The organism is Caballeronia sp. 11_S32 (genome assembly GCF_056930355.1).
The window spans coordinates 514272-571942 of the sequence record NZ_JBXOWH010000005.1 but is presented as its reverse complement, the minus strand read 5'-3'; the positions used below and the strand labels follow the sequence as shown (position 1 = coordinate 571942).

The following is a 57671-nucleotide window of genomic DNA, read 5'->3' as shown; positions in this document are numbered from 1 at the left end:
TCGCGACCCTGGCGACTTCATCGAACCACTGCGCGTAAGTGAGCGCGATATCGCCATCGACGAGCGCGAGCGCGTGCGGGCTGCGCTCCACCGTTTGCATGAACGTGCGGCCGAGATCAAACATGGCTCGCCTCCTGCTCGCGCGATTGCGCCTGCCGAAGCTTCGCCACTTCGAGCACCGCCGCGACGATCGGCGTATACCCCGTACAGCGGCACAAGTGCCCGGAGAGCATCTCGCGCACCGCGTCTTCATCGGGATCCGGTACGCGCTGCAGAAAGTCCGTGCACGACATGAGGATGCCCGCCGTGCAAAAGCCGCACTGCAAGGCATGATGACGCGCGAACGCTTCCTGAAGATCGCCGAGCGTCTGCGCGGATGACGACAGCCCTTCAACCGTATCGATGCGCCGTCCATCCGCCTGCACCGCGAGCATCAGGCACGAACGCGCGGCCACGCCATCGACGAGCACGGTACACGCTCCGCATACGCCATGCTCGCAGCCGACATGCGTACCGGTCGCGCCGAGCTCATGACGCAGAAAATCGGAGAGCAGCTCGCGCGTTTCGCATGCGCCGCCACGCGTGACGCCGTTGAGCTCCAGCGTCACGCTGCATGACGCGTCTTCTGCAAGCGCGACGCTGAATGCATCGCCGGAACTTGTGTATCTGGTCGTTCTCACTTCGCCTCCTTTATGACTCGCCACCCGAGCTCACGCACGAGATGCCGTCGATATGCCGCGCTGACATTCGCGTCGTCGCGCGCGCCAAGCTTCCAACTCAAATCGTTCAATGCACCACGCAGTTCGTCGCCTTCGAGTCGCGGCAGGCATTCGAGCATGGGCCTGTCGGCAACGCCGCCCACGCCGATGCGAATCGCCTCGTCTGTCACGACCGCCGCGCACGAGACGAGCGCGAAATCGCCATGACGCGCCGAGAATTCAGTGAAGGCAAAGCGCTGTCCTGGCCTCTTCAGCGGAAAGCGCACCGACTCGACGAGTTCATCCGGCTCGCGGGCGGTCATCAACATGCCCTGAAAGAAATCGGCTGCGCTCAGCGTGCGCCTGCGCTTCGCGGAGCGCAGCGTGACATCGCCGCCTAACGTAAGCAGCGCGAGCGGCAGCTCCGCGCTCGGGTCCGCATGCGCGATGGAACCGCACACCGTGCCGCGGTTCCTGATCTGAAAATGCGAAATATGAGGGAACGTCATGCGCAGAAGCGGTACTTCGTCGTGAAGCGTCTTGCGCCATTCGACGCTGCCCTGCGTCGCAGCCGCGCCAACGACGAGATGTCCCGATTCCACGCGCACTGTATTCAACTCCGCCGTGCGCGAGATATCGATGAGCCAGCGCGGCTGCGCGAGCCGCATGTTGAGCACGGCCATGAGCGACTGGCCGCCCGCGAGCACGCGCGCATCGGCGCCGGCCTGCGCGAGCGCATCGAGCGCGTGGCGAGTGTCTTGCGCGCGCAGATACGCAAACGGCGCGGGCTTCATGACGACCTCCGCAACTTTGCGAGCAGGCGTTCGAGCCACGACGAATTCGTGCGTACGGTCTTGCCGGATGCCTGTCTTCCAAGCGATTCGAAGAGCTGCCGCAATACCACCTGCGCCGCGCCCTCGAGCATGCGCGCGCCGACTGCCGCGACCTTGCCCGACACTTGCGCTTCATAGTCGTACGCGAGCAAGGTGCCCTTCGCGGTCGGCTCCAGTTCGACGATTCCTTCGCCTTCCGCGCTGCCGAGCGGCGAAATGCCCGCGCCCGCGAGACGCAGGCGGCGCGGCGCATCGATGTCGGAGAGACCGATCTTCGCTTCGAAGCGCGCCTTGATCATGCCCACGCCAACGGTCACATCGGCGCGATATTGATTCGGCCCAATGGTCTCCAGCGCATGACAGCCCGGCACGACCTTGGCGAGGGCATCGGGGTTCATCAACACCGCGAAGATGGCTTCGGGCGTCGCTTCGAGCTCGACCTTGCCTTGCGCGGTGAGCGCCTTGCCACCGCCTGCGGGCTTCTTCGCGGGCGCTGCTTCGCGATACTCGGGCCGGGACGGCGGCGGATCGTTTATGCCGATCATCGCCATCACTTTCGCCGGCGTGAGCGGCAGACGAATGTCCGTCACACCGATCGCGTCGGCCACTGCATTGGCGATGCAAGGCGGCGTGCTCATGTTGTTTCCTTCGCCGAGTCCCTTCGCGCCGAGCGGCGTGAAAGGCGAAGGTGTTTCCAGATGCACGATGATTGGATCGGGCACTTCGCAGGTCGTCGGCATCAGATAGTCCGCGAGCGTGCCCGACTGAAAGCTGCCGTCCGCGCCATAGCGAAACTCTTCCATCAGTGCCGCACCCAGCCCTTGCGCGAACGCGCCGCGAATCTGACCGTCCGCGAGCGCGGGATTGAGCAACGTGCCCGCATCGTGCGCGGTCACATAGCGGTCGATGTGCACGCGCCCCGTCGCGCGATCGATCTCGACGCCGCACATGTCGAACGCGAAGCCATAGCAAGCCGACGTATTGATGCGATCCTCGTCGTCGGGCGCGGTCATGTTCGGCGGATTCCAGAACACGGTTTCGCGCAGCCCCGGCTCCTCCCCTTCGGGCAAGAGCGCGGGCGCCCAGTGCGGCGCGTTGCTCGCGGCGCGCGCGAACGGCAATGCTTTATCGGGCGCTTGCCGCATGAACACGCGTCCGCCTTCGAAGCACACGTCCTGCTCCGTGCAAGCGAACTGCTTCGCAAGAATGCGCGCAAGCTTGTCTTTTACGCGCGTCGCGGCGAGATGCACCGTGCCCGCAACCGCCCCCGCGAAGCGGCTCGAATAGTTGCCGGCGGCGACGGACCACGCATCCTTATGCGTATCGAACTCGACATTCACGACGATATCCGCGGGATCGAGGCCGAGCACATCCGCGACCACCTGCGCGCACACGGTCATGTGACCTTGTCCCGCCGGTGTCGAAGCAATGGTGACGATCACGCCGCCCATCAGATCGACACTCACGGTCGCGCTCGCGATCGCACCGCTCTTCGGCCCCGCCTTGCGACGCGCTTCGGCGGGCATCGCGGTCGTGATGTAACCCATGTTCGACACGGACGGCTCGACGATCGCCGCGAAGCCGATGCCATAGAGACGCCCTTCCTTGCGCGCGGTGTCGCGGCGCTTCTTCAGCTCCTCGTATCCACCTTGCGACAACGCGCGCGCCAACGCTTCCTGATAGTTGCCCGAATCGAGCAATGCGCCCGCCGCCGCGCGATACGGAAACGCATCGGCCCTGACGAAGTTGCGGCGATAGACATCGAGCACATCGAGCTTCAATTCTTCCGCGATGCGCTGAATCAAACGCTCCAGCGAGAAATAGACTTGCGGTCCGCCGAAGCCGCGCACGAGCCCGGTCGGGGTCTTCGTCGTCAACGCGACGCGATTGCGCACGAGCAGATTCGGAATGTCGTACGCGCCCGTCAGACACCCATGCATGCGATAAAACGTGGCGGGCTCCGGCGCGCGCAGATAACCGCCGCAATCCTCGATCTGATCGTAAGACAGCGCGATGATGCGTCCATCGCGTTCGACGGCGGCTTCGAGCGTCGCGAGGCGCGCGGTCGCCGAGGTCGCCGCGCTCAGATGCTCCAGCCGGTCCTCGACCCACTTCACGGGCGCGCCGCATTTTCTCGATGCGAGGCACATCAGCACCACATACGGAAACACCGCCTGCTTCACGCCGAAGCTGCCGCCCGAATCGCGCGGCGCCTTATGACGCAGACGATTGGCGGGCACTTTCAGCGCCATCGACATGACCGCGTGCAGCGAGAACGGGCCCATGAAGTTCGAGGTCACGTCATAGCCTTCGTTGCCCGGCAGGCACTCGGCGATCACGACGCCGCATTCGATCGGCGCACACGTGTTGCGCGGATAGTGCGTGGTGATCGACACGCGATGCGGCGCGCTGTCGAACGCCGCTTCGGGATCGCCATAGCGAAAGCGGCGGTCGCTCACCACATTGCTGCCGATCTTCTCGTGAAGCACCGGCGCGCCGTCGGCGATGGCCGCCTCGATCGATACGACCGGCTGCAGCGGCGCATAGTCCACCTTGACGAGATCGAGCCCGTCTTCGGCAATGGCGCGCGACTCGGCGATCACCACCGCAACCGGCTCGCCGCTATAGCGCACGCGATCCATCGCGAGCGCCCAGTGCTCCATGGGCGACTTCACACCGACGACGAACGGTTGTGACCACGCGCGCACCTCGTCGCGTGTGAGCACCGCGCGAACGCCCTTGTGCGCAAGCGCCGCGCTTGCGTCGATGCTCCGGATCTCCGCATGCGCGTAAGGCGAGCGCAGCACGGCGGCATGCAGCGTGCCTGTCTTGACGGCGATATCGTCGCCGTAGCGGCCGCGGCCCGTCAGAATCGCGGGGTCTTCGAGACGTTGCATCGGGCGGCCCACATGCCGGCGATGCGTCACTTGTGTATCGTTGCGATCGGAAGCGATCGGTGGCGCCTGACGTTCCTTCAGCGCGGTATCGGTATCGGTGTCGCTCACGCGTGTCTCCTGCCTGTGCTGTGTGCGATGTTCAAAAACAGCGTGCCTCGCATGCAAGGCGAGACACATCGCAGTGTCGATTCAATGTACTGCCGGAGCGCGCCAACTCGCTTACCAAGCGGTCGGGCGAATTACCTTGCAGTCTGATGCTTTTCGCGAGGCAAGCCTTTGTGACAGACGTGACGATCCAACGCACGCGGGACACCGCGTGCGCACTCACATGCCGCACTCAGATCTGCACTTGTTTGGAATCGGCTTCGTACAACTGCACCACACGGCGATACTCGCTTGGCGTGATGCCCAGGTTCTGCCTGAAGAAGCGCGAGAAATGCGCGGGTGCCGAAAATCCGAGACTGTATGAAATGTCCGTCAGCGAATGCGCGCTCGCGGATAAATCGTTGATTGCCGTTTCCATGCGCAGCACGTTCAGATACACATTGGGCGTCACGCCCGTGCAGCGATGAAAGAGCGCGAAGAAATGTGCGCGCGACAGCCCGCAATGCTCCGCGAGACGGTTCATGTCCGGCTCGGCGCCCGTGTTCTCGCGCAGATACGCAATGGCCTTGCGAATGCGCGGATCGCTCGGACGCCGGCCCGACAACTCCATTTGCCGCGAGAGCTCGTGCCAGCTTCGGCTCGGATCGATCACCGAAAGCATCAGCTCGAAGAGCAGCCCTTCGAGACGCTCGGCGGCAACGCTATCGGCCCACCACATTTCCATTGCGAGTTCTTCGGCCCGCTTCTTCGCGTGGCTCGACATGCGCACGCACGACTGCGGAAAGAAACGAGGATGACCGCCGCTCACGAGCGGATGCTGAATGGTGGTCAACCAGTCCGGCTCGATATACATCGCGAGAATGACCGTACGCTGCTCGACGTGTTCAATATGACGATACGCGTGCGGTTCCCATGGATTGATCAGCACCGCGGTGTCGTCGGTCAGCGGCTGGAGCTCATCGTGAACGGAAAAGAACGTGTCCGGCCCTGCCGCCTTGATCAGAAGGTGGCAATGATGATGCGCGTGCTGAACGAGCGGCGCATCCATGTCGAGCAGCGCCACTCGCCCAAAACGTCCCTGATAGATTTTGATCGCACTAGACACTCGTTCCGCCTCACTCCATGCTGCTGCCGCTTTCCGCGGCTTATTCTGAAGAAAGTTTAGACTCCCTCTTGCTCAAGAGCCCTTGAACGCGGCCTTGCGCTTTTGATGAAACGCTTCCACGCCCTCGCGGAAATCGTCAGAGCTGCGCAGGCGGCTGTAATTGAGCCCTTCCAGTTCGATAGCGACGGAAAGTGGCGCATCCTCCGTATCGTTCAGGAGTTTCTTCGCGGTGCGCTGCGCGAGCGGCGAGAACGCGAGCAACTCGCGGGCGAGTGAATCCGTTGCGCTTTCCAGCTCGGCATCCGCAACGAACTCCGTTGCGATGCCCCACTCGTAAGCCTGCGATCCGGTGATCCGGCGCGAGCGCATCACGATGTCCTTCGTGCGCCCGATGCCTACCATCTTTTGCAGACGCGCGGAGCCGCCCGAACCGGGAATCTGTCCGAGCTTTTGCTCGGGCAATGCGTACAGCGTGGTTTCCGTTGCGATGCGGAAATCGCATGCAAGCGACAACTCGAAGCCGACGCCGAAGCAATAGCCGCGATTCGCCGCGATGACCGGCTTGCTGCAACGCGCGGGCGACGCGACATTCCACGCGAGCTTCGCCACATGTTCCGGCGATGCTTCGATAAAACCCTTGATATCGCCGCCGCTTGAAAAGTGCTCGCCTTTCGCGCGCACGACGATCACGCGCACATCATCGTTGGCGTCGAGCGATTCGAACGTCAGGCGCAGTTGCTCCCGCTGATGCATCGACACGATATTGAACGGCGGTCTATCCAGCACGATGTCGGCGCGCGAATCCACGAGATTGAATTCGACGTGAAAGCCGTCGAGTTCGGCGAGCAGCGAATGAGCTGGGTGAGCGAGCTGAGTCATGAACATATCCTTCGATGATCGAATTCCTGAACTGGGTTGGTTGAACCACGGCTCAAGTATCGACGCCTTCATGACATCCTGCTTACCCGGAATTCCGGCGAGTTACCCGTGAGTCTGATTTTGCGCCTCGGGGAAAATACCCATCTCGCTATGGCGCTATATCTGCACGGTCAAATCGATTGTCTGCGCTGGGCGCAGGCCGACTGCAGTCCTGAACACTGGAATGGCTTCATAAAACTCACGGTGCGTCGTTGGAATGCAGCAACGTCGTACGGAAATGTTCCACGAGCGGCCGCAGGTTGACCTTGTGCCATGCCGCCCACAGCGCGGTGCGATAGCTGAACCACGAAAGCTCGCGGAGCACGACACCGGCCGGTGCCTGATGACGCAGGCTCTGCTGGATCATGGTGAGCCCGAGGCCGGCCGCAACGAGTCCGAGCGCGGCCAGCGGCTCTGTCGCCTCCAGCGCGATATCGGGTGTGAAGCCCGCCTTCGCGCACGCGGCAACGAAGTTGTCGTGCCGCAAGACACCTTCCGTGTGCGTCACGCCAATCCACTTCTGCGCCGCAAGGTCATCGGGCGTGATGCGCTCTGCGTTCGCGAGCGGATGCCCCTCGGGAATCGCAAGCAGCATGGGATCGTCGAGCACCTGCGCGGCTTCGAGATCGGAGTCGTCGGACGCCGGGGGGTCGCAGACGAGCGCGATGTCGAGGCTGCGCTGACGCAGACCTGTGAGCTGCTCGCCCGAGTGATGGTTGTAGAGCGCGATGTGCACGTCCGGCCTGGCAGTGCGCAACTGCCGCAGTGCGTCAGGCAGGACGCCCGAGTGCATCGCGTTTTCGATGTACCCGATGCACAGGCCGCCTTCGTCGCCGCGCCCAAGCCGCCGCGCGAGCGATTCGAGGCGCTTCGCATGGGTGAGAAACGCCTGAGTTTCGGCAAGAAAGGTGCGCCCGTCCGTCGTCAGACGAATGCGCTGCTGCGAGCGCTCGAACAGCGTCAAACCCAGGTTTTCTTCGAGCTGAGCGATCTGCCGGCTGAGCGGCGACTGCGAAATATGCAGCCGTTCGGCCGCCCGGCCGACATGCTCTTCTTCCGCGACCGCCACGAAATAGTGCAACTGTCGAATGTCTAGCATGTAAGACCTTTTGGGACTCAAGTTTGTCAAATTTTATCTTAGACAGACTTAACTCGTCATCCTAGACTTGCGCTACCGACTCAACACAAGGAGCAAGTCGATGAGTATCAAGGATAAATTGCCTGCTGGCACCCTTCTTGGCTTCGGCACGGCGCCCTTAGGGAACATGTTCCGCAACATCCCGGAAGAGGAAGCGCTCGCGACTGTCGAGGCTGCATGGAACCAGGGCGTGCGTTATTTCGATACGGCCCCCCTGTATGGGGCCGGCCTGTCCGAAATCCGTCTCGGCGCAGCACTCGCGGGCCACAAGCGCGACGAATACGTCCTGAGCACGAAAGTGGGCCGTGTGATTCTCGACGAAATCGAGGACGCCGAAGCGCGCGATCTGGGCGAGAAAGGAGGCGTGTTCGCGTTTGGCCGTCCGAACAAGATCGTCAACGACTATTCGGCCGACGCGACGCTACGCTCCATCGAAGACAGTCTTCAGAGACTGAAGACCGACCGTCTGGATATCGTCTGGGTCCACGACGTTGCGCAGGACTTTTACGGCGACGAATGGCTCTCCGTGTTCGAATCGGCCCGCAAGGGCGCCTTTCGTGCACTGACCCGTCTGCGCGAAGAAGGCGTCATCAAGGCCTGGGGACTCGGCGTGAACCGTGTCGAGCCATGCGAACTGCTGCTCGATCTCTCCGAAACGAAACCGGACGGCTTCCTCCTCGCAGGCCGTTATTCGCTGCTCGATCACGACCGGGCATTGCAGCGCCTGATGCCGGCCGCTGCCGCGCAAAACGTCGAGATCGTCGCCGGCGGTCCCTACAGTTCGGGCGTGCTGGCGGGAGGTGCGAACTTCGAATACCAGAAGGCATCGCCCGAGATCCTCGAGAAGGTCGCGCGTATCAGGGCAATCGCGGATCGCCACAACGTGAGCGTCAAGGCCGCAGCGCTGCAATTCGTGCTCGCCAATCCGGTCGTCGCCGCGGTGATTCCGGGCGCGAGCAAGCCGGGACGCATCGCGGAAGACCACGCTGCGGTCAAGGAAGTGATTCCGGCGGACTTCTGGCGCGAGTTGCGCGAGCAACATCTCGTTGCCGCGAGTGCACCACTGCCCGCCAACGCATAAGGAGATCGACATGGCACAAGCCAGTTCATCCATCCGGATTCCCGTTTCGCCCGACGTGGTATGGCAACTGATCGGCGGATTCAACTCTCTGCCAGACTGGTTGCCCTACATTCCGTCCAGCGAATTGAGCGAAGGCGGCCGCGTGCGGCATCTCGCCAATCCAGGCGGCGAAGTGATCGTCGAACGTCTGGAAGCGTTCGATAATCGCGCGCGCAGCTACACCTATTCGATCCTGGAAGCGCCGTTTCCGGTCACGGGCTACCGCTCGACGTTGCATGTGCGGGAAATCGAGGCGGGCGGTGCATCGCAAGTCGACTGGTCCGGCGAGTTCACTCCCAATGGCGTAAGCGACGAAGAAGCATCGAGACTCTTCGAAGGCATCTACCGGGACGGTCTGCAGGCACTTGCGGCGGCGCTCGCCAAGAAGGCCCTCAGCTGAATTCCGCGCACTCAAGTCCGGCCGGCCTCTGTTCGAGGCCGGCCGCTTGCGCGGTGATCTGATCCACATCTGTCTTCGCGTCTGGGAAGCATCGAATAGATCGTTGTTCGACAGGACAACCTCGCCGCCCGCGCAGCATGCGCTCACCGATGCGCCCTCTCCCTCCTTCCTCGCACCGACGGCTAGCCCGGCCTCACGCGCTGCGGCGCTTCCTCCCGTTCCGGCATTGATAACGTTTGAACATCAATGCTTCTAAAAATTGCACTTCTCGTTCTGGGCGTCTTGAGCAAATATCGATGCTCAAGACGTTCATAAACGCATCGACAGAGAACGCATCGGAGACAGGCGCAACGCGCACAACAGCGTTTCGCCGCATCGCAGTGCAAGCCCATCACGGCTGCCGCTTACGTCGCCGACGCGCATCTCGCCTGACCCACCTCGCTACGTGAATCCTGCCGCCGCTTTCGAGCGTGACACGGCAGCGGTGCATCTCGCGCCTGCCAAAGCGAGCTGAATGAATACCCCAGTACCCGCTTCATTCGTCATTGCCTTGAAATTCAGGAGACACTCAGATGCAGATCACCGGAATGTTGCACGGCGCGCGCCTGTTGCAATTCGTCGGCTTTCCTTCCAGCGAAGTGCTGGGCCCCGGCGCGAGCGAAGAAGAGATCAAGTCGCTCATCGACCGACATGGGCAGATATTCATCAAGCCTGTATTCAAGGGCGGCGTGGGCAAGAAAGGCAAGGCCGGTCTTCTCGGCCGCGCGGCCGATCTCAAGACGGCGCTATCGGAGAAGGAGCGGCTGTATTTCGCCGAGCACGCAGTGGGACACGTCAAGGCGAAAGCAAACGGCGTGACATTCGAGGCCGGCGTACCGGCCACGCACGAAGTCTATTTTTCGATCACCGATTCAACGCGTTTTCGCGCACCGACGATGACGCTCTCACACATGGGCGGCATGGATATCGAGGAAGTCGATCCGAAGCACGTCGCGATGGTGCCGTTCGATGCGCTGACCGGACTGAAGGCCTTCGTCGTCGCGAATGCGCTGAGTGAAATCGGCGCGCCGCGTGAAATCATCTCGCCGCTCGTGCAGCAGTTGCCGAAGCTCTGGGAGCTCTTCCACGACTTCGGCATGACGACGCTCGAACTCAATCCGATCCGCATGCGCGAGGACAAGAAGGGACGCCTCACGCCCGTGGCCTGCGACTTCAAGTGCGGGTTCGATCGTGACGATCCGCGCTTCTCGCGCCTCGGTTTGCCTGCGCATCTGTTCGCCGCCGATTACTCGGATTTCGAGCAGGAGATCAATCAGCTTCGCACGCACCAGGGGCAAAGCGATGTGTACGTGATCAACGAGCGCGGCACCATACTCGCGCCCACGTTCGGCGGCGGCGCGAACTCGCTCGTCACGGAAATGCTGGGCGACGCGGCCATCATTTCGTCGGACTTCGGCGGCAATCCTCCGTATGAAAAGATGAAGGAAGTGGCGCGCATCTGCTTCAGACACTGGCTGAAGCAGTCCAACGTGCTGTTCATCATCGGCGGCAAGTCGAACAACACCGACATCTACGAAACGCTGCGCGCAATGGCCGATGCGCTGCGCGAGCACTTCAGCGAGCACGGTCCGACGCCGCTCTATGTCGTGCTCGGACGCGGCGGCCCGAACCTCGTGCGCGGCATGTCCGCACTGCGCGACACCTGCGATTCGCTCGGCCTGCCTTATCGCCTCTTCGGTTTCGACTCCGATATCAGCGAGGTGATCCAGTACGCGCGCCGTGCCGACTTGTGGATGCAATCGGGCGGGCGAGCGCAGGTCGCGGCGCGGATCGGCGCGCGCGACGCTCAATCGCACACTGCATCGGCCTGAGGAGATCGAACATGCACAAGCAAGGCAATAGTCACTTCAAATACTTCGTCGGAATCCAGTCGCTGGCGCACATCGCCACGCGCGAAGATCGCGTCTGCGTGCTCAATATCCTCGGGGGCGAGTCGTCGGACGTGACGCCGGTGAGTCACGCGTTTTCGGGCGCGAATGTCGTGTTCGGCACCGCGCCCGGCAAAGGCGGACAGGTGCTCGCGACGCCCGCGGGCGACATTCCCGTCTTCAACAACGTGCGAGAGGGTCTGGAAGCCGGCCATCGATTCAACTGCGGCGTCGTCTACCTGCCGCCTTCGGCCGCGCGCGACGGCGTGGCCGAACTGATCCGCGTGAATCCGGATCTGCGCAAGATCTTCATCATCACGGAGAAGATCGCCGTGCACGACGCGCGTGAGATCCGCGCGATGGGACAGCAGGCGGGCATCGACATTTTCGGCGCAAACGGGCTGGGCGTGGCGGACTCGTGGCAGCGCGTGCGAATCGGCGGCGCGCTCGGCGGTGACGATCCGGGCGCGACCTTGCGCCAGGGGTCGATCGCAATCTTCTCGAACTCGGGCGGCTTCAGCACCACGATCGCGCAGTACTTGAGAATGAGCGGCTGGGGCACATCGACGGTCATTTCCAGCGGCAAGGATGTCTACATTCACTATGCCGCGCCGGAATTCGCCTTCGCGCTCGCCAACGACGCGCGCAGCAAGGCCGCCGTGCTGTACTGCGAGCCCGGCGGATACTACGAGGCCGACGCGCACTTCACCAAGCCCGTGGTCGCATGCGTGGTGGGCCGCTGGAAGAGCCGTCTCACGCGCGCAGTGGGACATGCGGGCGCGATGGCAGGCGGCGCCGACGACGCGCTCGCGAAGGAACGCTGGTTCATGGAGAAATTCGGCGTCGAACGGCTCTTCACGCCCGGCGATCCGTGCTGCTCGGCGAAGGGCGCGGTGGTGACGAACATCGCCCATATTCCCGCCGCGCTTACGGCGGTGATGCGCGCAAACGCGACGATGCCCGACTTCGAGCCCGAAGGCAGTCTCGCGCTCAAGCCGTGGTTCGGCTCGAATCAGGGGCTCGAGTTGCCCGACGAGCTCGCGCTTGCAGTCGTGAAAGCAGTAGCACCGTATGACGAGCAAGTGGCGCGGGTCAATGACCAGATCGGCGCAATCCCGCCGCGTCAGCCGTTGAAAGACGCCTCGGGCGCCTCGCTGATGGACGCAAAAACGCAGGTCAGCAGCCTGCACGGCGTATCGATGCTCGAAGCGGCGACGCATTCCTTCGAAGCGAACGTGTGCCTCGCGTTGTTGCGCGAGTCCGGCGGCGCGAACGACGAGAAACTGATCGACGTCGCGGTCGGTGCGGCGGTGAACCTGTACGGCACGCCTGAACTGGCGGCGGCGCAAGCGGCGCGCGAGGCGGGCAATGCGCCCAATGCGGTGCTCGCCGCCGCCGCTGCGATCGTCGGGCCGAATCGCCAGCGCGCGGCGCGCGAGGCGGCCAGGCTGATGATCGACCGCTTCGCGGCAGCAAAACTCGTTGACGCGTTCGATCGCGATTTCGACATCGACACGATCGACACCGAAGGCAGCGCGGCACTCTTCTCCGACGAACCCGACCCGAAAGCCGAAGCCATGCTCGCCGGGCTGGCCGCACGCGGCGTGAGTTCGGCATTCGTGCGATGGCTTGCCAACGGCCCGGGCCATCCACGCGCGGACGCCGTGCTCGCGGCGATCACGACGACACTCGCCTGGGGCCCGCTCATGCGAAAGCGCGTGTCGCGTCTGACGGCGGAGAGCCTGCCATGGTGGACGAAGCTCTTCGGCACGCTGATCGGTGCCTCGGCGGATGCGTCGCGCCACCACCCGGACAGCTTCTGCGACTTTTCCACCGAGGCATTGCTCGGCGAACGCTCATTGACGGAAATCGCGTTCGCGGCGTTGCTCGGCCTGAAGCCGTCCGCCGACGACCTGTTCGCATTCAGGACACTGACCGGATTGCTGCTCACGAACGGACCGGGAGCGATTTCGGCACAGGGCGCGAAGGGCGCGGTGTCGGCGGACGGGCCCGAATCTCCCGAACGCGTGCAACTGAACAAGGCGCTAACGGGTTTTCTCACGCACACCGGCTATACGCACGGCGGCAACGGCTACGAAGGTATCGCGTTTCTCAACGAGGCGTTTCGCGACAGCGGCCTCGACGATCCCGCCGACGCGCATCACGGCGTCGACCTCGAAGCGCTCGCGCAGCGTTCCGTCGAGCACTACGCGCAGTACAAGGCTCGCCAGAAACATGCAGGCAGCCTCGACATCGCCAAGCTGCCTGGCGTGAATCACCCGGTCTTCAAGGACAAGCCGGTGAATCACGATCCGCGCGAGGTGTTCATCGCCGGGATTTATGAGGCGCGAGGCGAGTACAACGCGTTCCATGCGTACTACCGCGCGCTGGTGCAGGCATTGTTCGACGCGGGCGTGTCGCGCAACGTCTACTGCGTCAATGTCGATGCCGTGATCGCCGCGCTGCTGCTGAAAATGCTGTGGCAGCCGCTCAAACGCGGGGCATTCAGCGAGGCGGATCTCGAGACCGCGGCGTTCACGATCTTTCTGTATCCGCGCATGCTCGGCTGCGCCGCGGAAATCGACGATCACCTCAACCGGGGCCGCAACATGGACACGCGCACAGCCGCTTCGCAGTGCCGCTTCGTGGCCTGACATCCGGCTCCGGCGGCGCTGCTCGCGGGCACGCCGCCGGCGCGAACGATTGATAACCATGGAACATCAATCGTTCGAAATTTTGCACTTATCGTTTCGGCCGGTTAGGGCCACTATTCGCGAAACCACAAATCCGCGGGCCCACCGCGCATTTCAAGGATTCAGGAGACACTTCGATGCACGCGTCATCTCATACTCAATCGCCAGGACAGTCGAAGGCCGCAGCCGTATTTCGCGTGACGGCCGGCAATTTCCTGGAGCAGTTCGACTTCTTCCTGTTCGGCTTCTACGCCACGCAGATTGCCAACGTGTTTTTTCCGGCAGCGAGTGAATTCGCCTCTCTGATGATGACCTTCGCGGTTTTCGGCGCGGGCTTTCTGATGCGGCCTCTGGGCGCGGTCATTCTCGGCGCGTATATCGACGATGTGGGCCGCCGCAAGGGGCTCATCGTCACGCTCTCCATCATGGCGAGCGGCACGATCCTGATCGCGTTCGTGCCGGGCTACGCCACCATCGGTCTTCTCGCGCCTGCGCTCGTTCTGCTCGGACGCCTGCTGCAAGGTTTCTCGGCGGGTGCGGAGCTCGGTGGCGTCTCGGTGTATCTCGCCGAAATGGCCACGCCCGGCCGCAAGGGTTTCTTCACGAGCTGGCAATCCGCGAGCCAGCAAGTCGCAATCGTCGTGGCCGCGGCCCTGGGCTTCGTGCTCAATCAAACGCTGGACACGACGGCCATCGCCTCGTGGGGATGGCGCGTGCCGTTCTTCGTCGGCTGCATGATCGTGCCGTTCATCTTCATGCTGCGCCGCAATCTCGAGGAAACGCAGGAATTCAAGGCACGCCAGCATCGCCCGACGATGAACGAAGTTTTCCGCACGCTCGCGCGCAACTGGGCCGTCGTCGTGGCAGGCGTGATGCTGGTGGCGATGACCACCACGAGCTTCTACCTCATCACGGTCTACGCGCCGACCTTCGGAAAGACGGTCCTGCATCTGAGCACCGCGGACAGCTTGCTCGTGACCTTGTGCGTCGGTGTGTCGAACTTCATCTGGCTGCCGATCGGCGGCGCGCTCTCCGACAGGATCGGCCGTCGTCCGCTGCTGCTCGGCATGACCACGCTCGCCATCGCGACCGCGTACCCGGCGCTGTCGTTTCTTGCTCACGCGCCGAGCTTCGTCAACATGCTGCTCGTGCTGCTGTGGCTCTCGTTCATGTACGGCCTCTACAACGGTGCAATGGTCGTCGCACTGACCGAGGTGATGCCGGTCGAAGTGCGCGTCGCGGGCTTCTCGCTCGCCTATAGTCTCGCGACGGCGGTGTTCGGCGGCTTCACGCCCGCCATCTCCACGGCGCTCATTCACTTCACCGGCGACAAGGCCGCACCGGGCATCTGGATGAGCTTCGCCGCCGTGTGCGCGCTGTGCGCCACGTTCGCGCTGTACCGTCGTCGCGCGGTGACGCTGACGCCGGCTCACTGACCACGCAACAGGACATGACTTCATCCATGAAAAACCTGCTTCTGAAAATCTTTGGCGTGGCGCTCGTCGCGGCTTCGGTCGCGTCGGCGAACGTGCAGGCTGCCGAACTGCATGTCATGAGCTCGGGCGGCTTCACCGCCGCGTACAAGCTGCTTGGACCGAGGTTCACGTCCGCGACGGGCAACACGCTCGATACCGCGCTCGGACCTTCGATGGGCAAATCGCCCGAAGCCATTCCCAACCGGCTGGAACGGGGCGAGCCCGCCGACGCCGTCATCATGGTCGGCTATGCGCTCGACGAGCTGATCAAGCAGGGCAAGGTCGTGCCCGGATCGCGGGTGGAGCTGGCGGACTCGCGTATCGGCGTGGTCGTGCGCGACGGCGCGTCGAAGCCCGACATAGGCTCGGTCGAAGCGCTCAGGCAGACCCTGCTGCACGCGAAATCGATCGCCTACTCGGACAGCGCGAGCGGCGTGTATATCGAGCGGGAACTGTTCAAGAAGCTCGGTATCGCGGAGCAGGTGATGCCGAAGGCGAAGATGATTCCGCGGATTCCCGTCGCTTCGGTTGTCGCGAACGGCGATTATGAAATTGGCTTTCAGCAGGTGAGCGAGCTATTGCCGGTCAAGGGCGCGACTTTCGTCGGGAAAATCCCGGAATCCCTGCAATCGGTCACCCGTTTTGCCGCAGGCATCCCGGTCGGTGCGCAGCATCCAAAGGAAGCGAAAGCCCTGCTCGACTATCTCGCGTCGCCCGACGTGCAACCCGAGGTGAAAGCGACCGGCCTCGATTCCGTCACGGCGCATTGACCCGTGTGACCGGGTCCTCGGCTTCGCGGGCCGGAGCGGCGCGCAAGACCTGCGCCAGACGCACGCGGTCGCACGCGCCCTCCCACATCGAGACGAAGATCACCGCGCACGCATTGCTGACCACGCTCGTGAGCGCGCGTGCCTCGGACATGAACCGGTCGATGCCGACCAGCAGCGCCACGCCGGCGACCGGCAGATCGGGAATGACGGTCAGCGTCGCGACGAGCGCCACGAGCCCGCTTCCGGAGACGCCGGCCGCCCCCTTCGACGTGAGCAGCATGACTGCGAGCATCGTCGCGATTTGCGGACCGGAAAGCGGCACATCGCATGCCTGGGCGATGAATATCGAGGCGAGCGTCAGATAGATCGCCGTGCCGTCGAGATTGAACGAATAGCCCGCGGGTAACACGAGGCCGACGATTCCCCTGTCGCAGCCGAGTGCCTCGAGCTTTCCTATCAGACGTGGCAGGACCGGCTCCGTCGACGATGTCGCGAGGACGATCAGCAACTCCTCGCGCAGATAGCGCAGCAGTCGCCAGAGCGCAAAGCCATGCAGTCGCGCGAGCGGTGCGAGCAGCAGCGCGACGAAAAGCACACACGCCACATAGAACGACACCATCAGCATGCCGAGCGAGCCGACCGAGCGGATGCCGAAGCGCCCCACGGTGAACGCCATCGCGCCGAATGCGCCGATGGGAGCCAGCCTCATGATCATCGCGAGGATGCGAAAGAGCGTTTGCGCGATGCCGTCGATGAAGTCGAGCACCGGTCTCCCCGCCCGTGGATTTGCGTTCAGCGCGAAGCCGAACAGCAGCGAAAGCAGGAGTACCGGCAGCACCTCGCCCTTCTCGAAGGCCCCGAGCATCGTCTCCGGGATCACGCCGAGCGCGAATTCCACGAGCCCATGCGGCTGCGAATGCTTCACATATTGCGAGATGATGCTGGTATCCAGACGATGCACGTCGATATGCATGCCTGCGCCGGGACGCAGCACATAGGCGGTCACCAGTCCAAGCACGAGCGCCGCGGCCGTCAGACAATAGAAGAGCGCCAGTGCCTTCAGAATCGTGCGCCCGATGGTCGTGCCGCTCGCGAGTGACGTGATGCCCGAGACGATCGTGCAGAAGACGATCGGCGCAATCATCATTCGCACGAGGCCCACGAATGCGTCGCTCACCGGCTTGAGCATGGCGCCCGCCTGCGGCCAGAAATGACCGATCGCCACGCCGAGCGCCATGCCAAGCAAGACCTGCACATACAGCAGCCGAAGCGGCCTGGCCAAAGTCACGGAGTTCTCCTCTTGCTCCTTGTTGGCGTGTCGGAATCGTCGCTACTCGCGCCGCCGCCTCGTCTCATTTCGATGATGGCGCGGTAGAACTGTTCCGCCGCCGGCGTGAGGGGCCTGCCGCGCCGTCTTACGATGCCGACGCGCCGCTTCACGACCGGATCGACCAGCGGCACGCTCGTGAGGACAGGATGATCGCGCACGGGCATGGCCATCGAAGGGACTGCCGCGACACCGAGACCCGCTTCGATCAGACCGAGCATGGTCGTGACGTGACGCGTCTCGCATACGCTCGGCGTGCGCGGCGCGACAGCGGAAAGCGCCTGATCGAGCAGAAGGCGATTACCCGACGTTTTATCGACGGACACGTATTCGTGCTCGTAGAGTTCGTTCCAGGTGACCCGCTTTTTTCGGGCGAGCGGGTGATCGCGGCGGCACGCGGCGACGAAGCGCTCCTGCAACAGCACCTTGAACTCGACCTCGGACTCCTGGCTGCCGAGGAAGCTCACGCCGAAATCCGCTTCACCGCTGATGACGGAACTGAGCACTTCGTTGGCACTGGAGTCCAGCAGCTTGACCCTGATGCGCGGAAAGCGGCGATGATAGCTCGCGACCACGTTCGGCAGAAAGTAGTAAGCGACCGAGGGCACGCAGGCGATGGTCACGTGGCCCAGCCGGCTCGACGACACATCGCGGATACCGAGCAGGGCAACATCGAGATCGTCGAGGAGCTGCTCCGCGCTCGGAGCGAACACGCGGCCAACGGTGGTAAGCGTGACACTGCGCGTCGTGCGCTCGAAGAGGCGTACACCGAGCGCGGCCTCGAGCTTGTCGATGCGGCGGCTCAACGCCGGCTGCGAGATATTCACTGCCTCGGCTGCCTTACGAAAGCTGCCCAGCTCCACGACGGCTCGAAACGCCTGCAAGTCATTCAAGTCGAAGTTGACGGCCACTCCCCGCCTCCGCATCTGAAATGCGAGTATTTTGCATGATGCGGGCGGACGTATCCAGGTAAAGGACCGGGCGCAAATGTTCTTCGCGCGCGTCTCGAACACGACGAGGTTCGTCGGAGGCTGTCAGGTGGAAACGGGTGCGAGCGCCAAGGTTTGGATGCGGCACGCTATCCGGCGGTACGCGCCCTTACGATTGAAGAAACAACGGCAGGTCTACGAGCGGGAACGGCCGCGCCGGTAGCAACGCCACGTTTCAGCCTGGCGGCAGTCGTTTGCCGGACCCGGCCGAGGAAGTCCTAAAGGTGCGACGTGTGCGGCAACAGCAAGAACCGCTCAACTGTCTTTTCACTCACCCATGGCGCTGACTCGCGATCGAAGCCGAGAAAATGAGGCGAGGCGAGATGCAGTTTGAACGCGTCTTCATCGATGTATTTCTCATAGAGGAAGAACACCGGACGGTCGTGCGACTCGCATACGTCGAACACGATGCAGCCGTCCTCTTCCTTCAGCGATGTCGCGGCATTCGCGAGAATCGCACGGCGAAATTCGTCCCGATGTCTCTCGTGGACCGTGAACGTCACAGCAATGATGAACATGTCGAAAGTGGATTGAAATGTGCGAATGCTGCCGTTTGCGTGCCGGTCGCAATCGCGGCCCGGCTTGCGGTGGATTATTTGCCGGCGTAAGGCAGCGCTGCGATGACGGCTTCGGTCATCGCTCGCGTACCGGCGGAGCCGCCGTATTCCATCGGGCGCGCTTCGCCCTTCGCCAGCACCATCTGCAACGCGTTCTCGATGTTGCGCGCGCGTCGCGCCAGCATGGGCTGATCGAAACGATCGGCGAGCCAGTCGAGCATCATCGCACCGGACAGGAACATCGCGCCGGGATTGGCCTTGTCCTGTCCCGCGATGTCAGGCGCCGTACCGTGCGCAGGCTGAAACAGCGCGTGGTCATCGCCGATATCCGCCGACGGCGCCATGCCCATTCCGCCAATGAGCCCCGCCGCGAGATCGGACAGGATGTCGCCGAACATGTTTTCGGTGACGAGCACATCGAGCGTCCACGGCTTCGCGACCATTGTCAGCGCCATCGCATCCACATAAGCGTGGCCGGCCGAAACGTTCTCGTACTTGCGCGCGACGTCATTGAACACATTGCGGAAGAAGGCCATCGACGTGAACACGTTCGCCTTATCGACACACGTCACGCGCGCCTTGCCGCGACGCGCCTTTCTCCGCTCGGCCAGTTCGAAGGCAAAGCGGCTGATCCGCCCGGTGCCGCGTCGCGTGATCTGCATCGTGTCGTACGCTTCGCCCGCTTCGTTGTCGACCGTCCCGCGCCCGCGCGCATAGAAAAGGCCTTCAGTCTGCTCGCGCACGAGCACGAAGTCGATCTCGGTCGCGCGTTCGTTCGCGAGCACCTTCGGCAAGCCCGGAAACCAGCGAATCGGCCGCACGCCCGCGTAAAGGTCCAGCGCCATGCGCAGATCGAGTTGCGGAATCGGCTCGGTGCCGTCGGGATAGCGCACGTCCGGCCAGCCCATCGCGCCGAACAGAACCGCATGCGCGTTGCGCGCGGCATCGAGCGTGCGTTCGGGCAGCGCGCAACCCGCACGCGCATAGTGCTGCGCGCCCGCTTCGTACGAAGTCATCTGGAGTGTCGGGCCTTTGTCGTGCTTCTGCGCGGCATCGAGCAGCGCGATGCACGCGTTCATGACTTCTACGCCGATACCGTCTCCGGGCAATACCGCAATTTTGAGTTCCGATGGGCTGACTTGTGACATGGACCTGACCTCTGTGAGTGTTTCGTGATGCCTCGAACGCCTTTTAGAGCGCACTGAGTCCCAAGCGGGTGAGCAAGCCGAGCAACTCTTCGCCCGCGCGCTCGCGATGCGCGCGCTGCACGGCGCCCGCCTTCGCGACATCGCCCTTGCGAATCGCCGATACCAGCGCGCTGTGTTCCTTCGTCGAATTGACCGGCTTCGGCCGGATGCGCAACGTGACCATCCTCGCTCGATGCGCGCGGTCCCAGAAATTCAGCACGACGCTGCGCAGCATCTCGTTGCCGCATAGATCGAGCAGATGTGTGTGGAACTGCTCGTCGGCTCGCGCCCACGCGTCGAGATCGTCGGCGGCGAGCGCTTCGTCCATCGCTTCGCTCGCGCGTTTGAGCGGCTTCAGTTCCTCCGTGCTCAGGCCGCGCGCCGCGACGAGTTCCGCCGCCGTCGATTCCAGCGACGTGAGGATCTGGTAAATCTGCTTCATGTCGTCTGGCGAGACCGGCAGCACGCGCATGCCGTGACGCGGCGTCACCTTGATCAGCCCTTCCTGCTGAAGACGCATCAACGCCTCGCGCACGGGCGTGCGGCTCATGCCGAGCATTTCCGAGATCTCGATCTCGGTCGCCTGGAAACCCACCGTCCAGACGTTATCCAGAATGTTTCTTCGCATCGCGACATAAGCTGTCGCGCTCATCTTGCCCGCCGCGTTCTCTTTCTCCGATACCCGCGACGACGCCGTATCCGTGGCCATGAATCACCTCCCGCATGCTCGTATAAGTTCTTAGTCGATAAGTTATCACATTCATCAATGTATACGTTAAGATATTTTCACGGTTTTTCATCGACATGCAGGAGCCGGTCCAACCGGCATACAACAGGAGACGCAGCCGCATGGAAACAACCCAGATCGGTCCCGCCACGTTGCGGCGGGTGACCACTATCCTCGTGCCCTTTCTGATGTTTTGCTATCTCGTGTCGTTCATCGATCGGGTCAACGTCGGCTTTGCGGCATTTCAGATGAACCGCGATATCGGCATCAGTCCGTCGGTGTTCGGGCTCGGCGGCGGTCTGTTCTTTCTCAGCTATTTCCTCTTCGAGGTGCCGAGCAATCTCGCGATGAAGCGCTTCGGCGCGCGCAAGTGGATCGCACGCATCATGCTCAGTTGGGGCGTGATCTCGGGCCTCACCGCGTTCGTCAGCGGCCCGAACTCGTTCTATGCAATCCGCTTTCTGCTCGGCGCAGCCGAAGCGGGCTTCTTTCCGGGCGTTATCCTGTATCTGACGCAGTGGTTTCCAGCGGCGCATCGCGGACGCATCGTGAGCTTCTTCTATGTCGCGGTGCCGCTCTCGAGCTTCGTCGGCTCGCCGATCTCGGCTGCGTTGCTCAACATGCAGGGAATCGGCGGATTGCACGGCTGGCAGTGGCTTTTCATCATCGAAGCGATTCCGGCGATGTTGCTCGCGATCGTCACGTATATCTGGCTGCCGGACCAGCCGAACGACGCGCGCTGGCTCGACGCGGATCAGAAGCGCTGGCTGAACAGCACGCTCGCCGCCGAGCGCGCGCAACGCGAACTCGATGCGCCCGTTCACGATGAACGCACGTGGCGCATCATGTTCCATCCGCAAGTGCTGTTGTTGTCGCTCGTGTATGCGGGAACGTCGGCGGCGAGCAACGGCTTGTCCTTGTGGCAGCCGCAGATCATCAAGAGCTATGGGCTGTCGAACATTCAGGCGGGCTGGCTGAACGCGCTTCCGTTCGCCGTCGCTTCAGTCGCGATGATCTGGTGGGGCGTGCGCTCCGACAAAAAGCGCGAACGCGTCTGGAGCACCGCCCTGCCGCTCACGCTGTCGGCCATCGCGCTCGGCGCCTGCACGATGACGACACAGCTTGCGCCCGCCGTGCTCTGTCTCATCCTCACGCTCGTTGGCACATACGCATTCAAGGGCCCTTTCTGGGCGCTGTCGAGCGAGCGCCTGGGACCGCGGGCCGCCGCGGCCGGACTCGCGCAGATCAACGCGGTCGGCAATCTCGCCGGTTTCGCCGGCACGTATCTGATCGGCGTGATCCGCGAGCAGACGGGCAGCTTCGCCGTCGCGCTGACGCCGGTGATGGCGCTGCAGATCGTCGGCATCCTGTTGCTGCTCGTGTCGAGCCGGCGTTCAGTGGCGGCACGGCACGCGTGAGCGCGTTTCCGTTACAGTGGCGGCACGGCACGATTCACGTGAAGCCATATCATGACGAGCTACTTTCATTACGACCTGCATTCGCTGCGGCTTTTCATCGTCGTCGCGGAAACCGGCAGTCTGACACGCGCCGCCGATCGTACGAGCATGACGCTGTCGGCGGTGAGCAAGCGCATCGCCGACCTCGAGCGCAGCACCGGCTGCACGTTGCTGCTGCGCCAGCCGCGCGGCGTCGAATTGACCGCCGCCGGCAAGGGCCTTCTCGCGCATGCGCGTCAGGTGGTCGAACGCGTGAACCGCATGGCCAACGAGATGAGCGACTATGCCGTCGGCGTGCGCGGTCATGTGCGCATGTGGGCGAACACGTCGGCGATCGTGCAGTTCCTTCCGCGTGATGTGCGCATCTTTCTCGCCGATAACCCGAGCGTCAAGATATCGCTGGAAGAGCGCCTGAGCGGCGATATCGTCGCGGCCGTCACGACCGGCGACGCGGATATCGGCATCTTCGCGGACAATGTGCCCGCGCCGAATATCGACAAAGCGGTGTATCGGCAAGACCGGCTCGTGTTGCTCGCGCCGAACGATCATCCGCTCGCATCGCGCGAACAGGTTGCCTTCGTCGATACGCTCGATTACGAGTATGTCGGTCTCAACGAAGGCAGCTCGCTCCTTGCGCGACTGCTGGACGCCGCGTTCAGCGCCGAACGCACGCTCAAGGTTCGAATTCAGGTCAGCAGTTTCGACGGTATCTGCAGAATGATCGAGCAAGGACTCGGCATCGGCGTATTGCCGGAAGCGGCGGTGCGCACCGAGATTCTCGCAGCAGGCCTTCGTCCCGTTCGCCTCCTCGACGACTGGGCGGACCGCACGCTCTGGATCGGCACCCGCTCGCGTGATGCACTTTCGCCGGAAGCCACCCGTCTGTTCGATTTCATGTCCGCGCAAACACAAGCCTGACAAGGCTCCCGGCGCCTTTCCAAAACGGAAAGGGTCGTTGAAAATTCATTGATTTTCAGTGTGGCCGGTTTGTTTCACAGTGAAGCATCGCATCCATATGACGACGCTTCACAGGAGACAACCGTGACGAAGCCGCTCGCAGGCATACGCGTGCTCGAAATGGGACAGCTCATCGCCGGTCCCTTCGCTGGAAAGATGCTCGCCGAATTCGGCGCGCAGGTCATCAAGATCGAACCGCCCGGCACGGGCGATCCGCTGCGCAAATGGCGCCTGCTTCACGAAGGCACCTCGGTGTGGTGGGCGGCGCAGTCGCGCAACAAGGAATCGTTGACGCTCGATCTTCGCTCGCCCGAAGGGCAGGACATTGCGCGAAAGCTCATCGCACAGAGCGACGTGCTGATCGAAAACTTCCGCCCCGGCACGCTCGAAGCGTGGGGCCTCGGCTGGGATGAACTGCACACGCTCAATCCCGGTCTCGTCATGTTGCGCGTCTCGGGCTACGGCCAGACGGGACCGTATCGCGACCGGCCCGGCTTCGGTGTCGTCGCCGAAGCCATGGGCGGCTTGCGGCATTTGAGCGGCGAGCCCGGCCGCACGCCGGTGCGCGTGGGCGTGTCCATCGGCGATTCGCTTTCCGCGCTGCATGGTGTCATCGGCATTCTGCTCGCGCTGCGTCATCGCGATCAGAACGGCGGCGAAGGACAGATGATCGATGTCGCGCTGTACGAATCGGTCTTCAACATGATGGAAAGCCTGTTGCCCGAGTTCTCCGCGTTCGGCGCGGTGCGTCAGCCGGCGGGCAGCAGCCTGCCGGGCATCGCGCCGTCGAACGCGTATCGCTGCGCGGACGGCAAATATGCACTGATCGCGGGCAACGGCGACAGCATCTTCCGCCGCCTGATGGATCTGATCGGCCGCCGCGATCTCGCCGATGATCCCGCTCTCGCACAGAACGACGGTCGCGTGAAGCACGTCGAGCGTGTCGACGCCGCCATCGCCGAATGGGCGAATCGCCAGCCGCTCGACGACGTGCTCGCCGCGCTCAACGAAGCGCGCATTCCCGCCGGCAAGATCTATGACGTCGCCGATATCGCGAGCGACCCGCACTATCGCGCGCGCGACATGATCCTCGATGCGCACCTGCACGACGGCACACCGGTGCAAGTGCCCGGCATCGTCCCGAAGCTGAGCGCGACGCCCGGCACGATAGGGAGCCAGGCGCCGACGCTCGGCCAGCACACCGATGCGGTACTCGAACGTATCGGCATCGATTCCGAGACCCGCGACGCATGGCGTGCGCGCGGCATCATCTGAGAGGAGCGCGCCATGTCCGGCAAACGTGTTTATATCCAGGAAGTCGCGACTCGCGACGGCTTCCAGAACGAAGCGCAATTCGTCGATACCGACGCGAAGATCGCGCTCATCGACGACTTGAGCGCGTGCGGCTACGCGAAGATCGAAGTGACCTCGTTCACCTCGCCGAAAGCGATTCCCGCGCTGCGCGATGCCGAAGCGGTGATGCACGGCATCGCGCGGCGCGAAGGCATTGTCTATACGGTGCTCGTGCCCAATGTTCGCGGCGCGGAACGCGCGCTGTCGTGCGGCGTCGATGAAGTCAATCTCGTGATGTCGGTAAGCGAAAGCCACAATCGCACGAACCTGCGCATGAGCCGCGAGCAGTCGTTCGCGCAATTGCGCGATGTGATCGGCGTCGTGAAGCAGACGAAGGTGGCGATCAACGTGTCGCTCTCGACCGCGATGGGCTGCCCGATGGAAGGCGACATCGCACAGGAAGACGTGCTCGCCTGGATGCAGCGATTCGCCGATCTCGGCGTGCATGGCGTCACGCTCTGCGATACGACCGGCATGGCGTTTCCGTCTCAGACCGGCGCGTTGTGCGCGGCGGCGCGCGAGCGGTTCCCCGCGCTCGAACTCACGCTGCACTTTCACAACACGCGCGGCATGGCGCTCGCCAACACGCTGGCCGCGCTCGATGCGGGCATCGACCGGTTCGATGCATCGCTCGGCGGACTCGGCGGCTGTCCGTATGCGCCCGGCGCGACGGGCAATGTCTGCACGGAAGAGCTCGTTCACATGCTTCAGCTCGACGGCTATGACACGGGCGTCGATCTCGCCGCGCTGTTGTCCGCTTCAGCGCTTCTGCCAGGCTTGATCGGCCACGACGTGCCGAGCCAGTTGCTCAAGGCGGGTCGCCGTCTCGATCTGCACGCGATGCCCTGCGCCGCCAGCGACGGGCGACCGGAACAACGCGCCTTCGCGCAACCGAACTGAAGGATCGACGGCATGCAAAGCTACCCTCTTTCCCGCGATTTCCATGTGTCATTCAGCGATCTGAAGATCGTCGCGCGCGGCCTCGTGCGGCCCGAATGCGTGCTCGCGCTCGATGACGGCACGTTGATCGCCGCGCACGGCGAAGGCGGCTATTCGGTCGTCGCGTCCGATGGCGCGCTCACGCATCGGCTGATCGAGCCGCGCGATTCGAAGCGCGCTTATGTGCCGAACGGCATCGCGCTTTCTCCGGATGGACGCGTGATGTTCGCCGATCTCGGCAAAGCATACGGCGGCCTCTTCTCCATCGACAGGCAAGGCACGCTCGAAACCATGCTCGATGAAGTAGACGGGGTCGCGCTTGCGCCCAGCAACTTCCTTTTCGTCGATGAGCACGGCGTGCTGTGGTTCACCGTCAGCACGCGCAGGATTCCGCGCAGCGAGGCGTGGAACCACTCGGTGACGGACGGTTTCATCGGTGTAGTCGATGAAAAAGGCGCGCGCATTCTCGCCGACGGGCTCGGCTACACCAACGAGGTCGCCATCTCGCCCGACCGCCGCTGGCTATATGTGAACGAAACCTATGCGCAGCGCGTGAGCCGCTTCCCACTGCTCGGCAAGCCGGAAGCGCCCGTGCTCGGTCCGCGCGAAACCGTCGCGCAGCTCGATGGCGCCGATCTTCCGGATGGCCTTGCCTTCGACGCGCACGGCGGGCTGTGGCTGACATGCATCGCGAGCAACCGCGTACTGCTCGTGCGCCCCGATGGCGATGTGCAGGTCATCCTCGCCGATACCGACGCCGAACACGCCGAACGTATCGCGCGCGGCGTGCGCACGGGCACGCTGCAACACGCCGACATGCAGACGCCGGGACGCTCGCGCCTCGGCAATGTGTCGAGCATCGCGTTCGGCGGGCACGACATGCGCACCGCGTATCTCGGCTGCCTGCTCGACGACTGCATCCGTTCGTTCGAAAGCCCGATCGCCGGGTTGGCGTTGCCGCACCGCAGCCGCCGTATCGGCTGATCGGATGAGGCCGCAGAGCCAGACCGATCCCATCATCGACACATGCAGGAGACGAGCATGAACGACATCGAATCGCGAACGATGCGCAAGATACTGCGCCGCTTCGCGCCCCTTCTGACCATCTGCTTCGTGGTGGCTTTTCTGGATCGCGTGAACGTCGGTTTCGCCGCGCTCACGATGAACCGCGATCTCGGCCTTTCCGCATCGGCTTTCGGGCTTGCCGCGGGACTCTTCTTCGTCAGCTATTTCGTCTTCGAAGTGCCGTCGAACATTCTGCTGGAGCGCGTGGGCGCGCGGCGCTGGATCGCGCGCATCATGCTGACGTGGGGACTCTGCTCAGCGGCGACCGCATTCGTGCAGGGCGAGTGGTCGTTCTATGTCGTGCGCGTGCTGCTCGGCGCGGCGGAAGCCGGGTTCTTTCCGGGCGTCGTGTTCTTCCTGACGCTGTGGGTGCCTGCGGCGTACCGCGCGCGCGTGATCGGTGGCTTCATGGCCGCGATGCCGCTCGCCAGCGTCATCGGCTCGCCGCTATCCGGCTATCTGATGAGCCTGCACGGATGGCTCGGCCTCGCGGGCTGGCAGAGCATGTTCCTGCTCGAAGCGGTGCCCTCGCTCGTGCTGGCATTCGTCGTGCTGCGCGTGTTGCGTGACGCACCTAAGGATGCCGAATGGCTCGATGACAACGAACGCGCCTGGCTCGAATCGACGCTGGCCGCCGAACGCACGAGCCGCGCGACGGCCGTCGAGCACGGCATGCTCAATCTGCTGAAGAGCCCCGTGATCCTGCTGACCGCGCTCGCCTACTTCGGCGTGACCGGTTTCAACTACGGACTGAGCTTCTTTCTGCCGCAGATCGTGCGCGCGTTCGATCTCAGCATCCAGCAAGTGGGCTACGTCAGCGCGCTGCCGTTCGTCGCGGGCGCGGCGGGCATGATTCTGTGGGGCCGTCATTCAGATCGCACCGACGAGCGGCGTTTCCATCTGCTGTTTCCCCTGGCACTGGCCGCCATCGGACTTGCGGGATCGACGCTCGTCGCCGCGCCCGCGCTCAAGCTCGCGCTGCTGTGCGTGGCGAGCTTCGGCGTGTTCTCGGCGCTGCCCGTCTTCTGGGTCGTAGCACCTCGCCTGCTCGGACCGGCTGCCGCCGCAGCGGGTATCGCGCTGATCAATTCGCTCGGCAATCTGTCGGGATTCGTCAATCCGTACGCCGTCGGGCTGATCAAGGATGCGACCGGCAGCTTCAACGGCGGCCTGCAACTGATCGCTGCCTTCGGTGTCATCGCCCTCACGATTCTCTTCTTCGTCACGCGCCGTATGCACGGCGCCTCGCGGCGTGACGGCATGCCCGCCTCAAACCCTTATATCGAACTGAAGCGGTGAACGGCGTATAAGCCGACCCGATCCAAACATTGCAGGAGACAAACCATGAGCATCGCAACGGAAGCGTCCGTCGAGACGCAAGCCATCCCTCGCTCGCGCAAGCGGTGGTTCGAGCATCTGTACATCCAGGTCCTGATCGCAGTGGTCCTCGGCATCCTGCTGGGGCACTTCCATCCCTCCGCCGGCGAAGCAATGAAGCCGCTGGGAGACAACTTTCTGAAGCTCATCAAGCTGATGATTGCGCCGCTGATCTTCTGCACCGTGGTGCATGGCATCGCGAGCATGAACGACATCAAGTCGGTGGGGCGCGTCGGCATGAAATCGCTGATCTACTTCGAGGCGATGACGACGCTGGCGCTCGCCATCGGCCTGATCGCAGTGAACATCATGAAGCCGGGCAGCGGCATGCACATCGACCCGCGCACGCTCGACGTGTCGTCCATTGCTGCCTACACCAAAGCCGCTCACGACCAGAGCGTCGTCGGGTTTCTATCGCACATCATTCCGACGACCGTCTTCGGCGCGTTCGCGGAAGGTGACATCCTTCAGGTGCTGTTCATCTCGATCATCTTCGCGTTCGCGCTTCAGATGCTCGGCGAACGAGGCAAGCCGCTGCTCTCGGTCATCGACGCCGGCGCGAGCACCTTCTTCAACATGGTCCGCATCGTGATGTATGTGTCGCCCATCGGCGCGTTCGGCGCGATCGCGTTCACGATAGGCAAGTACGGCGTGGTCTCGCTGAGTTCATATGGACAGCTTCTTCTCACCTACTACCTGACCGGACTTGTCTTCGTCTTCGTCGTGCTCGGCGCGGTATGCAGACTCGCCGGATTCAGTTTGATCGCTTTTCTGCGCTATATACGCGAGGAGTTGCTTCTCGTCCTCGGCACGTCCTCGTCGGAATCGGCGCTGCCTCGGCTCATGGCCAAGCTCGAAAAGCTCGGCTGCGAGAAATCCGTCGTCGGTCTGGTCGTGCCCGCCGGATATTCCTTCAACCTGGACGGCAGTTGCATCAACATGACCGTGCTCGCCATCTTCATTGCGCAGGCCACGGACAGCACGCTCAGTATCGGCCATCAACTCACGCTGTTGCTCGTTCTGCTGCTCACGTCCAAGGGCGCGGCGAGCGTCAGCGGCGGCGCGTTCATTGTTCTGGCCGCGACGCTCAGCTCCGTGCCCGGCATCCCCGTCGCGGGCCTGGTTCTGGTGCTGGGTATCTATCGATTCATCTCGGAAGGTGGCGCGCTGATCAACGTCATCGGCAATGGCATCGCGACGATCGTTGTGGCGAAATGGGAGAAGGCTCTCGATAGCGAAACATTCAAGAACCAGCTTGTCCTTGGGCCGCGTGATGACTAGTTACAGCAACATCTGAATCAGCCCATGCCCGGCTTCGTGAGTTCGCGACGCGGAGCGCTTCATCCCCATCTATTTACCCAAGCGGAAAGAAAATGACTTCCTCATCCTCGCCTCTTCGCGTCGTGTTTCTCGACCGAGCGACCATTCCTCCGAACACTCGTCTGAAGGACTTGCCGTTCAGTCACGAATTGCAAGTCTTCGAGTCCACGAAGCCCGAAGAAGTGCCCGACCGGGTTCGCGATGCCGACATCGTCATCACCAACAAGGTGAAGCTCGGCCGCGACGTAATCGCACAAGCGAGGAAGCTGAAGTTGATCGCGATCGCCGCGACCGGCTCCGATAACGTGGACACGCGCGCCTGCAACGAAGCGGGCATATCAGTTTGCAACGTTCGCAACTACGCCGTGCACACGGTCCCGGAACACACGTTCGCCCTGATCTTTTCACTTCGCCGAAGTCTGACTGCTTATCGTGCGGCCGTGCAAGCGGGGCGCTGGCAGAAATCCGGGCAATTCTGCTTCTTTGACTATCCAATCAAGGATCTGACGGGTTCGACGCTTGGCATCATCGGTGATGGCGCATTGGGACGGGCAACTGCGGATATGGGCAGAGCACTCGGGCTGAAAGTCCTTTTCTCGGCATTCAAGGGGCGCGGTGACATGGGCATGCTTTACACCCCCTTCGAGAAAGTCCTCGAAGAGTCCGACATCATCTCGCTCCATTGCCCGCTCAACGAACAGACGCGCGACCTCATCGGCGATGCCGAGTTCGCACGAATGAAGCAGCACCCTCTTCTCATCAACACGGCGCGTGGTGGACTCGTCAATGAGCGGGCATTGGTTCGTGCTCTGAAAGATGGCCTGATTTCCGGCGCCGGTTTCGATGTCGTTACCCGGGAACCGCTCTCGGACGACAATCCGTTGAATGAAATCCTGGATCATCCGGCCTTCATACTCACGCCTCACGTCGCCTGGGCAAGCGAGCAAGCAATTCAAACGCTCGCCGATCAGCTCATGGACAACATTAGTGCCTATGTTCAGGGGACGCCGCGAAACATCATCAACGCTCCGAGCAACTGTCGGCCGGCCGCCTGAGCATGCGATGGCGGATTCAACCGGTGGATGTATCAGAGTGGCCGGTCCCCTTGGGGAAGTATTGCCTCAATAGCCTGTTTGTATTCTCGAGAACGGCACGCGTTGCGCGCGACGTGGCAGCATTGATCGGCCGGGCCGCCCCATCGCTTAATCCACTCACAGTGGTAGCCCGCCCCGACACTCGAAGCGGCATTGTGTTCATGCCTCAGCTGCTTTTGGACTCATCGTGCAGCGAATGCAGACTCCAAACCTTTCCGACCAGCCATTGAAACAGCGAGCGCCCTTTCTCGTGGTCGACAGGCATCGGAGTCGCGAGCTCACCAAGCTTGTCTTGCCGATATGCGAGCAGCTGACACATCTGCTTCGCGACCTCGGGATGGTCCTTGAGAAACGAGGTCATGTCGTCCTTGCCGAGTTGGAACAGGACCGACTGTGTGAGCGTCGAGATGGACACATGCATCGGAAGTCCAGCGAGCAGCCCCGCTTCCCCGAACGCTTCTCCTGGTCCAATGCGAGCAATTTCCCGGCTGCCACTCGATTCGATGATCGAGACCGACAACACGCCGGAGCGCACGATCGACAGACTGTCTGGCACGGTGTCAGGCGCCAGAATCTGCTGATTCGCCTTGTACTCGTGTCGGGAAAGGTGTTTCGCCAGTCGTGTCACTTCTTCGCCAGTCAGGCTGTCGAACAAGCTCACTCGTTTCAAGAGCGCTTCCTTTTCATCCAGGACGCCAGGGGCCAGAGCGGGCACCCCGAGATTGCGTAACGCAACGCCTGAAGCAGCGAGATGACGGTAGCAGAGGTCAAAGAGTTCGTTGGATACGGCGAGCTTCTTGCTCATCTCGTCGACGAAGGCAACCACCTCATACTGCACCGAGTTTACGGTTGTGCGCTTCATACGGGCGTAGGGAGCGGGCGTCGCGAGGATGACATTGCAGCCTGTGAGCGCACGCTCCAAGGCATCCAGCACAGTCTTCGGCCGCGCCTCGGGTTCGATCTCAAGGACGAGCGATAGTCCGTGGACGTCGCCCGGCCTGCTGTTGTTGGTGATTTTTGCCTTCGCAGCGACGGCGTTCGGCACGATAAGCAAATTTCCCTGCCCGGTCTGCAAGTGCGTCGCGCGCCAGTTCATCTCGACGACCTTGCCCTCGACGTCATCGATCGTCACCCAGTCACCTATCGCGTACGGCTCCGTCGTGTTGATGACGATGCCGGCGAAAACGTCGCTGAGCGTGCTCTGTATGGCGAGGCCCAGCACGATGGCGAGCGCGCCCGATGTCGCGACGAGTCCGCGCACGGGCAGTTCGAGCACGAACCCCAGCGCCGCCACTGCCGCCGCGAGAAAGACCACGGCGCCGAACACGTCCGAGAACAGACGCTGCTTTCTCCAGGCGCGCGGTAGCAGCAGCGTGTCGAGCGAGAGGGTGAACAGACGCGCACCCATCAGCCACCAGATGATTTCGAGGACCTGCCCCAGCCAGTGCAGTTCGACTACGTCGTCGTACGGAGCCTTCGTGAAAGGACTCAACCCGGAGGAAAAGAGTACCCAGCTCAACGCAAAGAAAAGGCCGAGCCGTATGAAGAGCCGCATCAGGTCGTTCTCGGGCAGTCTCGCACGCCACACGACCACGTCCACAGCCACAATACCGAAGCCCAGAATCAGGGGGTATTTCACGGGTGCTCCTCTCGAGGAACGACTTTGAGAGAATACACATCTGGTGGCAGATGCGCGCCGGCCACGGCAACCTCAAGCATGCTTCCGGGCAGAAGACGGTCATACCCTATAGGACAAAGGACCTTCCCGGTGGGATGTCAACTCATTTGACGTGTGCTCTTTGACGATGCTCAGGAGCGCGAAGCCGGCCGCTCCGCACGCGATGTGCTTAAGCGTGTGACCCGCCACGAAATGGTGCGTGGCTATCCATACCGATACATCCAACGTTTCGAATACCTTCGCCACGCCGTACCAGCAAATCACCCCCCACCAGCCGCCCGGATTGGCAACCTTCCGCCAGCAAGTAAATCCGACAATTGCTGCCAGGCCTCCGTACTGCAAAAGCGTGTAAGGCCACAACTCTCCGAACCAGACCCAGACGAGTACCGTCAGTATGGCCGCCGTCACTATCGATGGCACTTGCGACCAGAGGATTCTTTGTCCCGTCACGGAGGTATAGAGCATCGCCAGAATGCCCGCGAAGACGATTGTCATCGGCAAGCGGTCCCAGACCAGAGTGGAATCGGTCGGACTTGAGTGATAGACCGCAGAACCCGCTGCGGTCATGACGAAACCCAGCGCGGCTGTGAGCATGCCCGGCATCTGGAGAGCATCCGAGGCGCGATGTCGCCAGCACCAACGCAGATTCACGAGGCCCGCAGCAAGAATGGCAAGATTGGAGAGCACATTCGCGCCGTTATGCACGCCACAAATAAGCCGCGTATCGGGGAACTGGTGATATCCCGCTGACTGTGCCAGCGGATATATCAGGTGAAGTAAGCCGCCCACCACGAACGGTGAGGCTAACGCCGCGAGAAATCGCATGTTGCTCATTGCTGCTCTGCCGGTAGCGCAGGTTCAGGCAGGCGCCCCACGCCTGATGCACTCGATAGTATTGCTGCCGCTCGCCCGGCGCAACGACGAATGAAGGCATCGGCTCTCCATCCGTCGACCAGCGGCAGCACAGACGGGTCCGCAGCATGCCCGGCCGCGCCCGCTGCTTTTTGAAGGAGCTGCGTCAGCGTCACTCGATGGCCGGCTCCACAATCATCAGAACATTGTCAGGCGTGTTAAATCAATGACCTGCGTGCGTGCCTTCTTTCGCCCATTTACGCCCCCGGCACAGTGTGCAACCATGCCTTCCAGCCCGTGACCAGGCAAGCCCTGGGCGGCCCAATTTCTGTGCTCGAGGACTGGCTTATGGACTGGAAGTTCTGGAAACCAGAGAAGCACCCTGGCGAGCCGACGGCCAACTGGCCAGTCGACACTCACGCGGCTCTCCGACAATTGTTGGACCTCTATGAGCGCGCCGACGCGCTGCCGTTCTCGAGCTGGGCCGCCCCTGGAATCGAGTTCTCCTCGAACGTCCGGGGCGTCGCGCAAGCTGGCGCACGCGGCTATCAACTGGCGCTTTGGTTCTGGCTCTTCGCGGAAAAACATGGTGTCCTCGCAGCTAGGATGGCTCGGGACAGTTATTGCTTGCTCGCGGATGCCGCGCGCCCGGGAAATGGTGACGCCGTCGACCAGCTCCTCGACCTCGAGAATCGCCTTGCTCACGCCTTCGAGACCATCTCCGAGGAGGCGCGCACGTTCGAGCAAGAAGGACTGGCCGTGCAGTTGCCGATGGAATTCTTCCTCGCCTCTGCCTACTTCCAGCTCGCCCCGAATTCACCATACGCGGGAGAGCACGCTTCGGACATGCAAGGTGACGACTATAAGTTGGCCGCCTGCTTCCGTCATGCCACCGTGCAAGCCCTCTTGGTATTTCGCCCCATGATCGAGGCCGCCGAATTCAATGCCACCTCGCTTCCCAACTGGAAGTGGAGTGTTCAAGCCGGTGCGTCCGAACGTCATCTGCGACGCCGCCATAACAATCCGCTCTTCCCTCTTCATCGGCAAATGGTTACGGCGAACGACGTGTATGAGGCCCGCGTCGCAGACAACCGTTCAATAAGGGACATTAAACAGGACCTCAGTGATCTGGCCCGCGAGTTCTACTCGGCTAACGACCTTCCGTTGAATTGGCGCTCGTATCTGGAAGGATTTCGCGAGCGGCTCGACTCCCTCGAAGACCGCCGGCTCACTGCGGGCGGCGCAAACGGTGACCTGGGCCACGCAATTGCCGAGGTTCGCAGCGATGTTCTTGGCGCATGGCGCGGCGCCATTCAAAAGAATCGTCAGAGCCTCACCGTGCTCGACCAGGAAGAAGTTCAAAAGGCCGAACGCCGTGCGATGCTCGTCGAGTCCGACTGGGCAGCTCAGTTATTCAGCCAGGGCTCGTCGATACCGCCCGATGAAATCGTGCCGGCGCTTCTGAGCGAACCGCCCGTTGACTTTGAAAGGGCCGTTACATGCATGCAAACCGACCCGCGCCTTCACGAGACGCTCGGCAACTGCCGATTGTCGGCTCATCGGCTCGTCGAATCGCTCCGCGCTGCCGGCCATGATGTCTCGGATGTTAGCGAGAAGTTGCGCATGCTCGGCGGGGCGCCCGGACAAGTGCCTGCGTAGTGGCTGAATGCTCACAATTGCTGCGGGCAAAGCCGCCATACGACAGGCGCGGGCGAGGGCCGGCGAGCCGCAGACAGTTTCCTCAACGGGCCGTTGGCATGAGGCGCGGCCCGAGTTCTTTCTCATACTCAAGTCCCGCCGGGTGGACCTTTTTCAGATACGACAACAGTATTCGCGATGCGGTCATGCAGAGCTTGCCGGCGTGGATTGAACATGACCCAGAGGAAGCCCGCTCCGCAGGTCGTGAACGTGAGCACGTAGCCAACTGTGCGCAGTACGGCTTGCCTCGCTGACATCGGCATGTGGCTGTCCGCATCGACAATCCGCAGTCCGATCACACGCTTCCCCGGCGACGTACCCCACACGACCCACAGGACACCAGTTATGAGTATTGGAACGCATTGCGCAGCCATCATCCAAATAAGGACGGTTGCGGCGAACGCATCGGGTGACAGCGGCAAGTCTTCTATGGAAGGCCCGAGCGGGACAAGCAGAAGGATGACCGTCCACCAGACCGAGTCGATGAATAGAGCGCGAGCGCGCTCGGAACAGGTAGCGTAACGCATCTTAAGTACAATCAATTCGCTGGCGTCGGCCCAATGTCGACAGTCCCAAAGATCGATCTGCCCGAGGAGTATTCCATGCCGCTCGCCTCCGCCAAAGCCCGCCTTGCGGCCGATGCGGCCAACTACGTCGTCGCCATCGAGGCGGGCCGCCACGCACTGACCGGCGACGAAGGCCCGCGTGAAGGCGGCGAGGATCGCGGTCCCGCGCCGTTCGCATTCGTGCTGTCCGGGCTCGCGGCCTGCACGGCCGCGACGTTGCGCATGTACATGCAGCGCAAGACGTGGCCCGACGCCGAGATTGGCGTCGACGTGAGCCTGCACGTCGATCAGGAGGGGACACAGTATATCCGCCGCAGCGTCGCGATCAGCGCAACGCTGGACGAAGCGCAATGCGCGCGGCTCGCCGAAATCTGCGAAAAGACGCCGGTGACCCTCTTCATCAAGCGCGGCACACGCATCGATACGACGCTGCACGCAGCGTGAGGTCAGAGAGAAGGACTCGGGGATGCGGCCGCTCGACGGCGTGCACGGGCAGACTCGTGCCGAGCGGGCACGGCATGCGCCTGCATGAAGAGATATCGCACACGGCGTAGGCGTATGCGATCGGGAGCTTGAACACACTGAACAAGGGACGATGTATCGCCGTCGTCCCTCGTGCGTCGAAACCATTTTCCATGGATAAAGTGCCGGGCGCGCTCGACCATCCCTGCGCGACCCGCTTGACACATTTGCCAGGATCCCGCGTGACTGCCGGTTTCGGAATTCCTCGACCGCGCCCTCTTTCCTGAACGAACCTGGCGGCCGGCTCTTAAATTGCCATCACGGTCACCGACTTCGTCACCAGGTACGGCTCCAGCGCTTCAGGCCCGCCTTCCGAGCCGTATCCCGAATCCTTCACGCCGCCGAACGGCATTTCAGGCCAGGGCGTGGCCGGCTGGTTGATCCACAGCATGCCTACTTCCAGACGGTTCGTGAGCAGGTGCACGTTCTTGAACGAGCGCGTGAACGCGTAGCCCGCAAGACCATATGGCAGGCGGTTTGCTTCGGTGATCGCCTCATCGAGGGAATCGAAGCCGCGCACCGCCGCCACCGGACCGAACGGCTCCGCGTTGAACACATCGGCTTCGAGCGACACGTCAGTAATGACCGTCGGCGCGAAGAAGTTACCTGCCGTGCCGATGCGTTCGCCGCCCGTCGCGATCGTCGCGCCCGTCTTGCGCGCATTTTCGATCACGCTGTTCATCGCGGTGATGCGGCGCGCGTTCGCGAGCGGCCCGAGCGTCGTGCCATCCGCGAGGCCATCGCCAATCTTCAGGCTTTCCGCATGCTTCACGAGCGCCGCGATGAAGTCCTGCTTCACGCTGTTGTGCACGAGAAAGCGCGTGGGCGAGATGCAGACCTGTCCGGCGTTGCGGAACTTCGCTGCGCCCGACGCCTTTACGGCGAGCTCGACGTCCGCGTCTTCCGCGACGATCACCGGCGCATGGCCGCCGAGCTCCATTGTCGCGCGCTTCATGTGCTGGCCCGCGAGTGCGGCGAGTTGCTTGCCGACGGCTGTCGATCCGGTGAACGTCACCTTGCGGATATCCGGATGCGCGATGAGGAATTGTGAAATCTGCGGCGGATCGCCGAACACCAACTGCACGACGCCTTTCGGCACGCCTGCATCGGCGAAAGCGCGGATCAGCTCCGCAGGCGATGCCGGAGTCTCTTCCGGCGCTTTCACGATGAACGAACAGCCCGTCGCAAGCGAAGCGCACAGCTTGCGAACGACCTGATTGACGGGAAAGTTCCACGGCGTGAACGCGGCCACCGGGCCGACCGGTTCTTTCACCACCGTCTGCTGCGCGTTGACGTTGCGCGGCGGCACGATGCGGCCATACACGCGGCGCCCTTCGTCCGCGAACCACTCGATGATGTCCGCCGCCGAATTCACCTCGATGCGCGCCTCCGCGAGCGGCTTGCCCTGTTCCTGCGTCATCAGTCGCGCGATGGAATCCGCGCGTTCGCGCATGAGCGTGGCGGCCTTGCGCATGGTAGCCGCGCGTTCGAGGGCGGTCATGTTGCGCCACGTCGCGAAGCCGCGGCGCGACGCCGCGACGGCGCGCTCTAGATCGACGGTGCCTGCTTTCGCCACCTTGCCGATAACGTCGCCTGTTGCCGGATTCAAGACGTCGATGGTTTCGCCAGATTTGGCGCCGCACCATTCACCATCGATGAAAAGCTGCGTATTCGAATAACCTGCAATAGTCATGGACGAGCTCCTGGTCGATTGTCGATCACGTGCACTTTACCAGTGCGCACGCTTTAATGCTTTTTGGCTTTCCCAGAGGAGCCGTGCAGTAGCAGCGAGGATGTACCTTTGCAAACGATGTCGCTCTCAGTTCAGAACTCCCGCAAAGTCAGCTCGACATGCTTCAGTCTGCGCACCATGCGCTCGACAAACTCCTCCGTCACATGCGGCAGCGCACGCTGGCTCGGCTTGATTATTCCGACAGTCAATTCATTCACGTTCTCGTCGTCGATCGGCCGCCACGTCACATCGCCGCGCGACAGTTCGTCGAGAAACGCGAGTTTGGAAAAGAACGAGATGCCGCGCCCGGACGCAATGAGACGCTTGAGCAGCGTCGTCGAATTGCAGGTGACGCTCGGCTGCAGCGATTCCCAGAACGCGGGGAAGTCGGTGCTCGTGACACCCTGTATCGGCGAGCGGCCTTCGAGACGCAGGAACGCGTGATGCCGGCACTCGTCGAACGTGATGCGCTCCTTCCTCGCGAGCGGATGCGACGACGCCATCACCACGCCCGGCGGCAAAGGCACCTCGGTCACGACATCGAGCCCGGCGGGCAGCTTCGTGATGTACGTGATGCCGACGTCGTACTCGCCGCTCAGCACGCGCGGCGGGACATCGTGCGGCGGCACGGCTGCGATCGAATACGTGACGGCCGGATACGCATCCGAAAACTCCTCGACCGTCGCCGGCAGAAAATCGACGAAGAGCGAATCCATCGCGACGACGGACACATGGCCCTTGCGCTCGCCTTTCAGCTCATCGAGCTCGCTGCGCATCAGATGGAAGTCGTTCAGCGTGCCGCGAATATGCTGCAGAACGCGCTCACCGGCGGCGTTCAGGCGGATGCCGTTCGGGAGCCGGTCGAAAAGCTCCGTGCCCATTTCCGATTCGAGCTTGAGGATTTGCCGATTCACCGCGCTCGACGCGACATAGAGGTTCTGCGCGGCCTTGCGGATCGATCCGCACCGCGCCACCTCGACGAAATACTTCAGTACGTTCGCGTGCATCGCTTGCCCTCAGTCGATCACCCGCACCGGCCACGACACGACCACGGGATGATCGAAGGCTACCTTGCCGACGTCCGACGCGCCACCCGGCGAACCGAGCGCGCTCACGCCCGCGCCGAAAAAAGCGCGGTTCACCGCCGCGAACGAGGCTTCCGCCCGCGGCAGTTCTTCCTCGTGATAGATCGCCTCGGTCGGGCACACCGACACGCACACGCCGCAGTTGATGCACTCCTCCGGATGAATGTAGAGCGTGCGCTCGCCTTCGTAGATGCAGTCGACCGGACAGCACTGCACGCAGGCGCCGTCCTTCACATCGATGCAGGGCGACCCGATCACATAGGCCATCAGCATCCCCTCCATTGCGGCTTGCGCTTCTCCTGGAACGCGCGCACGCCCTCGTGCGCATCCTCGGATTGCAGCGCGCTGACGAGCGCGGGCAGACGGAGCGCCTGCGCCTCGCTCGCGGACAGCGTCGACGTGCGCCGCACGACCTGCTTGATCGCCTGCACCGAGAGCGGCGCGCACGCGAGCACGCTGTCGACCCATCGTTCGACGGCTGCGTCGAGTTCCGCGCGCGCCACGACTTCGTTGACGAGGCCCATCGAGAGCGCCTCGTTTGCGGAGATGCGGCGGCCCGTCATGAGCATCGCCATCGCCTGACGATACGGAATCTGGCGTTGCAGCAGCGTCATGCCGCCGTCGAGCGGCATGCGTCCGACGAGCGCCTCGGGCAAACCGAAGCTCGCTTCCTCGCACGCGATCACGAGATCGCAGCCGAGCACCATCTCGAAGCCGCCGCCGAGCGCATAGCCGTTCACGCGGGCGATCACCGGCACGTTCAGCGTCTCGCGCAGTGCGATGCCGCCGAAGCCGCCGGGACGCGGCGCGGCCCAGTATTCGAGCCCGCTCATCGCGGGATTCTTCAGGTCCGCGCCGACGCAGAACGCGCGATCGCCCTCGCCCGTCAGCACGACGACGCGCACGTCGCGGTTATGCTCCAGCTCGGCCCAGATGCGTTGCAGTTCTGCTTCCGTTTGCAGATCAACGGCGTTGAGCGCCTCGGGACGCGCGAGCGTGACGGTGGCGACATGTCGATCGATGACGAGACGCACGCTCATACGGCCTCCGTCGTCGCGATGCCGAGAATCTCGGCGGTGTGTTGCCCGAGTCGTGGCGGCGGGCGGCGCAGCGCAACCGGCGCGTTCGACAGCTCGATCGGGCTGCCGATCAGACGCACCGGCTGCCCTTCTCCATCGCCTTCGATGACGAGCCGGTTGTGCTGCGTCTGCGGATCGACGAGCGCCTCGCGCAGATCGCGCACCGGCGCGCACAGGAGATCCTGTTCTTCGAGACGCGCGAGCCAGTATTCGCGGCTGTTGCTCGCGAAGCGCTCGCGGAAGGTGCGCTGCAATTCGGCCTTGTGCGCGAACTGCTGGTTCAGGTTGCAGAAGCGCGGATCGACGGACATATCCTCGATCTGCAACGCCGCGCAGATGTCGCGCAGCGGATTCGCCTTGAATGCCCCGACCAGCACGAGCGGCCCGGTCGTCGTATCGAACACGCCGGAAAGCGGCATCGCGGCCCAGTTCACTTCGGAGTCCGCCATCATGATCATCGCGGCTTCCTGCATCTGCATCGCGAGCATCGAGTTGTAGAGCGACACGTTGACCTTCTGTCCCTCGCCCGTGCGATCGCGATGCAGCAACGCGAGCAGGATGCCCTGCACCATGTGCATGCCCGCCGAGTAATCCGCGAGCGCCGTGGGATAGACCGAGACCGGCAGTGCGTCATCCGCGCGACGCGCCATCACGCCGCTCATCGCTTGTGCGAGCACATCCTGGCCGCCCTTGTGCGCATACGGTCCGGTCTCGCCGAAGCCCGTGCCGACCGCATAGATGATGCGCGGATTCAGCGCGCGACAGGCTTCATAGCTCAAGCCAAGCCGATCCATCACGCCGGCGCGAAAGTTGTTCACGACGACATCGGCTTGCGCGATCAACGCCTTCAGCGCATCCATTTGCGATGCGTCGCGCAGATCGAGCGCAACGCTGCGCTTGTTGCGGTTCAGGCTGCAGAAGATCGGATTGTCGGCGCCCGCCACCGGCTCGAAGGTCGAGCGGCTCAGATCGCCCGCGCCGTGCCGCTCGACCTTGACGACATCCGCGCCGTAGTCGGCGAGCATCTGCGTGCAGACCGGGCCCATCATCACTTGCGTGAGATCGATCACGCGCACGCCGGTCAATGGAAGGTCATGTTTCTTCATTGCGTTCTCCGTGTTGCTCATGCTGCTTCTCTCGTTTGCACATGCACCGCGAGCGGCGGAATGTCCGCGTTGCGTCCGCTTTGATCGCCCGGGTCGGCGCCCTGCGCACGCAGCGTCTTCTGCAATGCGGGCACGTCGACATCGCGCACGGTGACGCCCGCGTTCAGCGCGAGCGCCGCCGCGACGCCCGCGGCCTCGCCCATCGCCATGCAGGGCGGAATCTCGCGCGACATCTTCTGTGCCTGCGACGTCGCCGAATAATGGCGGCCCGCGACGAGCAGGTTGTCGATCTCCTTCGGCAACAGCACGCGATACGGCATGTAGTAATCGCGTCCGCGCGCGATGCTGTCGGTGAAGCGCGTGCGTTGCGCGAGGTCTTCCTTCGTCATCACGTATTCGCCTTGCAACAGGCGCGTCTGACGCACGCCGGTCTGCGGCGCGACATCGATCACATAACAGTTCTCGAAGCCCGGCAGCTTCTCGCGCGCGAACTCGACGACCGCATGAATGTGCTTGCGTCCCTGCATCTCGGCGCGCGTGAGGTCTTCGGGCTTGAGGCCATCGAGGCCGGCCATGTGCGGGCAGTTGCACCACACGACGCCCGGCAGCGGCGTCTTCAGCCACCAGTAGCCCCACGAGCCGCCGAGAATCCGCTTGATCTGCCGATCGAGCGCCGCGAACGCCTCCGGCTCTTCCGCTTCGAAGCGCTCTGCCGCCTCCGTATCGACACCGCCGAGCCGGAACACCGTCGTCGTGATATAGCTGCCGCCGACATGGGGCACACCGGCGGATGCCGCGACATCGAGATCGCCGGTCGCGTCGATGACGACATCGGCAAGAATCGCTTCGCGCCCGCTCTTGGTCTCGCAGATCACGCCCTTGACACGGCCGTCCTCGACGAGCGTGCGAGAGAACCACGCATGCAGCCGCAGCTTGATGCCGAGCGATTCGACCATTTCGAGCGCAACGCGCTTCATCGCATCGGGATCGAAGGCCGCCGCGAAGCACACCGGATGCGGGTTCTTCTGGCTATGAAAATCGAACGTGCCCCAGCGTCCCCATTTCCGATACGCGGCCGGGTCCTCGCCCCATTCGTCCGAACGCGGAAAAGTCGCGAGCTTGCGCGCAGCCATGCGCTCGATGAAGGTCATGCAGGTGCCGCGCACTGAAATCTCTTGCAAATGGTTGTCCCACATGTCGTCGAGCACGAGCACCATGCCGCCCGACGCAAGGCCGCCGAGATGGTTGTAGCGTTCGAGCAGGATCACTTCCGCGCCGTTGCGCGCCGCGGCGAGCGCCGCCGACAGTCCCGCCGGCCCGCCGCCGACCACGACGACGTTAGCCTGTGCCGCCACGCGCACGTCGCTTGCGGGCTCCTGAATCCAGTCGCTGATGATGTTCATTTCGTCTCCTGTGATGAGGGTTCGTGTCGCGTCGCGTTCAGCGGATGCCTTCCGGCTGCCACTTGACGAGCCAGCGCTCCAGCGCCGCGATCACGAGGAAAAAGAAGCCCGAGAGGACGGCGCTCATGATGATCGCCGTGTAAAGCAGCGCCGAGTCGAAGGCGTAGGTCGCCTGGATGATCATCGCGCCGATGCCTTCCGTCGCGCCGATCCACTCGCCCACGACCGCGCCGATCACCGACATCGATGCCGCGATGCGCAGCGCCGAGAAGAGATACGGCAGCGACGCGTAGAGCCGCAGCTTGAAGAAGATCTCCCGCTTGCTGGCGGAGAGCACGTGCATCAGTTCCATCGCCTGCGGATTGACCGCTTCGAGGCCGCGCACCATGTTCACGAGCGTCGGAAAGAAGCACACGATCGCCGCGATCGTGATCTTCGGCTCGAGTCCGTTGCCCATGATGAGCACGAGGATCGGCGCCTTCGCGACCACCGGTATCGAGTTGATCATCACCGCGACCGGATAGAAGATCTCCTGCAGCGTCTTGTTGTGCACGAAGATCGTCGCGAGCACGATGGCCGCGAGATTGCCCAGCAAAAAGCCGAGCGATGCCTCGACGGCGGTCGGCACGAGGTTCTGCAGCAGCACGTCGCTCTTCGCGAAGAGCGTCTCGAACACGAGTGCCGGCGACGGCGCGATGAACGGCTTCACATGAAAGCCCGCGACCACCGCCCACCACGCGAAGATGAGGCTCGCGACGCCGAGCGCCGGCAGCACGCGCGCACGCCACATCTGCTGGCGACGGCGCGCGCGCCACGCTTGCGATTCCGCGTCCGGCACGCTCGCCGGCACGTTCAGGTTCATTTCGGACGTAGCCATCAGCAGGTCTCCAGTACGCGTCGCAGATGCGCGGTGAGTTCGACGAATTCGCGCGTCTCGCGAATATCGAGCGTGCGGTCCTCGGGCAGATCGACGGGCACGATCTCCTTCACTCGGCCAGGATTCGCCGCGAGCATCAGCACGCGCTGGCCGAGAAACGCGGCTTCATAGATGCTGTGCGTGACGAAGAGCGTCGTGAGGCCAAGCTCCTTCCACACGCGGCGCAGTTCTTCGTTGAGGCGGTCGCGCGTGATCTCGTCGAGTGCCCCGAAGGGTTCGTCCATCAGCAGCACCTTCGGGTCGCAGACAAGCGCGCGTGCGATCGCCACGCGCTGGCGCATACCGCCCGACATCTCGTGCGGAAACGCATCCTCGCGGCCCTTGAGGCCCACGAGTTCCAGCAGCTCGCGCGGCGTCGCGCGGCCGGCTCGCGCCTTGCCTTGCGCGACTTCGAGCGGCAACTCGACGTTCTGGATCGCCGTGCGCCACGGCAGGAGCGCTGCGTCCTGAAACACGAATCCGATGTCGCGCCGCTCGCGCGCGGCCTGCGGCGCCGCGTCGAGCACGCTGATGCTGCCGCGGCTCGGCTTCACGAGATCCGCGACAACACGCAAAAACGTCGACTTGCCGCAGCCCGACGGCCCGAGCAGCGTGAGAAATTCGCCCTGTGCGATATCGAGGCTCAGGCCTTCGATCGCGGTGACGCTGCGGCGGTCGGTGAAAAAACGCACGTTGATGTCGCGGGCGCTGATCGCGCAATCGACGCCGTGCGGCAGCGCGAAGTGCGAACTCGCCCGCTCCGCGCGCGGCGGATTCAGAGTGGCAGCATGCATGGGTTACACCTTCAGGCGGGAGGAATGAGTGGCCTTGAGCACGTCGAGCGTCATGACGTCATCGACTTTCGGCTGCGCCGCGCGGAACTGGCCGAGCTGGCCGTACATCGCGATCTGCTCTTCCCAGACGCTCGCGTCCATCGCGCCCCAGCCCTGGGTCTGGGTCGTCTGGTTGAATGCGTAGCTCATCAGGGAATCGATCGCGACGCGCTCGTCCGCGCGGTTCAGGTTCGGATACGCCTTCACGAGCATGTCGATGGCCTGATCGCGATTCTGATTGGCGTACGTCCAGCCGCGCGCGGTCGCTCGCAGGAAACCCGCGACCGTTTCCGGATGCTCCTTCAGCATCGACGTGGTCGCGTAGTACGGCAGCGCGTAGAGACGCACGCCGGTATCCCACAGGCGCAGATCGACGCGGTCCGCGCCGAGCGGCTTCAGCGCCGTCGTGTTGGTCTGCCAGCCGGTCACGGCATCGACCTGCCCGGCGACGAGCGGCATCATGTCCGCGCCTGTCGGCACGATCTTCACCTGGTTCTCGGGAATCTTGTGTTTCGCGAGCAGCGCGCGCAGCAGCACCATGCCCGTCGACTGAATGCCGATGCGCTTGCCGATCATGTCCTGCGGCGAGCGGATCGGCGCCTTCTTCAGCGAGAAGAACGTATACGGATGTTGCTGCAGCCCGACCGCGATGCACTTGATGGGCAGCCCTTCCGATACGGCCAGCATGATCGACGGGCTCGACGAAATCTCGCCCGCCTGAAAGCGCCCCGACGCCACGATCGCGACGCCGTCGATGTTCGGGCCGCCCGGCTGGATATGAAAGTCGATACCCTCCTTCTCGTAGTAGCCGAGCTGCTTCGCGACCACCTCGCCGACCTGATTCCCGCCCGGCACCCAGCCGAGCTGCATGTTCACGGTCGCGAGACCGCCCGCGAATGCGCGCACCGACAGCAGCCCGCCGCCCGCCGCCAGTGCGCCGGCGGTGAGGGTGCGCAGCGCGCGCCGCCGTCCCGCGTTTTCGATGATTGCCATCTTCGTCTCCGATGTGTTTGCGCGATGAGAGTGCTTTCCGGCGTTTCTCCGTCTGAGGGGTGATGCCGGTTGAACCCATTGTCGGCAGCCAAAAGTGTCCGCGCATAGCATCATTTTTTGCGATGAGTGATGCCGAAATTAGATCACCAGGGTATACCCGCGCGATAAAAGCGCTCCGATAAGGCGAGCGCGCCGCGTGCAGTTGCCGCGGACATGCGCACTAAAAATTCGCTCGCTGGTGGCCAAATTCGGTGCTATCCGGCGGGTTTTTTGTTCCGCAAGAATTCATCGCAACCGGGGCGCCCCGGGATTGCCGATGCATCGGACATCGGGAGGGACGCTGTCGGAGGCCGGCATCGGAATCCATATTCGTCGATTCGGCATCCTTATTTATAAGAACGTATGCGTTCACACTCAAACGACAGGAACACCATGAAACGACGTTTGCTGGTCATCGCTGCAAGCGCCCTGTGCATGCAGAGCGCATTCGCACAGAGCACCGTGACGCTATATGGACTGGTTTCGACGGGCATCGTCTACGCGAACAATCAACGGGGCGCGGACAGGCAAGGGCACTCGACGTGGCAATTTTCCAGCGGCCCGATGCAGACTCCCCGTTGGGGCATGAAGGGCACGGAAGACCTCGGCGGCGGCGTGAAGGCGATCTTCACGCTCGAGAGCGGCTACAACATCGGCAACGGCACGCTCTCCCAGGGAGGACGTGAGTTCGGAAGACAGGCTTTCGTCGGTCTGTCGTCGAACACGCTCGGCACGCTGACCTTCGGGCGGCAGTACGACGAGGCGGTCACGCTCTGCATGTTCGAATCGGCATGCCAGTTCGCGGCGTATGGAACGCATATCGGCGACAACGACAACGTCTTCGACACCTTTCGCATCAACAACGCGGTTCAATACAAGACGATCGACTACGGCGGTTTTCAGGCGGAAGCGCTGTATGGCTTCTCGAACAAGGCGGGCGGCTTCTCCGACAACAACGCGTACAGCGCCGCGGCGCAGTATCGTCGAGGGCCGCTGTCGCTGGGCGCGGCGTTCCTCCTCGTCAATGAGCCGAATGACCCGAACAATACGAACGGCGCGGTGGTCGGCGATTACGGATTCACGTCGCCATTCGTCACCAATCCGGCGACGGGCTCGGGCGTGCGACGGCAGATGATGTATGGCGCGGGAGGCGCATATGCGATCGGAGCGGCGAACGTGTCGTTCCTCTATACGAATGCGCGCTTCGACTATCTCGATCAGTCGAGACTGACGCTGCAGAACTTCGAGGTCTCGCTCACAGACTATGTGCTTCCCGATCTGCTGCTCGGCGCGGCGTATATCTATACGACAGGCCAGTACCATCCGCAGGATGCGTCGCCCGCATGGCATCAGGTGAACGCGGGTGCGAATTACTTCCTGAGCAAACGAACGGACCTGTTCCTCGTTGGCATCTATCAGCACGCGGCGAAGGACGCGCCGTATGCCCAGATCTACACGTTATCGCCATCGACGACGAAGAATCAGGTATCTGCGGTAGCCGGGCTGCGGCATCGATGGTAGAAGACGTCGATCATCACTCGCTGAAGAAGTACAACGTGGCGTATTTAACTTAGGATTTTTGAGGCGCTATAGGTATGCCACTCTTTGCGTATTGACCGGCGGGGCGGAATGTGAGTCCATCGGGGCGAGCGCATGCCGGATAAGCGTGGAAAGCGGCAATCGAACTCGCATCGTCCCTGATACGGTTTTCGCTTGCAATAGAGGCAACTTCGTCTATCGTAAAGATGCGACATAGTTCGTCATACTGAACATGCCGCGAAGATTCCCCCATGTTGCTTCAGTCACATGAAGGAGGTCAATCCGCCATGCCAACAGTCAAAATCAAGGCCTTCAGCAAGCAGAAGCTGCCAAGCCCGCTCATGATGAGAAGTTGGATCGAAGACTGGTCCAACACGGTGGGCGGTGCCTGGGCCGGGCCCAACTACGACGACGATGAATGTACCGTGACGTTCGACACTATCGGACTCGCGGTTGCCAGTCCCGTGGTCCAGACCACCGTCGACAGCTATAACGAAACGCACCTTGGAAACGATACGATCAGCGTATCGTTTCACTGAGATGCGCGAACCTCGGGAAGCCCGCCTTGAGCGGCGGGCTTTCATTACAAGACGATCACTTGCCGATGCCGAGCAGTTCCACTTCGAACGTGAGATCGCTGTTCGGCGGAATCGCGCCGACACCGCGATCGCCGTAAGCGGTGGCCGCCGGACACGTCAGCTTTGCCTTGCCTCCCACTTTCATCTTCGCCACGCCTTGCGTCCAGCACGGAATCACGCGGCCTAGCGGGAAAGTCGCGGGGCCGCCGTGCTTTTCCGAATTGTCGAATTCCGTTCCGTTCGCGAGCGTGCCGCGATAGTTGACGCGCACCACATCACTGGCCGTCGGCTGCGGGCCGGTGCCTTGCTTGATGTGCTCGACCACGACGCCCGAAGGCAGCTTTTCAATGGTATTGGCGGCGAATGCGGTAGATGCGATGGCCGAAGCGGCGAGCAAAGCGGCGACTGTTTTCATGCAAGGGTCCTCGTTGAATGAGGCTTCGATTATATCGAGGACCTTGCATGGTCTCGAGTCAGACCCGCCTGTCGCCGATCGTCCGGGCCGAGAGAAGCCCGGATCGATGCAACGACCTCCCTACTGCCGCAGAAAGTCCAGCACCATCTGGTTGAATCGCTCCGCGTGCTCCCATTGCGCCCAGTGCCCGCAGCGCCCGAACACATGCAGGTCGGCATTCGGCATGCCCCACACGAGCCGCAGGCCCACATCCATCGGCACGAAACGATCATCGCGTCCCCAGATCACGAGCGCGGGCGCCTTGATCTCGTTCAGACGGTGACCATAATCCGGAAACTGCTTCGGATTGGCCGCCAGACTCTTCACGAAGTTCTCGAGATGATCGCGCCGCGCGAGCATGTTATCGAGCCGCGTCTGCATCAGCTCTTCCGTCATCGTGCTCGCATCGTAGACGAAGACGTTGAGCATCTTCTTCAGGTTCTCGAGCGTCGGGTCGCGATACAGCCCTTGCAGCAGCTTGATGCCTTCGGTCGGCATCGGCACGAACTGGCTCGGACCGCCCGTGCCGCCGCCCATCAGCACGAGCTTGCCGACGCGCTCCGGATACGACAGCGCGAACGCCACCGCGCTATGCCCGCCCATCGAGTTGCCGACCAGATGCGCGCGCTCGATGCCGAGCGTATCCAGCACGCCCTTCAGCACGCGCGCATTGAGGTCGGAGCGTGAGCCGGTGCAGACGATGGAATCGCTCTTGCCCCAGCCGGGACAGTCGACGAGGATCACGCGGTAACCTGCGTTCGCGAACGCGTCCACATTGCGATAGAAGTTGGCCCAGCCGCTCGCGCCGGGGCCGGAGCCGTGCAGCAGCACGAGCGTCTCCTTGCCCGTGGCGGTGTCGTTGTAGTGCACGCGCAGTTCCGTGCCGCCTTCCATCACGTTCACGAACTTGCTGGTCGCGGCTTCGGTATGAGTCACAGTGTCAGTCATGTCGATATCCTTCGTCAGATCGATTCGGTTCCAAGCGTGCGCGAGCCGTCGGCCGACTCGCGCGGAAATTTCGCGACCACCGCGAGCGCGCCGAGCGCCGCGATCACGATGAGCGGGATGCTCGAAATCACGAGCATCGACGCGCTCTGGCCGAGCGCCAGCAATTGCCCGGCGATCAGCGGGCCGACCATCGAGCCCACACGGCCCACGGCCACCGCCGCGCCGACGCCCGTGCCGCGCACCTGCGTCGGATACGCTCCGCCGGCGAGCGCATACAGCACCGACTGCGCGCCGACGAGAAAGAGCCCCGCCAGCAGGCCGCCGCACGCCATCGACACGCTGCCCGTCGCGCTGGCGAGCGCAAGCAGCGCGGCCGCGATGCCCGCATACATGCCGACCACGACCGGCCGCTTGCCGATGCGATCCATCAGCCCCGCGATCACGATCGCGCCGATGCCTCCGCCGATGTTGAACATCATCTGCACGATGCTCGCCTGCACGGGCGTGAGGCCGCGCGAGAGCACCATCGACGGCAGCCAGTTCATCAGGAAGTACAGCACGATCAACGTGCCCAGATAACTGATCCACAGCGCGACGGTCGTGCCAGCGCGGCCTTCGCTGAAAAGCGCCCGCACGATGCCTTCCTTGGTCTCGCGCGTTGCCCCCTGGCTTGCCGCGATGAAGTGCGTCGACTCCTTCAGGAAGAGTGCGAGCAGCGGCAAGGTCAGGAGCGGCCCGATGCCGCCGACATAGAAGATATGCCGCCAGCTTTCATCGCCCGGGCTGAGAATGCCGATCACCGCCGCGAGCGCCGCGCCGAAGGGCATGCCGCAGTACATCGCGCCGACCGCCGTGCCGCGCTGTCCGGGCGGCGCCGCTTCCGCGCACAGCGCGATCAGGTTCGGCATCGCCGCGCCGAGACCGAGGCCTGTGAGAAATCGCACGACGAGCAGACTCTGCAGATCCCACACCTGGGTCGTTGCAATCGAAAATATCCCGAACAGCGCGACCGACATCATCAGCACGCGCTTGCGGCCGACGCGGTCCGCGAGCCTGCCGCCGATCGCCGCGCCCGGCAACAGACCGAGCGCGCCGATGCCGAATGCCCAGCCGAGTTGCGCGACCGCGAGATGAAACTCGCGCGCCATGCGCGGCGCGGCGACACCGGTTGATTGCAGATCGAGCCCTTCGAGCAGCGCGACCGCGAGGCACAGGCCGATGGTGAGCGCGCCGCCGGCGCGCGCGGATGAAGCCGTTGACGTTTTCATTGATGTCTCCAGGTTGAACGATGCGGCGCTCTTTGTGGCGCTTCGCGTATCGGATGGTTCAGGCGCGCGCTTCGCGCTTCTTCAGATCGAGCGCGACGTCGACGATCATGTCTTCCTGACCGCCCACCATGCGCCGCTTGCCCAGCTCGACGAGAATGTCGACGGCTTTCAGGCCGTACTTCTTCGCCGCGATTTCCGAATGCCGCAGGAAGCTCGAATACACGCCCGCATAACCGAGCGCGAGCGTCTCGCGGTCCACGCGCACCGGCCGGTCCTGCAGCGGGCGCACGATATCGTCCGCCGCATCGAGCAGGCGATACAGATCCGTGCCGTGATGCCAGCCCATGCGCTCGGCCGCCCCGATGAACACTTCGAGCGGTGCATTGCCCGCGCCCGCGCCCATGCCCGCGAGACTCGCATCGACGCGATCGCAGCCTTCCTCGACCGCAACGATCGAGTTGGCAACGCCGAGGCTCAGGTTGTGATGCGCATGCATGCCCGTTTGCGTCGCGGGATCGAGCGTCGCCTTCAGCGCCCTGAAGCGCGCGCGGATGTCGTTCATGTTCATCGCGCCGCCGGAATCGACCACGTACACGCAGGTCGCGCCGTAGCTTTCCATCTTCTTCGCTTCGACGGCGAGGTTCTCGGGCGTCGTCATGTGGCTCATCATCAGAAAGCCGACCGTGTCCATGCCGAGGCTGCGCGCATAGTCGATGTGCTGCTTCGAGATGTCCGCTTCGGTGCAATGGGTCGCGACACGCACGACACGCGCGCCCGCGTCGTACGCGGCCTTCAGATCGTGAATCGTGCCGATGCCGGGCAGCAGCAGCGTCGCGATCTTCGCGTGCTTCACCACATCGGCAACGGCCTCGATCCATTCCAGATCGCTGTGCGCGCCGAAGCCGTAGTTGAAGCTCGACCCTTGCAGGCCATCGCCATGCGCGACCTCGATGCTGTCGACCTTCGCATCGTCCAGCGCGCGGGCGATGTCCTGCACGTTCTGAATCGAATACTGATGACGGATCGCGTGCATGCCGTCGCGCAGCGTCACATCGGAGATATAGAGTTTCTTGTCCATGATCGAATGCTCCTTGCTTCAGGCGTTCACGAGCGACGCGGCCATGCGCTCGGCCGTCGCCAGCGCGGCGGAAGTCATGATGTCGAGATTGCCCGCGTAGGCCGGCAGATAGTGCGCCGCGCCTTCCACTTCGATGAAGATCGAGGTCTTCAAACCGCTGCAACGGCCGAGGCCGGGAATGTGCAACGGCGCAGCGGCGGGGATGTCGTCGAACTGCACGGACTGCTTCAGCCGGTAGCCGGGCACGTAGGCCTGCACTGCCGCCGCCATCCGTTCGACCGACGCTTCGATCTGCGCGCGGTCCGCCGCTTCGGACAGCACATAGACCGTGTCGCGCATCATGAGCGGCGGCTCGGCAGGATTGAGCACGATGATCGCCTTGCCTCTCGCCGCGCCGCCGACCGCTTCGATCGCCTTCGACGTCGTCTCCGTGAACTCGTCGATGTTGGCGCGCGTGCCGGGCCCCGCCGACTTGCTGCTGATCGACGCGACGATCTCCGCGTAATGCACCTTCGCGACCCGCGACACGGCGGCGACCATCGGGATCGTCGCCTGTCCGCCGCACGTGACCATGTTCACGTTCGGCGCATCGAGATGCGCGTCGAGGTTCACGACCGGCACGCAGTACGGGCCGATCGCGGCGGGCGTCAGATCGATCACGCGGATGCCGGGCTTGAGCGTGCGCAGGAACGCGTCGTTCTTCACATGCGCGCCGGCGGACGTCGCATCGAACACGAAGTCGATCTCGCCGAACACGGGCAGGCGCGTGAGGCCTTCCACGCCTTCATGCGTCGTCGCGACGCCGAGCTTCGCGGCGCGCGCGAGGCCATCCGAGGCCGGATCGATTCCGACCATCGCCGCGACTTCGAGATGCCGGCTGCGGCGCATGATCTTGATCATCAGGTCCGTGCCGATGTTGCCGGACCCGATGATCGCGGCCTTGCATGTGGTGTTGTCTGTTGCCATGTGGATGTCTCCGTCTGTCATTCACTGAAACTGGCGCGCACGCTGCCGAGCCCTTCGATATGCGCCGTGTAAGTGCCGGCCGCTTTCACCGCGACCATCGGGCCGAGCGCGCCCGTCAACACGATGTCGCCCGCGCGCAGCGGCGTGCCGAGTTGAACCATGCGGTCCGCGAGCCATGCGGCCGCGTTGAGCGGATTGCCGAGGCACGCCGCGCCATTGCCGCGCGACAGGACTTCGCCGTCCCGCGTTAGCGTCATCGCGCAGGCGGTCAGGTCGATGTCGCGCAGCAGGACCGGGCGGCTGCCGAGCACGAACAGCGCGCTCGATGCGTTGTCCGCGACGGTGTCGAAAAAGCGGATGTCCCAGTCGCGGATGCGGCTGTCGACGACCTCGATCGCAGCCACCGCGTACGCGGTCGCGCCGATCAGATCCGCGAAGGTGTGTTTTTCGGCGGTCAGGTCGCGTTCGAGCACGAGCGCGATCTCCGCTTCGACCTTCGGCTGGATCAGCGACGCAAGCGGCATCGGCTGGCTGTCGCCGTACGCCATCGATTCGAACAGCGCGCCGAAGTCCGGCTGATCGACGCCGAGCTGCTTCTGCACCGCGGGCGAAGTCAGGCCGATCTTTCTGCCGACGACGCGCTCGCCGTTCGCCGCGCGCATGTCGTTGTTGATCTGCTGGATCGCGTAGGCGAGCGCCGCGTCGCCTTCGGGGCACGTCTCGCGCAGCGGCGCGATTGTCCGACGCGAGGACTGCGCTTCACGCAGGCGCGCGGCCATCGACTGAATGTTCTTGTCATCCGACATGGTTCTATCTCCTGGAAAGGGTCCGTTCGCGCGCGTGCATCGCGCCGAAGCCCGCGATCCATTCGGGAATCGCGCGGTAGTAATCGATCGATGCCGCGTAAGGGCCGCTCGCCGCGAGCGCGCCGAACGCCGCGACCCACGCGCGGATCTCGTGCGCGGACTTGCCCGCATCGCGCGTGATCGCTTCGTTCGTGAGGCCATCGGCGGCGGCGAGTTCGCCACGTTCGAGCAGTTCGAGAAACGCGCGGTCCCACGCCGGGTTGAGCGGATGCAGGCGGCTGTCGCCCGCCGCGAACGCTTTCGCCGCCGCGACGGTGCGCGACTCGCGCGCATCGCGCGATTGCTGCGACGGGTTACGCCCCGCGATCAGCCGTTCCGCGACGACTTCGTCCGCGCCGGCGATTTCCGGCACCGGCGGCTCATGCGAAATGCCGCCCGAGCCGATCAGCAGCACGCGCTGGTTCATGCGCGCGACGGCACGGCCGATCGCATCGCCGAGCAGCCGGGCGCGGCGGCACGATGCCATTGGCGGCGCCACCGAGTTGATGAAGACGGGCACCACCGGATAGCGGCCGATGCCGCCCGTGAGCACCTCGAGCGCCTGCGCGCAGCCGTGATCGACCTGCATGCGATACGACACGGCGACATCGATATCGCTCGCGAGCGCGGCATCGGCGAGCGCGAGCGCCACATCGCGCACGACGGGCAACGGACCCGCCGCGCTGTTGAAATCGCCGATGGCCGTCGCGCTCACGCCAATGCAGAACTGCGGCATCACGTCGTAGAAGAAACCGTTGTAGTGATCCGGCGCGAAGACGATCACCAGCTCCGGATCGAACGCGTCGACGCGCTCGCGCGCCGCGCGCTGCACCCGCTCAACTTCCGCGACGACGTCCGGCGCGGGATCGAAATAACCGTGCAAGGGCGTGTGCGACATGCATTCGAGATGGATCGGCATGTCAGGCTCCCACCAGGTCGGCGGCGGGCGCGAACGTCGCGTCGTTCGCCGTCGCGTCCGGTGCCGTGTCAAGCGCCAGCTTCTGCGCGAGTTGCGAAATGGAATCCGATACGCATTGCGGCGAGCACATGCCGGCCACGAAGCGGTCGGGCCGCAACAGCACGACCGATTCCGGCACGCGCGCGAACCAGTCGCGCAGGCGCGAGTCGACATCGCCGATGGCGATCACGTCTTCGGGGACGTCATCGTGGAACGCGAGCTGCGGATCGGGCTTCGCGATCACGAAGCATCCGCCGAGCGCGCGCCAGATGCGGCGCGCCTCGGGCGTCAGGCCAAAGGTTGGATCGGCGCCCCAGCCGACGATCGCGAAGCGGTTGCCGATCGCGTCGTCGAGCCGGACGATGCCGCCGTCCGCGAGACGCACGCGCGGCTGGATGAACATGCGGCCCACGGGCGTGCCCGCCTGCGCATCGCGGCCATGCACCACGCGCCCGATCAGCGATTCGCGCTTCTCGCTCATGAGGCCGATGAGCCGCCCGAACGCGGCGTGCCCGCGCTTCGCGATCATGCGTGCGAGCAGGCCGTCGCGCCGCTCGCGGCGCGTGAGCAGCACGACACCTTCTTCATAGCGCGGCATCGGCTTGAAGCGCATCTCGACGAAATAGCGCTTCATGGAAGGCAGCACGCTGAAGCTGCGCACGAACGCGTCACGCACTTTCGATCCGACGAAGCTCGTCGGCGCGAAGATATCGCCCGCGACTTCGGAGAGGTGGATCATCGAGCGCGCGTGGGCGCGCCGCTCCATCGTGTAGGTATCGAGCAAGGCGTCACGCGCCGTGCCTTTCACGACCATCGCGAGCTTCCAGCCGAGATTGCTCGCGTCGCGAATGCCGCTGTTATAGCCCTGCCCCTGCCACACCGGCATGATGTGCGCCGCGTCCCCCGCGAGCAGGATGCGCTTCACGCGGAACGTGCTCGCGAGCCGCGCATTGTGCGTATAGACCCGCTGACGAATGTAGTCGACCTTGTCCGGATCGGCGACGACCCCGCGCACCAGCGCCGCCATGTTCTCAGGCTTCGAGAGTTCTTCCTCCGTCTCGCCGGGCATCACCATGAATTCGAAGCGCCGGATGCCGTGCGGCAGCGCCGCCGACACATAGGGACGCCGCGCGTCGCAATGCAGATAGACATGCGGCGAGCCGATCGGATCGTTACGCACGTCGATCACGATCCATTGATTCGGCTTCGTGCGGCCTTCGAACGGCACGTCGAGCGTGCGCCGCACGAAGCTGTTGCCGCCGTCCGCGCCGACCATGTACGCGGCGCGGATCGTCGCCTTCGCGCCGTGCGCGTCCGTCGCTTCGATGGTCACGCCGCGCTCGTCCTGCGCGAAGCTGTCGACGCTGTGTCCGAGCAGCGTCCGCACATGCGCAAAACGCGCGAGCCCGCGATACAGAATCTGATCGGCGAGCGGCTGGATGAAGGCATTGCGGCGCGGCCAGCCGAACTCGTCGGTGCGCGGCTCGATCGACGCGAAGCACTTGCCTTTCAGCGTGAAGCGCATCCAGTGATTCGGCGTGGTGTGCGGGAGCAGCTCGTCTGCAAGGCCAACCGACTGGAAGACGCGCAACGCTTCGTCGTCGAGGCCGATGGCGCGCGGATAGTCGACGATCTGCGTGAGCTTCTCGATCACGACGACGCGCACGCCCTGCAGGCCGAGGATGTTCGCGATCATCAGCCCGACCGGGCCCGCGCCGATGATGGCGACATCGGCATCGATCGAACGATGTGTCGTTTCGTGAGGATGAGCGCGGCCGTTGCCGGCCGCCGGTTCAAAGGCGGGGCGCATGCTTGTCTCCTGAATGGGTTTGTCCGATGTGCTGAACGAACGGCGCCTGCCTCTTGCATGGCTCTCGCTCGTTCAAATTGTGAGTGCAGTCTATGGGCGGCAGAAAACGCCCTCAACAAAATCTCCGAAATGTGCATAGAATGCACATTATTGAATTCAAAGGGATTTCTGGCGTGACAACGTACACGAACGTGCGTGGACTGGCGCGCGGCCTTCAGGTGTTGCGGGCGCTGAATGCGATGGAAGGCGGACGGGCGACGAGTCAGCAGATCGCCGATCTGACCGGCCTGCATCGCACCACGGTGCGCCGTCTGCTTGAAACGCTGATGGAGGAAGGGTTCGTGCGCCGCAGCACGTCAGACGACAGCTTCCGCCTGACGCTCGCCGTGCGCTCGTTGAGCGAGGGCTTCACCGATACCGAGCGCATCGCGACCGTCGCGCCCCCGATCATGGGGCAGCTCTTGCAGCGCGTCGCATGGCCATCCGATCTGACCACGCCCGACGGCGACGCGATGATCATCCGCGAGACGACGCATCGCTTCAGCCAGTTGTCGTTTCATCGCGCGATGGTCGGGCGGCGCTTGCCGATCCTGCTGACGGCGGCGGGCCGCGCCTACTTCGCGATGTGCCCGGACGAGGAGCGCGAGGACATTCTGGAACTGCTGCGCTCCGGCGCGGGCGGCGAAGAGCAGCAGGCGTTCGCGAAGAACGATGCGCTCGTGCGCAAGCTGATCCGGCGCGTGCGCGAGGATGGGTTCGGATCGAATCACGGAGACTGGACCGCGCAGGCGAAGATCGGTGCGGTGGCGGTCGCGATCGGCGCGCACGAGCGTGTGCTCGCGAGCCTGAATGTCGTCTTTCTGTCGCGCGCGGTGAGCCTCGCGGATGCCACGCGCCGCTATGTGCCGGAGTTGCAGAAGGCGGCGGCGGAAATCGCCGCGGCATTGAGCCGGGAAGAAACAATGCCTGCACGCACATCTGTGTGAAGCTTACGCAGCGAGACTCCCGACAAACTGCCTGATGTTGTCCACGACAGGCCGTTGATCTCCCGCGAAGGCCCAGTGATCCGCCCCGTCGAGCGCGACGAATCGGGCATGCGCGATATGGCTTGCGAGATGCCGGCCCGCGTCGATGCGAACGGCGCGGTCGCCGCGACGGTGCAGCACGAGCGTCGAGATGGAAACCCGGCCCAGAAGATGCCGCACATCCATATCGCGCAACGCCTCGAGCACGCCCTTGATGGCTCCGGGGCTCGACGCGGCCCGGAGCAAGCCCGCCCACCAGACTCTGACGTGCGGATCGCCGGACAGGCTCGGTGCGAATGTTTCGATGCCGGCGGGGCCGCCCCAGCCTGCGATGAGCTGCTGCAGCCAGGCGTCGTACTGGCAGGCGTCGAGCGCGTACGGATAGTCAGGCGTTGCACTTCCCTTCGCCAGGGAGCCGAACAGAACAAGACCGGCGACTCGATCGCGATGATCGGCGGCAAATTTGATGCATGCCGGTCCGCCCTCCGACGCACCGAACAACACGACCCGGCGGCTGCCGGCGGCGTCGAGCACGGTGCCGATATCCTGTGCCGTCGCATCGACACCAGGATTGAATCCGACCCGGTCGGAAAGCCCGACACCGCGACGATCCAGCAGAATGAGACGGCCCATCCCGGCGAGCGAGGACAGGAACGCCCTGCACCGTGGCTCCTCCCACACCCGTTCAACGTGAGAGACGAAACCGGGCAGCACCAGAACATCGATCCGCCCGGCGCCGTAGGTCTGGAATGCGAGATGCACACCGCCGCCGCTGACGTAACGCGTCGGCGGCGGGTCTTCCATGGGCAACGTTGCGCCGGCATTCAGCAGGGCCCGCGTCTCCGGTTCGGGCGTCACATGCAGCTCGTCGCGAAGGCGCTGCGTCAGGGCCTCGAGGTGCCGCTGGGCAGCGGCGCGGTCCCCGGCAAGCAGAAGATTGCGGATGAGGTGACGGCCGTACACTTCGCTAAGCGGATCGAACTCGACGAGACGGCCGGCGTGCGCGGCCGCTGCCGCGTAGTCGCCGGCCGCATTCTTGTCGTGCACCACGCGCTCGAGCGCCTGGATCGCGCGGCCCCGCAAGGCCTCCCGGCGAAAAAAGGCCCACTCGTCGAACCCCGGGCAGTCGCCGGGCGAAAAGCCCTCGAGAAAGTCGCCGGAATACGCGCGGCACGCCCGCTCGAACTCGCCGCGGTCGCAGGCTTCCTCGAATAACCGCGAATCCATGTGCAGGCCGATCTCCGCCGACCATCGAACTGTCGAGCGGTCGG

General features: G+C 63.5%; 52 protein-coding genes (2 of these 52 cut by a window edge). 19 read left to right on the top strand and 33 right to left on the bottom strand.

What is annotated here, in order from left to right:
* From AC1Z32_RS37220 to AC1Z32_RS37190, 7 genes are all read right to left on the bottom strand, one after another.
* Positions 1-124 carry the start of an AMP-binding protein gene (locus AC1Z32_RS37220; RefSeq protein WP_483483862.1) on the bottom strand. It extends 1400 nt beyond the left edge of the window, so only the first 124 of its 1524 coding nucleotides appear in the window; its start codon is at positions 122-124; its stop codon lies off the left edge, out of view.
* Complete coding sequence (locus AC1Z32_RS37215; protein WP_483484147.1) at positions 117-608, bottom strand: (2Fe-2S)-binding protein; 492 nt, start codon at positions 606-608, stop codon at positions 117-119. Before AC1Z32_RS37215 ends, AC1Z32_RS37220 begins: the two co-directional genes overlap by 8 nt.
* A 68-nt stretch (positions 609-676) precedes the next feature.
* Positions 677-1492: an FAD binding domain-containing protein gene (locus tag AC1Z32_RS37210; RefSeq protein WP_483483861.1), complete on the bottom strand. Its 816-nt coding sequence runs from the start codon at positions 1490-1492 to the stop codon at positions 677-679.
* A complete protein-coding gene (locus tag AC1Z32_RS37205; protein WP_483484146.1) occupies positions 1489-4485 on the bottom strand; it encodes a xanthine dehydrogenase family protein molybdopterin-binding subunit in 2997 nt (998 codons plus the stop codon). The genes AC1Z32_RS37210 and AC1Z32_RS37205 overlap by 4 nt, the downstream gene beginning before the upstream one ends.
* A gap of 280 nt (positions 4486-4765) precedes the next feature.
* On the bottom strand, positions 4766-5638 hold the full coding sequence (locus tag AC1Z32_RS37200; RefSeq protein WP_483483860.1) for a helix-turn-helix transcriptional regulator: 873 nt from the start codon (positions 5636-5638) through the stop codon (positions 4766-4768).
* A 72-nt stretch (positions 5639-5710) separates the two neighbouring features.
* Positions 5711-6517 carry an enoyl-CoA hydratase/isomerase family protein gene (locus tag AC1Z32_RS37195; RefSeq protein WP_483483859.1) on the bottom strand — a complete coding sequence of 269 codons (807 nt, stop codon included), beginning with the start codon at positions 6515-6517 and terminating at the stop codon, positions 5711-5713.
* A 238-nt stretch (positions 6518-6755) separates the two neighbouring features.
* Entirely contained in the window at positions 6756-7655 is a 900-nt protein-coding gene (locus AC1Z32_RS37190) for a LysR family transcriptional regulator (protein ID WP_483483858.1), read from the bottom strand.
* Between the two features lie 100 nt (positions 7656-7755).
* Between AC1Z32_RS37190 and AC1Z32_RS37185 the strand changes: the two genes are divergently transcribed.
* From AC1Z32_RS37185 to AC1Z32_RS37160, 6 genes are all read left to right on the top strand, one after another.
* Complete coding sequence (locus AC1Z32_RS37185) at positions 7756-8775, top strand: aldo/keto reductase (protein WP_483483857.1); 1020 nt, start codon at positions 7756-7758, stop codon at positions 8773-8775.
* Between the two features lie 10 nt (positions 8776-8785).
* Positions 8786-9214, top strand: a complete 429-nt coding sequence (locus AC1Z32_RS37180) for an SRPBCC family protein (protein WP_483483856.1) — start codon at positions 8786-8788, stop codon at positions 9212-9214.
* Between the two features lie 572 nt (positions 9215-9786).
* Positions 9787-11085: an ATP citrate lyase citrate-binding domain-containing protein gene (locus AC1Z32_RS37175; RefSeq protein WP_483483855.1), complete on the top strand. Its 1299-nt coding sequence runs from the start codon at positions 9787-9789 to the stop codon at positions 11083-11085.
* 11 nt (positions 11086-11096) lie between these two features.
* Positions 11097-13796, top strand: coding sequence for a CoA-binding protein (locus AC1Z32_RS37170; protein WP_483483854.1), 2700 nt, complete (start codon positions 11097-11099; stop codon positions 13794-13796).
* A gap of 176 nt (positions 13797-13972) precedes the next feature.
* A complete protein-coding gene (gene tcuC / locus AC1Z32_RS37165; protein WP_483483853.1) occupies positions 13973-15271 on the top strand; it encodes a tricarballylate/proton symporter TcuC in 1299 nt (432 codons plus the stop codon).
* A gap of 26 nt (positions 15272-15297) precedes the next feature.
* On the top strand, positions 15298-16080 hold the full coding sequence (locus AC1Z32_RS37160; RefSeq protein ID WP_483483852.1) for a substrate-binding domain-containing protein: 783 nt from the start codon (positions 15298-15300) through the stop codon (positions 16078-16080).
* Here AC1Z32_RS37160 and dctA read toward each other — a convergent pair.
* The 5 genes from dctA to AC1Z32_RS37135 form a co-directional block, all read right to left on the bottom strand.
* On the bottom strand, positions 16067-17368 hold the full coding sequence (dctA, locus tag AC1Z32_RS37155) for a C4-dicarboxylate transporter DctA (protein WP_483483851.1): 1302 nt from the start codon (positions 17366-17368) through the stop codon (positions 16067-16069). The genes AC1Z32_RS37160 and dctA overlap by 14 nt on opposite strands.
* Positions 17365-18318, bottom strand: coding sequence for a LysR family transcriptional regulator (locus tag AC1Z32_RS37150; RefSeq protein ID WP_483483850.1), 954 nt, complete (start codon positions 18316-18318; stop codon positions 17365-17367). Before AC1Z32_RS37150 ends, dctA begins: the two co-directional genes overlap by 4 nt.
* Positions 18319-18614: 296 nt before the next feature.
* Positions 18615-18914, bottom strand: a complete 300-nt coding sequence (locus tag AC1Z32_RS37145; protein WP_483483849.1) for a putative quinol monooxygenase — start codon at positions 18912-18914, stop codon at positions 18615-18617.
* A 74-nt stretch (positions 18915-18988) separates the two neighbouring features.
* Positions 18989-20101 carry an isocitrate/isopropylmalate dehydrogenase family protein gene (locus tag AC1Z32_RS37140; protein WP_483483848.1) on the bottom strand — a complete coding sequence of 371 codons (1113 nt, stop codon included), beginning with the start codon at positions 20099-20101 and terminating at the stop codon, positions 18989-18991.
* Between the two features lie 43 nt (positions 20102-20144).
* Entirely contained in the window at positions 20145-20849 is a 705-nt protein-coding gene (locus AC1Z32_RS37135) for a GntR family transcriptional regulator (RefSeq protein ID WP_483483847.1), read from the bottom strand.
* Between the two features lie 140 nt (positions 20850-20989).
* On the opposite strand from AC1Z32_RS37135, the gene AC1Z32_RS37130 reads away from it, so the two are divergent.
* The 8 genes from AC1Z32_RS37130 (at position 20990) to AC1Z32_RS37095 (ending at position 30390) form a co-directional block, all read left to right on the top strand.
* The gene (locus AC1Z32_RS37130; protein WP_483483846.1) at positions 20990-22285 is read left to right on the top strand and encodes an MFS transporter; all 1296 of its coding nucleotides are present in this window, start codon (positions 20990-20992) and stop codon (positions 22283-22285) included.
* A gap of 51 nt (positions 22286-22336) precedes the next feature.
* A complete protein-coding gene (locus AC1Z32_RS37125; RefSeq protein ID WP_483483845.1) occupies positions 22337-23242 on the top strand; it encodes a LysR family transcriptional regulator in 906 nt (301 codons plus the stop codon).
* Between the two features lie 123 nt (positions 23243-23365).
* Complete coding sequence (locus AC1Z32_RS37120) at positions 23366-24556, top strand: CaiB/BaiF CoA transferase family protein (RefSeq protein ID WP_483483844.1); 1191 nt, start codon at positions 23366-23368, stop codon at positions 24554-24556.
* Between the two features lie 12 nt (positions 24557-24568).
* Positions 24569-25534 carry a hydroxymethylglutaryl-CoA lyase gene (locus AC1Z32_RS37115; protein WP_483483843.1) on the top strand — a complete coding sequence of 322 codons (966 nt, stop codon included), beginning with the start codon at positions 24569-24571 and terminating at the stop codon, positions 25532-25534.
* A 12-nt stretch (positions 25535-25546) separates the two neighbouring features.
* On the top strand, positions 25547-26557 hold the full coding sequence (locus AC1Z32_RS37110) for an SMP-30/gluconolactonase/LRE family protein (protein ID WP_483483842.1): 1011 nt from the start codon (positions 25547-25549) through the stop codon (positions 26555-26557).
* A gap of 57 nt (positions 26558-26614) precedes the next feature.
* Positions 26615-27937 (top strand): MFS transporter, encoded by a 1323-nt coding sequence (locus AC1Z32_RS37105; protein ID WP_483483841.1) that lies wholly within the window; start codon positions 26615-26617, stop codon positions 27935-27937.
* Between the two features lie 45 nt (positions 27938-27982).
* Positions 27983-29296 carry a dicarboxylate/amino acid:cation symporter gene (locus AC1Z32_RS37100; protein ID WP_483483840.1) on the top strand — a complete coding sequence of 438 codons (1314 nt, stop codon included), beginning with the start codon at positions 27983-27985 and terminating at the stop codon, positions 29294-29296.
* Between the two features lie 92 nt (positions 29297-29388).
* The gene (locus tag AC1Z32_RS37095; protein ID WP_483483839.1) at positions 29389-30390 is read left to right on the top strand and encodes a D-2-hydroxyacid dehydrogenase; all 1002 of its coding nucleotides are present in this window, start codon (positions 29389-29391) and stop codon (positions 30388-30390) included.
* Between the two features lie 205 nt (positions 30391-30595).
* Here the strand turns inward: AC1Z32_RS37095 and AC1Z32_RS37090 are convergent, their stop codons facing one another.
* The gene (locus AC1Z32_RS37090; RefSeq protein ID WP_483483838.1) at positions 30596-32068 is read right to left on the bottom strand and encodes a mechanosensitive ion channel domain-containing protein; all 1473 of its coding nucleotides are present in this window, start codon (positions 32066-32068) and stop codon (positions 30596-30598) included.
* A 99-nt stretch (positions 32069-32167) separates the two neighbouring features.
* Complete coding sequence (locus tag AC1Z32_RS37085; protein WP_483483837.1) at positions 32168-32941, bottom strand: hypothetical protein; 774 nt, start codon at positions 32939-32941, stop codon at positions 32168-32170.
* Positions 32942-33307: 366 nt separating this feature from the next.
* Between AC1Z32_RS37085 and AC1Z32_RS37080 the strand changes: the two genes are divergently transcribed.
* Entirely contained in the window at positions 33308-34618 is a 1311-nt protein-coding gene (locus tag AC1Z32_RS37080) for a tryptophan leader peptide (RefSeq protein ID WP_483483836.1), read from the top strand.
* A gap of 128 nt (positions 34619-34746) precedes the next feature.
* On the opposite strand, the gene AC1Z32_RS37075 is transcribed toward AC1Z32_RS37080, so the two are convergent.
* The gene (locus tag AC1Z32_RS37075; protein ID WP_483483835.1) at positions 34747-35184 is read right to left on the bottom strand and encodes an RDD family protein; all 438 of its coding nucleotides are present in this window, start codon (positions 35182-35184) and stop codon (positions 34747-34749) included.
* A gap of 75 nt (positions 35185-35259) precedes the next feature.
* On the opposite strand from AC1Z32_RS37075, the gene AC1Z32_RS37070 reads away from it, so the two are divergent.
* Positions 35260-35667: an OsmC family protein gene (locus AC1Z32_RS37070; RefSeq protein WP_483484145.1), complete on the top strand. Its 408-nt coding sequence runs from the start codon at positions 35260-35262 to the stop codon at positions 35665-35667.
* Positions 35668-35992: 325 nt separating this feature from the next.
* Here the strand turns inward: AC1Z32_RS37070 and AC1Z32_RS37065 are convergent, their stop codons facing one another.
* From AC1Z32_RS37065 to AC1Z32_RS37025, 9 genes are all read right to left on the bottom strand, one after another.
* Positions 35993-37438 (bottom strand): NAD-dependent succinate-semialdehyde dehydrogenase, encoded by a 1446-nt coding sequence (locus AC1Z32_RS37065; RefSeq protein ID WP_483483834.1) that lies wholly within the window; start codon positions 37436-37438, stop codon positions 35993-35995.
* Between the two features lie 131 nt (positions 37439-37569).
* Positions 37570-38484, bottom strand: coding sequence for a LysR family transcriptional regulator (locus tag AC1Z32_RS37060; protein ID WP_483483832.1), 915 nt, complete (start codon positions 38482-38484; stop codon positions 37570-37572).
* A gap of 9 nt (positions 38485-38493) precedes the next feature.
* Positions 38494-38844, bottom strand: coding sequence for a ferredoxin (gene fdxA / locus AC1Z32_RS37055; RefSeq protein WP_483483831.1), 351 nt, complete (start codon positions 38842-38844; stop codon positions 38494-38496).
* A complete protein-coding gene (locus tag AC1Z32_RS37050; protein ID WP_483483830.1) occupies positions 38829-39602 on the bottom strand; it encodes an enoyl-CoA hydratase-related protein in 774 nt (257 codons plus the stop codon). The genes fdxA and AC1Z32_RS37050 overlap by 16 nt, the downstream gene beginning before the upstream one ends.
* Positions 39599-40747, bottom strand: coding sequence for a CaiB/BaiF CoA transferase family protein (locus tag AC1Z32_RS37045; protein WP_483483829.1), 1149 nt, complete (start codon positions 40745-40747; stop codon positions 39599-39601). Before AC1Z32_RS37045 ends, AC1Z32_RS37050 begins: the two co-directional genes overlap by 4 nt.
* Positions 40748-40764: 17 nt before the next feature.
* Positions 40765-42150 carry an FAD-dependent oxidoreductase gene (locus AC1Z32_RS37040; RefSeq protein WP_483483828.1) on the bottom strand — a complete coding sequence of 462 codons (1386 nt, stop codon included), beginning with the start codon at positions 42148-42150 and terminating at the stop codon, positions 40765-40767.
* A gap of 37 nt (positions 42151-42187) precedes the next feature.
* Positions 42188-43027 carry an ABC transporter permease gene (locus AC1Z32_RS37035; protein ID WP_483483827.1) on the bottom strand — a complete coding sequence of 280 codons (840 nt, stop codon included), beginning with the start codon at positions 43025-43027 and terminating at the stop codon, positions 42188-42190.
* On the bottom strand, positions 43027-43860 hold the full coding sequence (locus AC1Z32_RS37030; RefSeq protein ID WP_483483826.1) for an ABC transporter ATP-binding protein: 834 nt from the start codon (positions 43858-43860) through the stop codon (positions 43027-43029). Before AC1Z32_RS37030 ends, AC1Z32_RS37035 begins: the two co-directional genes overlap by 1 nt.
* 3 nt (positions 43861-43863) lie before the next feature.
* Positions 43864-44892 (bottom strand): ABC transporter substrate-binding protein, encoded by a 1029-nt coding sequence (locus AC1Z32_RS37025; protein WP_483483825.1) that lies wholly within the window; start codon positions 44890-44892, stop codon positions 43864-43866.
* Between the two features lie 432 nt (positions 44893-45324).
* On the opposite strand from AC1Z32_RS37025, the gene AC1Z32_RS37020 reads away from it, so the two are divergent.
* Together AC1Z32_RS37020 and AC1Z32_RS37015 are read left to right on the top strand one after the other, a co-directional pair.
* Entirely contained in the window at positions 45325-46452 is a 1128-nt protein-coding gene (locus tag AC1Z32_RS37020; RefSeq protein ID WP_483483824.1) for a porin, read from the top strand.
* Positions 46453-46757: 305 nt separating this feature from the next.
* A complete protein-coding gene (locus tag AC1Z32_RS37015; protein ID WP_483483823.1) occupies positions 46758-47009 on the top strand; it encodes a hypothetical protein in 252 nt (83 codons plus the stop codon).
* 55 nt (positions 47010-47064) lie between these two features.
* Here AC1Z32_RS37015 and AC1Z32_RS37010 read toward each other — a convergent pair whose 3' ends face one another.
* The 8 genes from AC1Z32_RS37010 to AC1Z32_RS36975 all read right to left on the bottom strand — a co-directional run bounded on the left by AC1Z32_RS37010 (position 47065) and on the right by AC1Z32_RS36975 (position 55375).
* Entirely contained in the window at positions 47065-47463 is a 399-nt protein-coding gene (locus AC1Z32_RS37010) for an FKBP-type peptidyl-prolyl cis-trans isomerase (protein WP_483483822.1), read from the bottom strand.
* Between the two features lie 120 nt (positions 47464-47583).
* Positions 47584-48450, bottom strand: a complete 867-nt coding sequence (locus AC1Z32_RS37005; protein ID WP_483483821.1) for an alpha/beta fold hydrolase — start codon at positions 48448-48450, stop codon at positions 47584-47586.
* A 14-nt stretch (positions 48451-48464) separates the two neighbouring features.
* Positions 48465-49718 (bottom strand): 3-(3-hydroxy-phenyl)propionate transporter MhpT, encoded by a 1254-nt coding sequence (mhpT, locus tag AC1Z32_RS37000; protein WP_483483819.1) that lies wholly within the window; start codon positions 49716-49718, stop codon positions 48465-48467.
* Positions 49719-49776: 58 nt separating this feature from the next.
* Entirely contained in the window at positions 49777-50799 is a 1023-nt protein-coding gene (gene dmpG / locus AC1Z32_RS36995; protein WP_483484144.1) for a 4-hydroxy-2-oxovalerate aldolase, read from the bottom strand.
* 15 nt (positions 50800-50814) lie between these two features.
* On the bottom strand, positions 50815-51762 hold the full coding sequence (locus AC1Z32_RS36990; protein WP_483483818.1) for an acetaldehyde dehydrogenase (acetylating): 948 nt from the start codon (positions 51760-51762) through the stop codon (positions 50815-50817).
* 17 nt (positions 51763-51779) lie between these two features.
* The gene (gene mhpD, locus AC1Z32_RS36985) at positions 51780-52568 is read right to left on the bottom strand and encodes a 2-keto-4-pentenoate hydratase (RefSeq protein WP_483483817.1); all 789 of its coding nucleotides are present in this window, start codon (positions 52566-52568) and stop codon (positions 51780-51782) included.
* Positions 52569-52572: 4 nt separating this feature from the next.
* Positions 52573-53526 carry a 3-carboxyethylcatechol 2,3-dioxygenase gene (locus AC1Z32_RS36980; protein ID WP_483483816.1) on the bottom strand — a complete coding sequence of 318 codons (954 nt, stop codon included), beginning with the start codon at positions 53524-53526 and terminating at the stop codon, positions 52573-52575.
* A gap of 1 nt (position 53527) precedes the next feature.
* Positions 53528-55375, bottom strand: a complete 1848-nt coding sequence (locus AC1Z32_RS36975) for a bifunctional 3-(3-hydroxy-phenyl)propionate/3-hydroxycinnamic acid hydroxylase (RefSeq protein WP_483483815.1) — start codon at positions 55373-55375, stop codon at positions 53528-53530.
* A gap of 173 nt (positions 55376-55548) precedes the next feature.
* Between AC1Z32_RS36975 and AC1Z32_RS36970 the strand changes: the two genes are divergently transcribed.
* On the top strand, positions 55549-56361 hold the full coding sequence (locus AC1Z32_RS36970; RefSeq protein ID WP_483483814.1) for a DNA-binding transcriptional regulator: 813 nt from the start codon (positions 55549-55551) through the stop codon (positions 56359-56361).
* A gap of 3 nt (positions 56362-56364) precedes the next feature.
* On the opposite strand, the gene AC1Z32_RS36965 is transcribed toward AC1Z32_RS36970, so the two are convergent.
* Positions 56365-57671, bottom strand: the 3' portion of a protein-coding gene (locus AC1Z32_RS36965; protein ID WP_483483813.1) for a bifunctional AfsR/SARP family transcriptional regulator/alpha/beta hydrolase. 244 nt of this gene lie beyond the right edge of the window; the window shows 1307 of its 1551 coding nt (coding positions 245-1551); its start codon lies off the right edge, out of view; the stop codon is at positions 56365-56367.

Coding starts and splice junctions, on each gene's coding strand:
- AC1Z32_RS37035 (WP_483483827.1), bottom strand. CDS start 43,027: ATGGCTACGTCCGAAATGAACCTGAACGTGCCGGCGAGCGTGCCGGAC.
- AC1Z32_RS37195 (WP_483483859.1), bottom strand. CDS start 6,517: ATGACTCAGCTCGCTCACCCAGCTCATTCGCTGCTCGCCGAACTCGAC.
- AC1Z32_RS37080 (WP_483483836.1), top strand. CDS start 33,308: ATGGACTGGAAGTTCTGGAAACCAGAGAAGCACCCTGGCGAGCCGACG.
- AC1Z32_RS37130 (WP_483483846.1), top strand. CDS start 20,990: ATGGAAACAACCCAGATCGGTCCCGCCACGTTGCGGCGGGTGACCACT.
- AC1Z32_RS37050 (WP_483483830.1), bottom strand. CDS start 39,602: ATGAGCGTGCGTCTCGTCATCGATCGACATGTCGCCACCGTCACGCTC.
- AC1Z32_RS36990 (WP_483483818.1), bottom strand. CDS start 51,762: ATGGCAACAGACAACACCACATGCAAGGCCGCGATCATCGGGTCCGGC.
- AC1Z32_RS37190 (WP_483483858.1), bottom strand. CDS start 7,655: ATGCTAGACATTCGACAGTTGCACTATTTCGTGGCGGTCGCGGAAGAA.
- tcuC (WP_483483853.1), top strand. CDS start 13,973: ATGCACGCGTCATCTCATACTCAATCGCCAGGACAGTCGAAGGCCGCA.
- AC1Z32_RS37025 (WP_483483825.1), bottom strand. CDS start 44,892: ATGGCAATCATCGAAAACGCGGGACGGCGGCGCGCGCTGCGCACCCTC.
- AC1Z32_RS36980 (WP_483483816.1), bottom strand. CDS start 53,526: ATGCCGATCCATCTCGAATGCATGTCGCACACGCCCTTGCACGGTTAT.
- AC1Z32_RS37045 (WP_483483829.1), bottom strand. CDS start 40,747: ATGAAGAAACATGACCTTCCATTGACCGGCGTGCGCGTGATCGATCTC.
- AC1Z32_RS37095 (WP_483483839.1), top strand. CDS start 29,389: ATGACTTCCTCATCCTCGCCTCTTCGCGTCGTGTTTCTCGACCGAGCG.
- AC1Z32_RS37005 (WP_483483821.1), bottom strand. CDS start 48,450: ATGACTGACACTGTGACTCATACCGAAGCCGCGACCAGCAAGTTCGTG.
- AC1Z32_RS37125 (WP_483483845.1), top strand. CDS start 22,337: ATGACGAGCTACTTTCATTACGACCTGCATTCGCTGCGGCTTTTCATC.
- AC1Z32_RS37175 (WP_483483855.1), top strand. CDS start 9,787: ATGCAGATCACCGGAATGTTGCACGGCGCGCGCCTGTTGCAATTCGTC.
- AC1Z32_RS37160 (WP_483483852.1), top strand. CDS start 15,298: ATGAAAAACCTGCTTCTGAAAATCTTTGGCGTGGCGCTCGTCGCGGCT.
- AC1Z32_RS37170 (WP_483483854.1), top strand. CDS start 11,097: ATGCACAAGCAAGGCAATAGTCACTTCAAATACTTCGTCGGAATCCAG.
- fdxA (WP_483483831.1), bottom strand. CDS start 38,844: ATGGAGGGGATGCTGATGGCCTATGTGATCGGGTCGCCCTGCATCGAT.
- AC1Z32_RS37065 (WP_483483834.1), bottom strand. CDS start 37,438: ATGACTATTGCAGGTTATTCGAATACGCAGCTTTTCATCGATGGTGAA.
- AC1Z32_RS37075 (WP_483483835.1), bottom strand. CDS start 35,184: ATGCGTTACGCTACCTGTTCCGAGCGCGCTCGCGCTCTATTCATCGAC.
- AC1Z32_RS37085 (WP_483483837.1), bottom strand. CDS start 32,941: ATGAGCAACATGCGATTTCTCGCGGCGTTAGCCTCACCGTTCGTGGTG.
- AC1Z32_RS37180 (WP_483483856.1), top strand. CDS start 8,786: ATGGCACAAGCCAGTTCATCCATCCGGATTCCCGTTTCGCCCGACGTG.
- AC1Z32_RS37135 (WP_483483847.1), bottom strand. CDS start 20,849: ATGGCCACGGATACGGCGTCGTCGCGGGTATCGGAGAAAGAGAACGCG.
- AC1Z32_RS37110 (WP_483483842.1), top strand. CDS start 25,547: ATGCAAAGCTACCCTCTTTCCCGCGATTTCCATGTGTCATTCAGCGAT.
- AC1Z32_RS37115 (WP_483483843.1), top strand. CDS start 24,569: ATGTCCGGCAAACGTGTTTATATCCAGGAAGTCGCGACTCGCGACGGC.
- AC1Z32_RS37140 (WP_483483848.1), bottom strand. CDS start 20,101: ATGTCACAAGTCAGCCCATCGGAACTCAAAATTGCGGTATTGCCCGGA.
- AC1Z32_RS37040 (WP_483483828.1), bottom strand. CDS start 42,150: ATGAACATCATCAGCGACTGGATTCAGGAGCCCGCAAGCGACGTGCGC.
- mhpT (WP_483483819.1), bottom strand. CDS start 49,718: ATGAAAACGTCAACGGCTTCATCCGCGCGCGCCGGCGGCGCGCTCACC.
- AC1Z32_RS37030 (WP_483483826.1), bottom strand. CDS start 43,860: ATGCATGCTGCCACTCTGAATCCGCCGCGCGCGGAGCGGGCGAGTTCG.
- mhpD (WP_483483817.1), bottom strand. CDS start 52,568: ATGTCGGATGACAAGAACATTCAGTCGATGGCCGCGCGCCTGCGTGAA.
- AC1Z32_RS37185 (WP_483483857.1), top strand. CDS start 7,756: ATGAGTATCAAGGATAAATTGCCTGCTGGCACCCTTCTTGGCTTCGGC.
- AC1Z32_RS37020 (WP_483483824.1), top strand. CDS start 45,325: ATGAAACGACGTTTGCTGGTCATCGCTGCAAGCGCCCTGTGCATGCAG.
- AC1Z32_RS37015 (WP_483483823.1), top strand. CDS start 46,758: ATGCCAACAGTCAAAATCAAGGCCTTCAGCAAGCAGAAGCTGCCAAGC.
- AC1Z32_RS37105 (WP_483483841.1), top strand. CDS start 26,615: ATGAACGACATCGAATCGCGAACGATGCGCAAGATACTGCGCCGCTTC.
- AC1Z32_RS37070 (WP_483484145.1), top strand. CDS start 35,260: ATGCCGCTCGCCTCCGCCAAAGCCCGCCTTGCGGCCGATGCGGCCAAC.
- AC1Z32_RS37060 (WP_483483832.1), bottom strand. CDS start 38,484: ATGCACGCGAACGTACTGAAGTATTTCGTCGAGGTGGCGCGGTGCGGA.
- AC1Z32_RS36975 (WP_483483815.1), bottom strand. CDS start 55,375: ATGCGCCCCGCCTTTGAACCGGCGGCCGGCAACGGCCGCGCTCATCCT.
- AC1Z32_RS37210 (WP_483483861.1), bottom strand. CDS start 1,492: ATGAAGCCCGCGCCGTTTGCGTATCTGCGCGCGCAAGACACTCGCCAC.
- AC1Z32_RS37100 (WP_483483840.1), top strand. CDS start 27,983: ATGAGCATCGCAACGGAAGCGTCCGTCGAGACGCAAGCCATCCCTCGC.
- AC1Z32_RS37145 (WP_483483849.1), bottom strand. CDS start 18,914: ATGTTCATCATTGCTGTGACGTTCACGGTCCACGAGAGACATCGGGAC.
- AC1Z32_RS37010 (WP_483483822.1), bottom strand. CDS start 47,463: ATGAAAACAGTCGCCGCTTTGCTCGCCGCTTCGGCCATCGCATCTACC.